At 69.7% G+C, this 57,671-nt stretch carries 45 protein-coding genes, 1 pseudogene and 1 riboswitch (1 of these 47 running past the window's edge); of the genes and pseudogenes, 20 read left to right on the top strand and 26 right to left on the bottom strand.

Annotated features, from left to right (window positions below; all coding sequences use genetic code 11):
- The 8 genes from ABIE21_RS14135 to ABIE21_RS14170 all read right to left on the bottom strand — a co-directional run.
- On the bottom strand, positions 1–470 hold the 5' portion of the coding sequence (locus tag ABIE21_RS14135; protein WP_354025467.1) for a carbohydrate ABC transporter permease. Its footprint begins 454 nt before the window's first position; only the first 470 of its 924 coding nucleotides appear in the window; its start codon is at positions 468–470; its stop codon lies off the left edge, out of view.
- A 72-nt stretch (positions 471–542) separates the two neighbouring features.
- Complete coding sequence (locus ABIE21_RS14140; RefSeq protein WP_354025468.1) at positions 543–1,862, bottom strand: ABC transporter substrate-binding protein; 1,320 nt, start codon at positions 1,860–1,862, stop codon at positions 543–545.
- 159 nt (positions 1,863–2,021) lie between these two features.
- On the bottom strand, positions 2,022–3,026 hold the full coding sequence (locus ABIE21_RS14145; RefSeq protein ID WP_354025469.1) for a LacI family DNA-binding transcriptional regulator: 1,005 nt from the start codon (positions 3,024–3,026) through the stop codon (positions 2,022–2,024).
- A 143-nt stretch (positions 3,027–3,169) separates the two neighbouring features.
- The gene (locus ABIE21_RS14150; RefSeq protein ID WP_354025470.1) at positions 3,170–5,344 is read right to left on the bottom strand and encodes an alpha-galactosidase; all 2,175 of its coding nucleotides are present in this window, start codon (positions 5,342–5,344) and stop codon (positions 3,170–3,172) included.
- A 9-nt stretch (positions 5,345–5,353) separates the two neighbouring features.
- The gene (locus ABIE21_RS14155; protein ID WP_354025471.1) at positions 5,354–6,685 is read right to left on the bottom strand and encodes an ABC transporter substrate-binding protein; all 1,332 of its coding nucleotides are present in this window, start codon (positions 6,683–6,685) and stop codon (positions 5,354–5,356) included.
- 53 nt (positions 6,686–6,738) lie between these two features.
- A complete protein-coding gene (locus ABIE21_RS14160; protein WP_354025472.1) occupies positions 6,739–7,617 on the bottom strand; it encodes a carbohydrate ABC transporter permease in 879 nt (292 codons plus the stop codon).
- Positions 7,614–8,525 (bottom strand): carbohydrate ABC transporter permease, encoded by a 912-nt coding sequence (locus tag ABIE21_RS14165; RefSeq protein WP_354025473.1) that lies wholly within the window; start codon positions 8,523–8,525, stop codon positions 7,614–7,616. Before ABIE21_RS14165 ends, ABIE21_RS14160 begins: the two co-directional genes overlap by 4 nt.
- Entirely contained in the window at positions 8,522–10,558 is a 2,037-nt protein-coding gene (locus tag ABIE21_RS14170) for a beta-galactosidase (protein WP_354025474.1), read from the bottom strand. The genes ABIE21_RS14165 and ABIE21_RS14170 overlap by 4 nt, the downstream gene beginning before the upstream one ends.
- Before the next feature lie 183 nt (positions 10,559–10,741).
- Here ABIE21_RS14170 and ABIE21_RS14175 point away from each other — a divergent pair, with 183 nt between their 5' ends.
- From ABIE21_RS14175 to ABIE21_RS14185, 3 genes are all read left to right on the top strand, one after another.
- Entirely contained in the window at positions 10,742–11,764 is a 1,023-nt protein-coding gene (locus ABIE21_RS14175; protein WP_354025475.1) for a LacI family DNA-binding transcriptional regulator, read from the top strand.
- 238 nt (positions 11,765–12,002) lie between these two features.
- Positions 12,003–12,662 (top strand): GntR family transcriptional regulator, encoded by a 660-nt coding sequence (locus ABIE21_RS14180; protein ID WP_354025476.1) that lies wholly within the window; start codon positions 12,003–12,005, stop codon positions 12,660–12,662.
- 37 nt (positions 12,663–12,699) lie between these two features.
- On the top strand, positions 12,700–13,935 hold the full coding sequence (locus ABIE21_RS14185) for an alpha-hydroxy acid oxidase (protein WP_354025477.1): 1,236 nt from the start codon (positions 12,700–12,702) through the stop codon (positions 13,933–13,935).
- Positions 13,936–14,020: 85 nt separating this feature from the next.
- On the opposite strand, the gene ABIE21_RS14190 is transcribed toward ABIE21_RS14185, so the two are convergent.
- Positions 14,021–15,289 carry a uracil-xanthine permease family protein gene (locus ABIE21_RS14190; RefSeq protein ID WP_354025478.1) on the bottom strand — a complete coding sequence of 423 codons (1,269 nt, stop codon included), beginning with the start codon at positions 15,287–15,289 and terminating at the stop codon, positions 14,021–14,023.
- Between the two features lie 81 nt (positions 15,290–15,370).
- Positions 15,371–15,480: riboswitch (TPP riboswitch) on the top strand.
- Positions 15,481–15,511: 31 nt separating this feature from the next.
- Here ABIE21_RS14190 and ABIE21_RS14195 point away from each other — a divergent pair.
- Genes ABIE21_RS14195 through ABIE21_RS14210 form a run of 4 tightly spaced genes read left to right on the top strand, consistent with a single transcriptional unit; the run spans position 15,512 to position 19,295 of the window.
- A complete protein-coding gene (locus tag ABIE21_RS14195) occupies positions 15,512–16,147 on the top strand; it encodes a YkoF family thiamine/hydroxymethylpyrimidine-binding protein (protein WP_354025479.1) in 636 nt (211 codons plus the stop codon).
- 5 nt (positions 16,148–16,152) lie between these two features.
- Entirely contained in the window at positions 16,153–16,734 is a 582-nt protein-coding gene (locus ABIE21_RS14200) for an ECF transporter S component (RefSeq protein ID WP_354025552.1), read from the top strand.
- A gap of 3 nt (positions 16,735–16,737) precedes the next feature.
- A complete protein-coding gene (locus ABIE21_RS14205) occupies positions 16,738–18,513 on the top strand; it encodes an ABC transporter ATP-binding protein (RefSeq protein WP_354025480.1) in 1,776 nt (591 codons plus the stop codon).
- On the top strand, positions 18,510–19,295 hold the full coding sequence (locus ABIE21_RS14210; RefSeq protein ID WP_354025481.1) for an energy-coupling factor transporter transmembrane component T family protein: 786 nt from the start codon (positions 18,510–18,512) through the stop codon (positions 19,293–19,295). Before ABIE21_RS14205 ends, ABIE21_RS14210 begins: the two co-directional genes overlap by 4 nt.
- Before the next feature lie 12 nt (positions 19,296–19,307).
- On the opposite strand, the gene ABIE21_RS14215 is transcribed toward ABIE21_RS14210, so the two are convergent.
- Both ABIE21_RS14215 and ABIE21_RS14220 read right to left on the bottom strand, forming a co-directional pair.
- Positions 19,308–20,420 (bottom strand): acyl-CoA dehydrogenase family protein, encoded by a 1,113-nt coding sequence (locus tag ABIE21_RS14215; protein WP_354025482.1) that lies wholly within the window; start codon positions 20,418–20,420, stop codon positions 19,308–19,310.
- Positions 20,421–20,551: 131 nt separating this feature from the next.
- Positions 20,552–21,502, bottom strand: a complete 951-nt coding sequence (locus tag ABIE21_RS14220; protein ID WP_354025483.1) for a ketopantoate reductase family protein — start codon at positions 21,500–21,502, stop codon at positions 20,552–20,554.
- Positions 21,503–21,602: 100 nt separating this feature from the next.
- On the opposite strand from ABIE21_RS14220, the gene ABIE21_RS14225 reads away from it, so the two are divergent.
- Positions 21,603–22,082, top strand: a complete 480-nt coding sequence (locus ABIE21_RS14225) for an Lrp/AsnC family transcriptional regulator (protein ID WP_354025484.1) — start codon at positions 21,603–21,605, stop codon at positions 22,080–22,082.
- On the opposite strand, the gene ABIE21_RS14230 is transcribed toward ABIE21_RS14225, so the two are convergent.
- Positions 22,079–22,861 (bottom strand): response regulator, encoded by a 783-nt coding sequence (locus tag ABIE21_RS14230; protein WP_354025485.1) that lies wholly within the window; start codon positions 22,859–22,861, stop codon positions 22,079–22,081. The genes ABIE21_RS14225 and ABIE21_RS14230 overlap by 4 nt on opposite strands.
- Positions 22,858–24,672 carry a sensor histidine kinase gene (locus tag ABIE21_RS14235; RefSeq protein ID WP_354025486.1) on the bottom strand — a complete coding sequence of 605 codons (1,815 nt, stop codon included), beginning with the start codon at positions 24,670–24,672 and terminating at the stop codon, positions 22,858–22,860. Before ABIE21_RS14235 ends, ABIE21_RS14230 begins: the two co-directional genes overlap by 4 nt.
- 113 nt (positions 24,673–24,785) lie before the next feature.
- Between ABIE21_RS14235 and ABIE21_RS14240 the strand changes: the two genes are divergently transcribed.
- Complete coding sequence (locus ABIE21_RS14240; RefSeq protein ID WP_354025487.1) at positions 24,786–26,177, top strand: cation:dicarboxylate symporter family transporter; 1,392 nt, start codon at positions 24,786–24,788, stop codon at positions 26,175–26,177.
- A gap of 4 nt (positions 26,178–26,181) precedes the next feature.
- Here the strand turns inward: ABIE21_RS14240 and ABIE21_RS14245 are convergent, their stop codons facing one another.
- The 5 genes from ABIE21_RS14245 to ABIE21_RS14265 form a co-directional block, all read right to left on the bottom strand.
- Positions 26,182–27,342, bottom strand: a complete 1,161-nt coding sequence (locus ABIE21_RS14245) for a low temperature requirement protein A (RefSeq protein WP_354025488.1) — start codon at positions 27,340–27,342, stop codon at positions 26,182–26,184.
- A 73-nt stretch (positions 27,343–27,415) separates the two neighbouring features.
- Positions 27,416–28,957, bottom strand: a complete 1,542-nt coding sequence (locus tag ABIE21_RS14250; protein ID WP_354025489.1) for an HNH endonuclease signature motif containing protein — start codon at positions 28,955–28,957, stop codon at positions 27,416–27,418.
- Positions 28,958–29,062: 105 nt separating this feature from the next.
- Entirely contained in the window at positions 29,063–30,523 is a 1,461-nt protein-coding gene (locus ABIE21_RS14255) for a peptide MFS transporter (RefSeq protein WP_354025490.1), read from the bottom strand.
- A 47-nt stretch (positions 30,524–30,570) separates the two neighbouring features.
- The gene (locus tag ABIE21_RS14260) at positions 30,571–31,584 is read right to left on the bottom strand and encodes a Gfo/Idh/MocA family protein (protein WP_354025491.1); all 1,014 of its coding nucleotides are present in this window, start codon (positions 31,582–31,584) and stop codon (positions 30,571–30,573) included.
- Between the two features lie 32 nt (positions 31,585–31,616).
- Positions 31,617–33,017, bottom strand: coding sequence for a PLP-dependent aminotransferase family protein (locus ABIE21_RS14265; RefSeq protein WP_354025492.1), 1,401 nt, complete (start codon positions 33,015–33,017; stop codon positions 31,617–31,619).
- Between ABIE21_RS14265 and ABIE21_RS14270 the strand changes: the two genes are divergently transcribed.
- A complete protein-coding gene (locus ABIE21_RS14270) occupies positions 33,016–34,047 on the top strand; it encodes a DMT family transporter (protein WP_354025493.1) in 1,032 nt (343 codons plus the stop codon). The genes ABIE21_RS14265 and ABIE21_RS14270 overlap by 2 nt on opposite strands.
- 128 nt (positions 34,048–34,175) lie before the next feature.
- On the opposite strand, the gene rocD is transcribed toward ABIE21_RS14270, so the two are convergent.
- A complete protein-coding gene (gene rocD / locus ABIE21_RS14275) occupies positions 34,176–35,414 on the bottom strand; it encodes an ornithine--oxo-acid transaminase (protein ID WP_354025494.1) in 1,239 nt (412 codons plus the stop codon).
- The gene (ddaH, locus tag ABIE21_RS14280) at positions 35,411–36,283 is read right to left on the bottom strand and encodes a dimethylargininase (RefSeq protein ID WP_354025495.1); all 873 of its coding nucleotides are present in this window, start codon (positions 36,281–36,283) and stop codon (positions 35,411–35,413) included. The genes rocD and ddaH overlap by 4 nt, the downstream gene beginning before the upstream one ends.
- A gap of 103 nt (positions 36,284–36,386) precedes the next feature.
- Here ddaH and ABIE21_RS14285 point away from each other — a divergent pair, with 103 nt between their 5' ends.
- A complete protein-coding gene (locus tag ABIE21_RS14285; protein ID WP_184239377.1) occupies positions 36,387–36,824 on the top strand; it encodes an Lrp/AsnC family transcriptional regulator in 438 nt (145 codons plus the stop codon).
- A gap of 91 nt (positions 36,825–36,915) precedes the next feature.
- Here ABIE21_RS14285 and aceB read toward each other — a convergent pair whose 3' ends face one another.
- Positions 36,916–38,541, bottom strand: coding sequence for a malate synthase A (gene aceB / locus ABIE21_RS14290; protein WP_354025496.1), 1,626 nt, complete (start codon positions 38,539–38,541; stop codon positions 36,916–36,918).
- Positions 38,542–38,551: 10 nt separating this feature from the next.
- Positions 38,552–39,874: an isocitrate lyase gene (gene aceA / locus ABIE21_RS14295; protein ID WP_354025553.1), complete on the bottom strand. Its 1,323-nt coding sequence runs from the start codon at positions 39,872–39,874 to the stop codon at positions 38,552–38,554.
- A 129-nt stretch (positions 39,875–40,003) separates the two neighbouring features.
- On the opposite strand from aceA, the pseudogene ABIE21_RS14300 reads away from it, so the two are divergent.
- Positions 40,004–41,469 (top strand): annotated as a pseudogene (locus tag ABIE21_RS14300) (helix-turn-helix domain-containing protein).
- Between the two features lies 1 nt (position 41,470).
- On the opposite strand, the gene ABIE21_RS14305 reads toward ABIE21_RS14300, so the two are convergent.
- Both ABIE21_RS14305 and ABIE21_RS14310 read right to left on the bottom strand, forming a co-directional pair.
- The gene (locus tag ABIE21_RS14305; protein ID WP_354025497.1) at positions 41,471–41,983 is read right to left on the bottom strand and encodes a hypothetical protein; all 513 of its coding nucleotides are present in this window, start codon (positions 41,981–41,983) and stop codon (positions 41,471–41,473) included.
- 25 nt (positions 41,984–42,008) lie between these two features.
- Positions 42,009–42,842: an aldo/keto reductase gene (locus ABIE21_RS14310; RefSeq protein WP_354025498.1), complete on the bottom strand. Its 834-nt coding sequence runs from the start codon at positions 42,840–42,842 to the stop codon at positions 42,009–42,011.
- Positions 42,843–42,951: 109 nt separating this feature from the next.
- Here ABIE21_RS14310 and ABIE21_RS14315 point away from each other — a divergent pair, with 109 nt between their 5' ends.
- Both ABIE21_RS14315 and ABIE21_RS14320 read left to right on the top strand, forming a co-directional pair.
- On the top strand, positions 42,952–43,857 hold the full coding sequence (locus ABIE21_RS14315) for a hypothetical protein (protein WP_354025499.1): 906 nt from the start codon (positions 42,952–42,954) through the stop codon (positions 43,855–43,857).
- Complete coding sequence (locus ABIE21_RS14320) at positions 43,857–44,210, top strand: GntR family transcriptional regulator (RefSeq protein ID WP_354025554.1); 354 nt, start codon at positions 43,857–43,859, stop codon at positions 44,208–44,210. The genes ABIE21_RS14315 and ABIE21_RS14320 overlap by 1 nt, the downstream gene beginning before the upstream one ends.
- A gap of 46 nt (positions 44,211–44,256) precedes the next feature.
- On the opposite strand, the gene ABIE21_RS14325 is transcribed toward ABIE21_RS14320, so the two are convergent.
- On the bottom strand, positions 44,257–47,763 hold the full coding sequence (locus ABIE21_RS14325) for a bifunctional proline dehydrogenase/L-glutamate gamma-semialdehyde dehydrogenase (protein WP_354025500.1): 3,507 nt from the start codon (positions 47,761–47,763) through the stop codon (positions 44,257–44,259).
- 125 nt (positions 47,764–47,888) lie between these two features.
- Here ABIE21_RS14325 and ABIE21_RS14330 point away from each other — a divergent pair, with 125 nt between their 5' ends.
- From ABIE21_RS14330 to ABIE21_RS14345, 4 genes are all read left to right on the top strand, one after another.
- Positions 47,889–48,773: a LysR family transcriptional regulator gene (locus ABIE21_RS14330; RefSeq protein WP_354025501.1), complete on the top strand. Its 885-nt coding sequence runs from the start codon at positions 47,889–47,891 to the stop codon at positions 48,771–48,773.
- 74 nt (positions 48,774–48,847) lie between these two features.
- Positions 48,848–49,513, top strand: a complete 666-nt coding sequence (locus tag ABIE21_RS14335) for a TetR/AcrR family transcriptional regulator (RefSeq protein WP_354025502.1) — start codon at positions 48,848–48,850, stop codon at positions 49,511–49,513.
- 6 nt (positions 49,514–49,519) lie between these two features.
- Positions 49,520–51,088, top strand: a complete 1,569-nt coding sequence (locus ABIE21_RS14340; RefSeq protein ID WP_354025503.1) for a phytoene desaturase family protein — start codon at positions 49,520–49,522, stop codon at positions 51,086–51,088.
- Between the two features lie 80 nt (positions 51,089–51,168).
- Positions 51,169–52,506 (top strand): FAD-binding oxidoreductase, encoded by a 1,338-nt coding sequence (locus ABIE21_RS14345; RefSeq protein WP_354025504.1) that lies wholly within the window; start codon positions 51,169–51,171, stop codon positions 52,504–52,506.
- Between the two features lie 132 nt (positions 52,507–52,638).
- Here ABIE21_RS14345 and ABIE21_RS14350 read toward each other — a convergent pair whose 3' ends face one another.
- Complete coding sequence (locus ABIE21_RS14350; RefSeq protein ID WP_436232344.1) at positions 52,639–53,514, bottom strand: DNA-3-methyladenine glycosylase family protein; 876 nt, start codon at positions 53,512–53,514, stop codon at positions 52,639–52,641.
- 228 nt (positions 53,515–53,742) lie between these two features.
- Between ABIE21_RS14350 and ABIE21_RS14355 the strand changes: the two genes are divergently transcribed.
- Both ABIE21_RS14355 and ABIE21_RS14360 read left to right on the top strand, forming a co-directional pair.
- Positions 53,743–56,034: a glycosyltransferase family 2 protein gene (locus ABIE21_RS14355; protein ID WP_354025506.1), complete on the top strand. Its 2,292-nt coding sequence runs from the start codon at positions 53,743–53,745 to the stop codon at positions 56,032–56,034.
- Positions 56,035–56,038: 4 nt separating this feature from the next.
- Entirely contained in the window at positions 56,039–57,670 is a 1,632-nt protein-coding gene (locus tag ABIE21_RS14360) for a chitinase (protein ID WP_354025507.1), read from the top strand.
- Position 57,671: the final 1 nt, after the last annotated feature.

Genomic DNA, 57,671 nt, shown 5'->3' on the forward strand with positions numbered 1-57,671 from the left:
CCGAAGTTGGACAGGATCTGCAGCACAGGGCTCGTGCTCGGCACGTAGAGGAAGCCCCAGAGCAGCGAGGCGATCACTCCGGGCACGCCGTAGGGCATGAAGTAGATGACGCGGAAGACCCGCGGGAAGTGCGCCTTGCCCGATTCGAGCAGCAGCGCGAGCACGAGGGAGAAGACCACCATGAGCGGGACCTCGATCACGGCGAACAGCAGCACGCGGCCGATGCTCTCTACGAAGCTCGGCGTGGCCAGCGCCCTGGCGTAGTTCTCGAAGAACACGAACACCTTCTCGGGGGCGCCGAAGCCGAGGCCGCTCGACCGCACCGTGAAGAGGCTGTCGACGATCGCGTACCCGATGGGGAGCACGAAGAAGGCGGCGAAGAAGAGCACGAACGGCACGAGCAGCACCGTGAGGGTGAGCCTCTGCTTGAGCGGCTTGCGCCGAGCTGTGGAGCGGGTGATGGAGGTCACGGTGTCCTAACCGGGATGGGGGTGTTCGGTGAGACCGTGGGGCGGCACTGTCGCGCCGCCCCACGGCGGGTGCTACTCCGCTACGGCGATGCCCTTGTCTTCCATGGCCTTGACCATGTCGTCCTGGGTTTTCTCGAAGGCCCCGGTGAGCGGGGTCTTGTTCTCGACGGCAGCCTTCACGTTGTCGGTGAGGGTCGCGTAGAGGGTGTCGACCAGCGGCGGCCACTGCCAGCTGCGGTCGACGTTGTCGTCGGCCACGGCGAACGTGTCCCAGATGTTCTGGCCGCCGAAGAACTCGAAGGTCTCCGGGTCGTCGGTGAGGGCCGTGATCTCCGACTTGTCTTCGAGCGCTGGCCAACCGGCGCCGATGCTCGTCAGGGTGCTCGCACTCGCGGGGGTGCCGTTCATCCACAGGGCGAACTCGGTGGCCTCCTTCGGGTGCTTCGATCCCTTGAGCACGACGTTGGATGCGCCGCCGCCCCAGCTGGCGGACACGTGCTCGCCGGCCACCCACTGCGGCATCTCGGCGGCGGCCCAGAGGCCGCTGGTCTCCGGCGCGTTGCCGCTGATGATCGCCGCTGCCCACGAGCCGCTCATCCAGCTCGCCACGTTGCCCGACTTGATGTCGGTGTACCACTCGTTCGACATGTCGGCCTCGACCTTGACGAGGTCCTCGTCGAGGAGCTTCTGCCAGAACTCGGCCATGCGCAGCGTGTCGGGGTTGTCGATCGCGACGCTCCACGAGTCGTCGCCGGCCTCGAACCACGGCTGGCCGGCCTGCTGGGCGAGGGCCATCAGCCACGGCGCCTGGTTGGCGGCGAAGGCGGCGATGTACTTGTTCGGGTCGGAGGCGTGGATGACCTTGGCGGCCTCGTAGTACTCGTCCCAGGTCGCCGGGGCCGAGAGGCCGAGCGAGTCGAGGACGTCTTTGCGGTAGAACTGGCCGACCGGGCCGCTGGCCTGCGGGATGCCGTAGACCTTGTCGTTGAAGACTCCGGTCTTCCACTGCCAGTCGGTGAACTTGTCTGCGTCGTCGGCGGCGTACTCGGTGATGTCGGTGAGCGCGTCGTTGAGCAGGAAGGTCGCGAGCTCGTCGTAGCCGACGTGCGCGACGTCGGCGGGGTTGCCCGCGGCGACGGCGGACAGCATCTTGGCGTAGCCGCCGTCGGGGCCGGCGGCGATGGCCTCGACCGTCACGTGGATGTCGTCGTGCTCTTCGTTGAAGGCGTCGACCGCCTTGTCGATGTTCGGAACCCAGGTCTGGAAGGTGAGCTCGACCGGTCCGTCGGAGGCCTCGCCGCCGGGGGCGCAGGCCGCGAGCGGTGCGATGACGGCGAGCGTGAGTGCTGCCGCGGCGAAAACGCGGCGGCGGGTCGCGGGTGGCTGCGACATGAATGCTCCTTTGCATTGGGTGAATCGGAATGTGATCGACGCAAGAATGAATCGATTCATGTCACAGTAGCAATCCGCGGTCGGATGTCAATAGCGCCGAGCCGACTCGCCCGGCGCGCGCTGCCGCCGCCGGCGTCGCGTCCGAGGGAAGACGCGTTGTCAGGCCGAGCGCGACGTCGAGGCCCGCACGACCAGCTCGGGCTGGAAGACCACGTGGGAGTGCTCGTGCTCGCCGGTCTCGGTGAGCTCGGCGATGAGCATGCGGGCACCCCGGTAGCCGAGCTCCCGAGTGGGCTGGCGCACGGTCGTGAGCGGGATGAGCGACGCCGCGGCGAAGTCGATGTCGTCGTAGCCGACGATCGCGATGTCGTCGGGAATGCTCAGCGCGCCGCTCAGCACCTGCATCATGCCGAGGGCGACCAGGTCGTTCGCGGCGACCACGCCGTCGGGGCGCCGGGCCGGCGGCAGCGCGAGGATCTCGGCGCCGATCTCCCGTCCGACGTCGATCGACAGCGTCTCGCGGTGCTCTTCGACGAGCGTCACGTCGCCGCCCGCGGCGAGCACCGCCGCCCGCGACCCGCTCACACGGTCGCGCATCTGCTGGATCCGACGCTCCCCGCCCACGAACATCAGCCGTCGTTTTCCGACGTCGATCAGGTGTTTTGTCGCTGCGAGGCCGCCGGCGACGTCGTCGACCGACACCGAGCAGTAGTCGTCGGACTCGCGGTCGACGAGCACGACCTTGGTGCCGTTCGCGCGCAGCTTGTCGAGGTTCGGAGTGGTGCGCGCCGGAGTGACGAGCACCCCGTCGAGGTTGCGGTTCTCGAACACGTCGAGGTACTGGCTCTGCCCCGACTCGTCGTCGGCGCTCGTCGCGAGCAGCAGCGCGTAGCCGGCCTCGCGGGCCGCCTGGGCGGCGCCGGTGGCGAGGGTCGTGAAGAAGGGGTTGGAGATGTCGGTGATGACGAAGCCGATGGCCTCGCTCTGCCCGCGTCGCAACTGGCGCGCCGTGGTGTTCGGCACATAGCCGAGCCGCTCGATGGCGCCGCTCACGCGCCGGGCCGTCTCGGCGTTCACCCGGTCGGGTCGGTTGAGAAAGTTCGACACCGATCCCGTCGAGACGCCCGCGAGCCTCGCGACGTCGCTCAGTCGTGTCTGCGCCATTGCTCCTCCTGCGATAGAGCTTAGCGAGGAGGATCGAACGATTTCGTCCATATGATGAATCGGTTCATGCGGCGCACTCGGGCCGAGGGGCAGTCAATCGACCTCGAACGGGCCGATGAGGGTCGTTTCCTTGCCCCTCGGCTCTAGAGCGCGACCACGTCGAGCACCAGCGCCTGCTCGGGGGCGAGCAGCGGCATCGGGATGCCGACGGAACGAAGCATCCGCCCGCTCATCGTCACCGAGCCCCGGTCCCACCACGGCGGCATCGCGTCCTGCACGAAGCGCGGCCACTCCCCCAGCCGCACCGGCGTCACCCGGTAGAGCCGGTCGGGGTCGAGGCCGGGAAGCGTGGCCGGGCCGTGGACGGCGTCGCGGGTCGCCGCCATCGCGACGACGGCGAAGAGGGCGGATGACGCGTCGCCCGCGACCACCCCGTGCACCCAGCGCGCGGGGTCGGCCGAGTCGGCGCGAACCACCTCGCCCGAGTGCAGCAGCGGCCGGTAGTGCTTGTAGGCGGCGACCCACTCGGCGATCGCCGCGCGCTCGTCGGTCGTGGTCGTCGTGACGTCCCACTCGATGCCGGCGTGCCCGAACAGGGCCGTCGCGAGCCGGAAGCCGAGCGCGTGCGTGCGCCCCGTCGTGTGCGCGGTCGCCGCACCGAGGTGGGCGCCGAGGAACTCGGGCGGAACGAGCCCGGCCGTCCAGCGGTAGATCGACTGGCGTTCGAGCGAGTCGTTGGTGTCGCTCGGCCACACACGGTCGGTGCGCTCGATCACGCCGAGGTCGACGCGCCCGCCGCCCGACGAGCACGACTCGATCTCGAGGTCGGGGAACTCGGCGCGCAGGGCGTCCATCAGCCGGTAGGTCGCGGTCGTGTGCCGGTGCGCCGACCCGCCGAGCAGGTCGCGGTTCTGGTCCCATTTGAGATACGCGATCGGGTACTCACGCAGCAGCGCGACGAGCTGGCCGTGCACGTGCGCGAAGGCGTCGGGATTGGCGAGGTCGAGCACCTGCTGGAACCGCCACGGCTGCGGAAGCTCCGCATTGCCCGCGCCGAGCACCCAGTCGGGGTGCTCGCGGGCGACGGCCGAGTCGAGGCTCACCATCTCTGGCTCGACCCAGAGGCCGAAGTCCATGCCGCGCGCCACGACGTGGTCGACGAGGGGGTGCAGGCCGCGGGGCCACTTGACCGGGTCCACGACCCAGTCGCCGAGGGCGCGCCGGTCGTCGGTGCGTCCGATCATCCAGCCGTCGTCGAGCACGAAGCGTTCGACCCCGACCTCGGCCGCGGCATCCGCGAGCTCGATGAGCCGCTCCGCGCTGTGGTCGAAGTAGACGGCCTCCCACGTGTTGAGCATGACCTTGCGTTCGCCGAGCGGACGGCGTGAGCGGATGAAACGGTGGAAGCTCCGGGCGAGGCCGTCGAGCCCCTCGTCCGAGAAGGCGGCCACGAGCCAGGGCGATTCGGCGCTGGCACCGGGCGCGAGGCGCACCTCGCCCGGCTCGAGCAGCTCGCCGCCGCCGAGCAGCGCGTGCCCGGTCGCGGACGACTCGGCCCACAGCCGCTGGTCGCCGCTCCAGGCGAGGTGGGCGCCCCAGACCTCGCCCGAGCGGAATCCGAACCCGGGCGTGCCGGCGACCATGAGGAAGGCGTTGTCGTGGCCGGGACGGCCGTGGCGCGCGTCGCGCGTCCAGGTGCCGTTGGCGAGGTCGCGGCGCTGCGGCTGGCGTTCGCGCGGCCAGCGGCCGGTGAAGTCGAGAACCTCGCGGGCGCGGGCCGGAATCGGCAGCGTCACGTCGAGGGAGGCGAGGGCGTAGGGACTGTCACCGGTGTTCGTCACGGTGAGGCGCTGGCGCAGGACGCCGGAGCGGGAGAGTTCGATGTCGACCGTCACGCTGAGGGTCGCGGCGGTGAGGAGTATGCGGAGGGCCGCTTCGACGGGCCCTTCGACTGGCTCAGGAGGGGCCTCAGCGACCGACAGCTCGGGCGCTTCGACAAGCCCTTCGACAGGCTCAGGAGGGGCCTCAGCGGCCGACAGCGTGAACGTCGGCTGGCTGAGGGCGTCGAGACCCTCGTGGTAGCCGGCGATGCCCGGGCGTCCGTTCCATCCGTCGGCCATGACCGGAAGGATCGACTGGCGCTGCGGCGAGTCGATCGAGCTCGGGCCGACCGCGGGCACCTGGTCGTCGGCGAGGGCCGCGAGCTGGGAGCTCGAGAGCTCGCCCAGGTCGGCGCCCCAGTGGATGATGACGGGCACGGCCGTGCCGCGGGCGTCCAGTACGAAGCTGGTGCCCGCGGCACGGAGGTGGTGGATCATATTTTTACGTTACTTGTTGACCGGGATCGCCGCGGCTTCGAGGGCTGCGATGGTCTTGGTCTGACCGGTGGAGAGGGCGTCGCCGAGCGTGCCCGATCCGCCGAGGGCCTCGCCGAAGCCGTCCGCGACGTCAGCGTAGGTCTGCGTCATGGTCGGGCCCCAGGTGAAGTCGGCGTTGGTCTGGTTGGCGGCTTCTGCGAAGACGTCGTAGATGGGCTGGTTGCCGTAGAACTCGACACCCTCGCTGAGCACGGGCAGCTCGAGGCCGTCCTTCGTCGCGGGGTAGAGGTTGGCTTCCTTGTTGAGCGCGGTGAGCGCCTCCGGGTCGGTGTTCAGCCAGAGTGCGAACTGAGCGGCCTCGTAGGGGTGCTCGCTGCCCTTGAGCACCGCGGTCGACGATCCGCCCCAGTTGCCGGCCTTCTCGTCGCCGGCGTTCCACTGCGGCATCGGGGCCACGGCCCAGTTGCCCGTGGTGTCGGGTGCGCCGCTCGAGATCGAGTTGGCGCCCCAGACTGCGGAGATCCAGGTCCAGTCGCTACCGGTGTTGTAGGCGTTGTTCCACTCGTCGGTCCAGGCCGGGACCTTCGAGACGAGGTCGTCGGAGATCAGCGTCTGCCAGTAGTCGGCGACCTTCTCCGACTCGGGGCTCGTGAGGGTGACGTCCCACGCCTCTCCCTCGTTGGTGAACCACGAGCCGTCGGCCTGCCAGACGAGACCGGCGAACCAGTTCACGTCGTTCTGCGGGAAGTTGGTGATGTATCCGCCCTGGGCGCGGATCGCGGTCGCCGCTGCGGCGTACTCGTCCCACGTGGTCGGGATCGCGATGCCGGCCTTCTCGAAGAGGTCCTTGCGGTAGTACATGGCCATGGGGCCGGTGTCCTGCGGGATCGCGTAGACGGCGTCGTCCTCACCGAAGGTGACCTGGTTCCAGGTCCAGTCGATGAAGTCGTCCTGGCTGTCGAGCACGTTGGCGCAGCTGGCGAGGTCGGTCAGGCCGTCCTGCACGCGGAAGTTGGGCAGAGCGTCGTACTCGATCTGGCCGAGGTCGGGCGCGTTGCCTGCACTGAGCTGGTTGAAGAAGTTCTTGTACGTGCCGCCGTTGCCGTTCGGGCCGGTCTGGACCGTCACCTGGATGTCGGGGTTCTTCTCGTTCCACATGTCGACCACGGTCTCGATGCCGGGGATCCACGACGTGTACGAGAGCTCGACCTTGCCCTCGGCGGGCGTGCATTCGACAGCGCCGTCGGTGCTGTCCGACCCGCTGCCGGCCGCGCAGCCGGTGAGGCTGATCGCGGCGACGATGCCGAGCGCTGCGATGCGCGTGCTGTTCTTGAGTTGCATGTCTCTTTCCTTTTTCTACTCTGAAACGGGATGGTGCGGGAGTGGTGGACGCGTCACTTGACGCTTCCGGCCCCCAACCCGCCGCGCCAGAAGCGCTGCAGGCTGAGGAAGGCGATGATGAGCGGGATGATCGACAGGAAGGCGCCGATGATCACGAACGTGCGGATCTCTGGGATCTGGTTGACCTGCGAGTTCCACGTGTAGAGGCCGAGCGTGACGGGGAAGAGCGTCTGGTCGCGCAGCATGATGAGCGGCAGGAAGAAGTTGTTCCAGATCGCCACGAACTGGAACAGGAAGATCGTGACCAGCGCGGGCGTCATCAGGCGGCGTGACACCGAGAAGAACGTGCGCACTTCGCCGGCGCCGTCGAGGCGGGCCGCCTCGAGCAGCTCGTCGGGCACGCTCGCCGCCGCGAAGATGCGCGCGAGGTAGACGCCGAACGGGCTCACCAGGCTGGGCAAAAACACCGACCAGAAGGTGTTCGTCGCGTTGAACTGGCTGAAGATCAGGAACAGCGGCAGCGCGAGCGCGGTCGCCGGCACCAGGACGCCGCCGAGCACGACGTTGAAGATGAACTCGCGACCGGGGAAGCGGTACTTGGCGAGGGCGTAGCCGCACATCGCCGCGAACAGCGTGCCGAGCAGCGCGCCGGTTCCCGCGTAGAGGATGCTGTTCAGCATCCACTTGAGATACACGCCGTCGTTGTACGCGACGAGGTTCGAGATGTTGGTGAACAGGTTGAAATCGGCGAACCAGAGGGCGCCGGTGGAGCCGAACTGCTCACGGCTCTTGGTGGAGGAGATGAACAGCCACCAGATCGGCACGAGGAAGTAGAGCGTAGAGACGCCCATGATGATCATCGCGGCGGTGCGCGACGCGAGCCGCTCCTTCGGCGCCCCAGGGCCGGCCTTCGTGCTTACGTTCGTGCTCATTTGTCGGCCTTACGCTGGGTGAACTTGAGGAATGCGAACGACAGGACGAACGTCGCGAGTGCGAGCACCACCGACATCGCGGCGGCGAGAGGCACGTTGGGAACCGCCGACGTCGCGTAGACGGTCATGTTCGGCGTGAAGGTGCTCGACACCGACGAGGTGAAGCTGCGGAACACCTGCGGCTCGGCCAGCAGCTGCAGCGTGCCGATGATGGAGAAGATCGCGGTGAGCGTGATGGCCGGCGCGACCAGGGGGATCTTGATGCTCCAGGCGATCTGCCACTGGTTCGCGCCGTCGAGGCGCGCCGCCTCGAAGATCTCGGAGGGCAGGGCGAGCAGCGCCGAGTAGATGATCAGCATGTTGTAGCCCACGTAGACCCAGGTGACGACGTTCGCGATCGACCAGAGCACGGTGCTCGGCGACAGCAGGTCGAACTCCGAGGTGAACGCGGCGAACGGCGACAGGTTCGGCGAGTAGAGGTAGCCCCACATGATGGCGGCGATCACGCCGGGCACCGCGTACGGCACGAAGAAGGCCAGCCGGAAGAACTTCTTGCCCTTCACCAGCGGCGAGTCGAGCAGCAGGGCGAGCACGAGCGCGAATCCCAGCATGACGGGAACCTGCACGGCTCCGAAGAGCAGGACACGACCGACGGATGCCCAGAAAGCGTCGTTCTGGAAGACCAGGAAATACTGCGTGAGGCCCCCGAACACCTCCGTCGGCTTGCCGAAGGTTCCCTCGCGCTCGACGACGAGCAGCGACTGGTAGATCGCGAAGCCGATGGGCAGCAGGTAGAACGCGGCGAACAGCACTCCGAAGGGGGCGATGAAGAACGCGATCGCGCGCTTGTGTTTGATCGGCGTGCGCCGCGGTGTTATCCGCGGGGCCGAGACAGCCTCTGTGGTCACAGCGTTTCCCTGCTCTCTGTTTCGGTGGTGTGGCGCACGATGCGCACTTCGCCCGCGGGAACGGTGAGCGACGTGGTGACGGTGTCGCCCGTGATGAGCTCGGTTCCCTCGGCTGCGATGTCGAACGCGACATCCGTGTGGTTGATGACGAAGAGGAAGACGACGCCGTCGCCCGCACGACGCACGACCTCGACCCCGGCAGGAACGGCGAGCGGCAGTTCGACGCCCGCTCGGCGGGCCGCTGTGGCGAGCAGCCCGCGCAGGCCGTCGGGGTCGAGGTTCGTGGCTAGGTACCAGGCGACGCCCGAGCCGAAGTCGTTGCGGGTGACCGCGGGGCCGCCGGCGAGCGGGCCGCTCTCGAAGGCGGTGACGGCGTCGGCGCCGCGAAGGTGCACCCGTTCGCTCCACATCGTGGCGGTCGACCCGTTGCTGAGAGCGAGCTCGTCAGTGGGCTGGAGGGGGAAGAACTCCTCGGTCGAGACGCCGAGCAGGTCGCGGAACGCGCCCGGGTAGCCGCCGGTGATGACCCGGTCGTCTTCGTCGACGATGCCGCTGAAGAACGTGACAACGGCGTGCCCGCCGGCGGCGACGAAATCGCTGAGGTTCGAGGCATCCGCGTCGCTCACGCTGTAGAGGCTGGGTACGACGACCAGGCGGTGGCCTGCGAGGCTCGCCCCGGGTGCGACGATGTCGACGGTGAAGCCCTCGGCGAGCAGCGCGTTGTAGACGCGGTGCACCTGGTCGAGGTACTTGACGTCGCCGGTGGGGTGCGAGTCGAGGTCGGTCGCCCACCACGCCTGCCAGTCGAAGACGAGGGCGACGTCGCTGACGACACGGGTTCCGGCCACGTCGGAGATCCGGCCGAGGATGCCGCCGAGCTCGACGACCTCGCGCCAGACCTTGGTGTCTTCGCCCGTGTGCGGCAGCATCGCCGAGTGGAACTTCTCGCTGCCCTGCAGCGAGGCGCGCCACTGGAAGAAGCTGATGCCGTCGGCGCCGCGGGCGACATGGGTGAGGATGTTGCGGATCATCTCGCGCGGCGACTTGGCGATGTTGCGCGGCTGCCAGTTGACGCTGCTGGTCGCGGTCTCCATCAGCAGCCACGGCCCGCCGCCGGCGAGGCCGCGGGTGACGTCGGCGGCGAAGGAGAGCTCCTCGCGCACGGCGCCGAGGCGGTTGTCGAGGTAGTGGTCGTTGGCCACGAGGTCCATGTGCGGCGCCCAGGCCCAGTAGTCCTGGTTGCGGATGTGCGCCGTCACCATGAAGTTCGTGGTCACCGGCACGGCGCTGTGCTCGCGGAGCACCGTCTCCTCGGCGCGGTACTGGGCGAGCAGCTCGTCGGAGCTGAAGCGCATGAAGTCGAGGGCCTGCGCGGGGTTTCCGGTGGATACCGTGAGCCGCGGGGTCTGGATGTGCTCCCAGGCTGCGTACTTCTGGCTCCAGAACGCCGTGCCCCACGCGGTGTTGAGCGCGTCGAGGGTCGTGTAGCGCCCGCGCAGCCAGCCGCGGAACGCCTCGGCCGAGATGGCGCAGTAGCAGTGCGCGTTGTGGCAGCCGATCTCGTTGGAGACGTGCCAGAGCTTGACGGCGGGGTGGCTGCCGTAGCGGCGGGCGACCTGCTCGACCAGCTTCACCGAGTGCTCGCGGTACGCGGGCGAGCTGGGGCAGAACGCCTGCCGTCCGCCGAACGCGCGCTGCGTGCCGTCCGACATCGTGGGCAGCGACTCGGGGTACTGGTACGAGAGCCAGGCCGGCGGGCTCGACGTGCCCGTGCCGAGGTTGATGCCGATGCCGTGGTCGTGCAGCACGTCGATCACCGCGTCGAGGGCGGAGAAGTCGTACTGGCCGGGCAGCGGCTCGAGCTGCGCCCACCCGAAGATGTTGATGGCGACGAGGTTCACGCCGGCCTCGCGCATCAGGCGCGCGTCTTCGAGCCACACTTCGGGAGCCCACTGCTCGGGGTTGTAGTCGGCGCCGTAGGTGAACTGAGCGCGCTCGGCGTCGATGAGTTCGGCTACGGGTGTCTTGCTCACGGGTGGGGCTCCATTGTGACTGCTGGCGCCGGTGTCGACGCTCGAGATCGCACAGTTCTCGACGAGATCTGTGAGCGCTCCCAGAATGGGCGCCGACAACTCTTCGTTGAGAGTCTGTGAACGCTCCCAGAATAAACAGACGTGGGCGAAACTGTCAACCCGACGGCGCAGTAGGGTGTGTGAATGATCGCGAAACGCCTGCAGACGACGCGAGCCACGATCAACGACGTCGCAGCCGTCGCGGGCGTGTCTCGCGGAACGGTGTCGCGCGTGCTCAACTCCGAGGTCTACGTCTCGGATGCCGCGAAGAAGGCGGTCGAAGACGCGATCGAGCAGGTCGGCTATGTGCGTAACACCGCGGCGCGCAACCTCGTGACCCGGCAGTCGCACGCGATCGGCCTGATCGTGCACGAGCCGCACTCGCTGTTTCTCGAGGACCCCAACATCGGGAGCATCCTGCTCGGCACCAACTCGGTGCTGTCGGACAACGACTACCAGCTGGTGTCGCTCATCATCGACTCCGACCGCGACAGCCACCGGGTCGCCGAGTACCTCACCGGCGGCTTCGTCGACGGCGTGATCATCGTCTCAGCACGCGCCCACGACCCGATCGCGCGCGTGGTGTCGCAGATCGGCATCCCGGCCGCGTTCGTCGGCCACCCGGTCGATATCGAGGGCATCCCCTACGTCGGCATCGACAACTTCTCGGCCGCCAAGGCGATCACGACCCGGCTGATGCAGACCGGACGCCGCACCATCGGCATGATCGCCGCCGGCCTCGACCGCGACTCCGGCCAGGACCGCGTCGCCGGGTTCACGGCCGCCCTCGGCGAGGCCTTCGACCCCGAGCTCGTCGTCAAGGTGCCGCTGTACGCCCACGCCAGCGGGATCGAGGGCATGCGCGAGCTGCTCGCCCGCGCCCCGCACGTCGACGGGGTGTTCGCCGCGTCCGACGCGATCGCCGCCGGTGTGCTCGACGTGCTGCGCGACACCGGGCGGTCGGTGCCCGGCGACGTCGGCGTCGTCGGCTTCGACGACAGCGCCTGGGCGACCCGCTCGCAGCCGCCGCTGTCGACCGTGCACCAGCCGGCCGGACAGCTCGGGCGCCGCGCCGCCGAGTCGGTGCTCGCCCAGATCCGCGGCGAGGCCGTCGACAGTGCAGGCACGTTCCTCGACACGCACATCGTCTGGCGCGACTCGGCCTAGCCGTCGGGCATCCGCCGGGTAGCGCCGCCTGCGGCCCGTATCGAAACCCCGTAGCGCTACAGTTCGGGCGCACGGCCCCAGCGCGCGCTGTAGCCCTCCGCCCAAGGTGTAGCCCTCTGGTTCGGCACAGGCCGGACTACCCACTCGACGACGATCCTGGTGCGATTGTCTGACAATCTGCTAGGTTGTATGACAATCCGAGCGCACGGCGCGCGGATGCGACACGAAGGAGTGCGAGATGACGACGGATGCGACATCCGGTGTCCTGCCCGACGCCATCTACTCGGCGCTCCGTTCCGCGATCATCAACCAGGACATCGCTCCCGGCACCTCGGTCACTGAATCCGCGGCCGCACTGCGCTTCGGGGTCGCCCGCCCGACGGCGAAGACCGCGATCGAGAAGCTCGTCGCCGACGGCCTGCTGCGCCGCGAGATGCACCAGACCGCGCGGGTCCCCCGGCTGAGCCGCGCCGACATCGTCGACCTCTACGACAGCCGCGCCGTGGTCGAGTCGGCGGCCGTGGCGGCGCTCGCCTCGGGCGGGACGCTTCCGGCCGATGCTCTGGCGGCGCACCGCTCGCTGCTCGCCGCGGCATCCGACGGCGACGGCGACGACTTCGCCACGCACGACATCGACTTCCACCGCGCCCTCGTCGCCGGCCAGTCCAGCCCCCGCCTCGCCCGCATGCACGCCCTGCTGATGGGCGAGATCGAGCTCTGCATCGGACAGGTGCAGGCCAACCACCTGCTCACGGCGACCGAGGTCGGCGCCCAGCACCAGGGCATCCTCGACGCCGTAACCGCCGGCGACGCCGCCCGCGCCGAGGCCCTCACCCGCGACCACATCGTCGGCTCGCGCGACAGACTGCTCGCCCACTTCGACGGCACCCACGCCTAGCCCCATCGACCGACCAGCCCCGATCAGAGAGAACACCATGGTTCAGCGCAGAATCCCGAAGTACAAAGACCTCCGACCGCTCATGAACTTCAAGACGCCGGAGATCAACGCCAAGAAGCGTCGTCTGCAGAACGCCCTCACGATCGCCGACCTGCGCGACATCGCCCAGCGCCGCACGCCCAAGGCGGCCTTCGACTACACCGAGGGCGCTGCCGAGGGCGAGATCAGCCTGAAGCGCGCACGCCAGGCGTTCGAGGACATCGAGTTCACGCCGTCGATCCTGCGGGATGTCTCGACGGTAGACATGTCGAGCGAGGTACTCGGCGGTCGCGTCGCGCTGCCGTTCGGCATCGCACCCACCGGCTTCACCCGCATGATGCAGACCGAAGGCGAGATCGCCGGTGCGGGAGCCGCGGCGGCAGCGGGCATCCCGTTCTCACTGTCGACGATGGGCACCACCGCAATCGAGGACGTCAAGGCGGCGAACCCCGACGGGCGCAACTGGTTCCAGCTCTACATGTGGAAGGACCGCGACCGCTCGATGGCGCTCGTCGACCGGGCCGCGAAGGCCGGCTTTGACACGCTGCTCGTGACGGTCGACGTTCCCGTCGCCGGCGCCCGGCTGCGCGACAAGCGCAACGGCTTCTCGATTCCGCCGCAGCTCACCGCGGGCACCGTGATCAACGCGCTGCCCCGCCCCGAGTGGTGGATCAACTTCCTGACGACGGAGCCGCTGGCCTTCGCCTCGCTCGACCGCTGGAGCGGCACCGTCGGCGAGCTGCTCGACTCGATGTTCGACCCCACCGTGACCTTCGAGGACCTGGCGTGGATCAAGGACCAGTGGCCGGGAAAACTCGTCGTGAAGGGTGTGCAGAACGTCGACGACGCCAAGCAGCTCGCGTCGATGGGCGTCGACGGCATCACGCTGTCGAACCACGGCGGGCGCCAGCTCGACCGCGCGCCTATCCCCTTCCACCTGCTGCCCGACGTCGTGCGCGAGGTCGGCATGGACACCGAGGTGCACCTCGACACGGGCATCATGTCGGGCGCCGACATCGTGGCATCCGTCGCGCTCGGTGCCAAGTTCACGCTCATCGGCCGCGCGTACCTGTACGGTCTGATGGCCGGCGGACGCGACGGCGTCGACCGCACGATCGAGATCCTCGCCGACCAGATCGCGCGCACGATGCGCCTGCTCGGGGTGAAGAGCCTCGCCGAGCTCGAGCCGCGCCACGTGACGCAGCTCGAGCGCCTGGTGCCGCGGCAGCGGTAGCAGCGCGGCGCCCGGCCCGGTTCCGGCGAGGCCGTATCGCGGAGACTCTGCGACGGGTTTCGATCCGAGCCGGCGGTCGAGGCGCCTACTGGTCGGTGCCCCGCCAGCGCGCGATCGAGTTCATCAGGTGGTAGACCACGATGGCGGCGACGGTACCGAGCACGATGCCCGAGAAGGTGAGCTGCCCGAGGTTGATCGTGAAGTCGGCGATACCCATGATGAGCGCGACACCGGCGGTGAGCTGGTTCTTCGGCTTGCTGAAGTCGACGCGGTTCTCGACCCAGATGCGCACGCCGATGATCCCGATGAGGCCGTAGAGCGCGGTCGTCACACCGCCGAGCACGCCGGGCGGCACGGTGTTGATGAGCGCGCCGAACTTCGGCGAGAGGCCGAGCAGTATCGCGACGATTCCGGCCACCCAGTAGGCGGCGGTCGAGAACACGCGCGTCGCAGCCATGACCCCGATGTTCTCGCCGTACGTCGTGGTGGGCGAGCCTCCGCCGAGGCCGGAGAGCACGGTCGCGAGCCCGTCGGCGAACAGGGCCCGCCCGGTGAGGCCGTCGAGGTTGCGGTTGGTCAGCTGTCCGACGCCCTTGATGTGGCCCACGTTCTCGGCGACGAGCGCGAGCACCACCGGCAGGAACATCAGGTAGACGCCGAGGTTGTCGCTCGAGAACGTCGGCGTCGTGAACTCCGGCAGGCCGACCCAGGCGGCGTCGCCGACGGCGTCGAAGTTCACCTGGCCCGCGATGACCGCCGCGGCGTAGCCGACGAGCACGCCGATGATGATCGACAGGCGTCCGAGGAACCCGCGGAAGAACACCGCGGCGAGGATGATCGCGAGCAGGGTGATGATCGCGACGACGGGCGCCTCGGTGAAGTTGTCGCGGGCCGCGGGCGCCAGGTTGAAGCCGATGAGAGCGACGATCGCGCCGCTCACCACGGGCGGCAGCACGACGTCGATCCAGCCGGTTCCGGTGAGGTGCACGACGATGCCGATCACCGCGAGCAGGGCTCCGACGACGATGATCCCACCGAGGGCGACGGATGGCCCGCCCGACGCGGTGGCCGCGCTGATAGGGGCGAGGAACGCGAACGACGACCCGAGGTAGCTCGGCAGACGGTTGGCCGTGATCAGCAGGAAGAGCAGCGTTCCGATGCCGGAGAACAGCAGCGTGGTGGCCGGCGGGAAACCCGTGATGAGCGGCACCAGGAACGTGGCGCCGAACATGGCGACGACGTGCTGGCTTCCGAACCCGATGGTGCGCAGCCAGGTGAGGCGCTCCTCGGGGGCGACGATCTCCGTCGATCCGACATTCTTTCCATCGCCGTGCAGTGTCCAGGGCAAAGCCACGAGTCCTCCGTAGGGGTGCGGCGCCCGACCGGCGCTTTCCGAGGATACCGAATCGGCGGATGCCCGTTCGCGTGTAGGGTGACGGCTGTACACGGGAGTCCGGTGAGCCGGGCTGAGAGGAAGCTATCCAAGCTTCGACCGTTGAACCTGATCTGGATCATGCCAGCGCAGGGAGTCGACACTCATAATCCCGTGCCCTGTTAATCGACAGAAGGCGCGAAAATGACACAATCACCCACCCTCACCCCCGCCACGTTCGGCGTCGGTGCGAGGATCACTCTCGCCGCGATGAGCGACGACTACGTCTCGATCGTGCTCGGCGCGCTCGAGGCCGCCGACTCGACCGGCCTCGAGACGCAGACCGGGGCGGTGAGCACGTTCGTCTCCGGCGCGGAGTCAGACCTGGTGCGCTACCTCGTGCAGCTCGTCGGCGCCGCCGGTCGCAGCGGCGCGCACGTGAGCGCGACCATCCACTTCTCCCGCGGCTGCCCCGGCGAGGTGGTCTGCGAACTGCCAGGCGGCGCCGGTCCGCTCGCGGCCGAGATTCCGGATGTCGCGGCGACCGGTGTCACCGCCGTGGCGGAATGGGCGCTCTACCCCCTCGAAGACGGGGTGACTGCCGGAACTACCCCCGACCACATGCGCGATATCTACGCGGCGATCGACTTCGCGCGAGAGCTGGGCACCTTCGAGGCATCCGAACACTTCGTCACCCGCCTGTCGGGAGACGTCGCCGACGTCATCCGCACCGTGGCGGCCGGCTGGATCCTGGTAGGACGCACCGTGCAGCACGTCACGAGTCACGTGACGCTCTCGATCAACAGCCCGTCGGTGCGCGTCGACGAGATCGGCCGGTGACCGGCATGTGGAAGCGGCTCACCCTCAAAGACCTCGTGCTCGTCGCCGTGCTCGGCACGGTTCTCGGCTTTCTCTACTGGGCGCTCGTGCAGGCGTGGACGGCGCTCTCGGTGCTGATGGGCCCGGCCGGCGACCTGGCCCAGCACTTCCTGCTCGGCGGCTGGCTCATCGTCGCGCCGATCGCGGTGGCGATCGTGCGCAAGCCGTTCGTGGGCGTCATCGCCGAGATCCTGGCGTCGATCGTCGAGGTGGTGTTTCTCGGTTCGGCCGTCGGCCCGCTGCTCATCGTCGCCGCCGCGATCCAGGGCGCCGGCAGCGAGCTGCCCTTCGCGCTCACCCGGTACCGACGCTTCGGCTGGGCCGTCTACGCGCTCTCCGGCCTGTGCGGCGCCGGGTTCGTGTTCTTCTACTCGGCGTTCCGCTCCGGCTGGTACGGGCAGGACCTGTTCCTGCTGCGCCTGGTCGTGCAGCTCGTGTCGGGCATCGTGCTGGGCGGGCTGCTGGCCAAGGTCGTCGTCGACGGCCTCGCGAAGACCGGTGTGGTCGACAACTTCGCGATCGGCCGCGAGCTCGCCCGCAAGGGCTGAGCGGTGCTCTCGATCGAGGCGGTCACCGTCGCCTTCACCCGGAGGCGCGACCCGGTGCTGCGCGACGTGTGTCTCGACCTGGCGCCCGGCGAGCAGGTTCTCGTGCTCGGCAGCTCGGGCGCGGGAAAGTCGACGCTGCTGCAGCTCGTGAGCGGCGTCATCCCGCACTCCGTGGTGGCGACCGTCGACGGCACCGTGACTGTCGGCGGCGTCGACACCCGTGACACGACCGTCGTCGAGCTGTCGCGCACGGTGGGGCTGCTCGCGCAGGATCCGGCGTCGGGCGTCTGCCTGCCGACGGTGGAGGAGGAGGTCGCGCTGCCGCTCGAGAACCGCGCAGTCGACCCGGCCGCGATCTCGGGCCGCATCGACACCGCCCTCGCCGCGGCGGGGGTCGGGCACCTGCGCGAGCGGCGAACAGCGCGCCTGTCGGGCGGCGAGGGGCAGCGCGTCTCCCTGGCCGCAGCGCTCGTCGCCGAGCCCGCCGTGCTGCTGCTCGACGAGCCGACGTCGATGCTCGACTCCGCGGGCGTGGCGGCCGTGCGGTCGGCGATCGCGTCGAGCGTCGCCCGCTACGCCCCGGCCGTGATCCTGGTCGAGCACCGGCTCGACGAGTTCGCCGGACGTGCCGGCCTCGATGCGCTGCCGGGGCGGTCGATAGTTCTGGATGCGGCCGGGGCGGTCGCGGCCGACGGCCCCACCCGCGAGGTGCTCTCCGTGCACGGGCGCGACCTGATCGCCGCCGGATGCTGGCTGCCCCTCGAGAGCGAGCTCGACGCGGTGTTCGGCGGGCGGTCCGGGGCCGCGCCGTCTCACACCGGGCTCTCCTCCCCCGGGGTGCGCGCCGGGCTGCTCGAATTCGCCGGTGCGACCGAGATCGCCTCGCCCGTGCTCGCCGCCACGGAGCTGGCCGCGCCTGTGCTCGCCGCCACGGGGCTCGCCGTCTCCCGCGAGCGTCGACCCCGCCGGACCCGCGAGCCCCGTCGTCCCCGGCGGGGCCGCGACGCCAGGCCAGAACCGTTCGCGCCCGTGCTCGCCGGCGTCGATCTCGAGGTGCGCCCGGGCGAGATCGTGGCGCTGCTCGGCGCGAACGGCGCGGGCAAGTCGACGTTGCTGCTCACGCTCGCCGGACTGCTGCCGCCCGCCGCGGGCACGGTCGTGGGGGCCCGGCCGGGCATGGTGTTCCAGAATCCGGAGCACCAGTTCGTGGCCCACACCGTGGCCGGCGAGATCGGCTTCGGACTCGCGCCGGGACCGGCCACGGATGCCCTGGTCGCCCGCCTGCTCGACGACCACGGTCTCGCCCACCTGGCGCAGCAGCATCCGCACCGCCTCTCCGGCGGCGAGAAGCGGCGGGTGAGCGTGGCCGCGATGCTCGCACACGGGCGCGCGGTGCTGCTCGCCGACGAGCCCACCTTCGCTCTCGACCGCCGGGCGACGATCGGCGTGACGAGTGCCCTGCGGGCAGCGGCGACGGATGGTACGGCCGTGGTGTTCTCGAGCCACGACCTGCGCACCGTAGCGACGCTCGCCGACCGCGCCGTCGTCATCGCCGAGGGCGGGGTGGTCGCCGACGGCCCGGTGTTCGACGTGCTGCGCGACGCCTCCGCGCTCGAGTCGGCGAGCATCGAACTGCCGGCTCTCGTCGAGTGGCTGCTGCAGAACGCGGGCTCGGACGCCGGTGTGCGTCGTGCACTGCTGCGGCTCGACGAGCAGGTGCCCGCCGACCGGCCCGCGGTCGGACAGACCGCGGCGGTGCCGTCGACGGTGGCGTCGTGACCGTGACCGACTCGGCGCTCGCCCGACGCAATCCGACGGTCAAATTCGCGCTGTTGTTCGCGGTGTCGGTCGCTCTGCTGTTCGTGTTCGACCCGTTCACCTCGGCCGCCCTCTACGTGATCGCCCTGGTCGCGGTGATCGCGAGCAGCGGCATCCGGCCGAGGGCCTTGCTTCTCGGACACCTCCCCTTCGTGGGCGTCGCCGTGGGACTCGTTCTCGTGAACGCCCTCAGCCGTCCGGGCGTGGAGGTCGTGAGGTTCGGTGTACTGCGCGTCACCGAGGAGGGTCTCGAGGTGGGCGCCGCTCTCGGACTGCGCACGCTGGTGATCGGGGTGCTGTCGCTCGGCTTCATCGTCTCGACCGACGGCGTGCGGCTCATGACCAGCCTGCACGAGCATGCGCGCCTAGGACTGCGGGTGACTTATGCGGTGCTCGCCGGCTACCGCACGCTCGAGGAGCTGCCGCGGGAGTGGCAGCTGATCCGGCACGCGCACGCGGTGCGCGCCGGCGTGGATCGTCGCGGTCGGCCTCGAGGCGGGCTCGGCGCCTTCGGGCGGGCGGCGTTCGCGCTGCTCGTGGTGTCGCTGCGTCGCGCGGAACGGCTCGCGATCGCGCTCGAGAGCCGCGGACTGGGACTGAGCCCACGCACGACGTGGCGGCCCGTGGCGTTGACCGCGACCGACGGGGTGTTCGCGGCGGGGGTGATCGCGGTGGTGGGCGGGGTGATCACGGCGTCGGCCGCGTTCGGGGCGCTGCGCGGGGCGGAGGTGCTGGCGGGGTGAGTGGCGCGGGCGCTACTCCAGCGCGCCTAGGAGGTTCGTAGCCACCGTGCCGTGGGCCGACTCGGGATCGCTCGGGTGGAACAGACCGGCGAGCGCGTCGCGGTACAGCCTCGAGAGCTCGGTCTCGGCGCCGTACGACGACCCGCCCGACACCCGGATGGCGGTCTCGACGACCGAGCGCGCGACATCCACCGATCGGGTCTTGGTGCCCACCAGCAGCCGGAACCACGCGGCCCCGTGATCGGCCAGCTCGTCGACGTCACGGGCGAGCCCCTCGATCTGCGGCGCGAGCGAGTCGAGCGCGATCGCCGCGTCGGCGAGCTGCCAGCGGATGTCGGGATCCTGCGAGTAGGCGAGCCCGGTCTTCAGCGACCGCCGCTTCCCGACGTTCTCGAGGGCCAGCTCGAGCGCGCGGTCGGCGATCCCCGCGTAGACCGACGAGATCAGCAGCAGGAAGTCGGCGAACAGCCCGAAGATGTACGGGTCGGCGACGGGGCCGACCGGGAGGATCCGCGTGACCCGGGAGGGCTCGACGCGTGCACCGTCGAGCACGGTCGTGAAGCTCTGCGTCGCGCGCATGCCGAGCGGGTTCCAGTCGCCGACGGCGCGGTGGCCCGGGGCGTCGCGCGTGAGCACGCCGTGCACGAGTCGCGGCTCCGAGGCATCCGTGTCGTCCCGTCCGAAGATCGCGAGACGTGTCCAGGCCGGAGACAGCGAGGTGAAGATCTTGGTGCCGGTGAACAGGTACGAGCCGTCGGGCTGAGGCACCGCCGCGGTGCGCGAGTCGAACATCACCTGGTCGTTGCCCGCCTCGCTGTTGCCGAACGCGAAGAGCTCTCCGGCGGCGGCGTCGTCGAGGATCCAGTCGAGCGACGGGTCGCCGCGCTCGCGCAGCACCCGCGCGATGCCCACGACCACGAGGTGCATGTTGATTCCGAGCGCGGTCGCCGGGGCGTGGGCCGCGAGCAGCCGCTGGTCGCGGGCCACCTCGAGCAGCGGCCGGGACTCGAGATAGCCGGCGGCGCGCAGGTCGTCGAGGTCGTCGGCGAAGAAGGCGTTGTCGCGGTCATACCCGGCGGCGCGGGAGCGGATGCGGGCGAGCAGGTCGGCGTCGAGTACTGTCACCCGTCCAAACTACGCCCCCTGTTGTGCGGAGAGCCGTTACGCGGCGGGCTGTGTGCGCCGAGCCGTTGTGCGGAGAGCTGTTGCTAGGCGAGCCGGGCTCAGGCGGCGAGCTGTTGCTAGGCGAGCCGGGCTCAGGCGGCGAGCGAGACCGCGTGAACGGCGGAACGGTCGCGGGGGTCGAGCGCGTCGATGAGCCCGTGCACCATGCGCAGCATCGGTACCGCCAGCCCGTGACGATCGGCTGCCGCGATGACCGCGCCCGTGAGGTAGTCGTGCTCGAGGGCGCGGCCGGCACGGCGGTCGAGCAGCATCGAGGTGGCGCCGGCGCGCGGGAGCGAGTCCATGTGGTCGAGGATGAGCGCGGCGGAACCCTCGGGCATCACGGCGCCCTCGGCCCTGGCCACCTCGACGGCCTCGGCCAGAAGCGCCCGCACGAGCGGGCGCACGCCGGCGTCGGCGGTGATCTCCATCGTGCTGTCGGTGAGCGCGGTCACGGTGTTGAGTGCCGCGTTGATCACGAGCTTGTTCCACGACTCGGTGACGAAGTCGTCGACGACGCGCACGTCGACGCTCTCACCGAACAGGGCGGCGAAACGCACGGATGCGGGGGCTCCCCCGATCGCGACGGCACCGCGTCTGCGACAGACCACGAGATTGCCGCCGACCTTCTCGGCCGCGATATAGACGACTCCGGGCACCACCTGAGTCGCTGCGACCCACTCGCTCACACGTTCGGCGTGGCCGATGCCGTTCTGCAGAACGACGACGGTCGTCTGCGGGCCGACGAGCGCGTCGAGCCACGGCCCGATCGCCGAGGTGTCCTGTGCTTTGACGGTGACGACGACCCAGTCGACCGGGGTGAGGCCCTCGGGAGATCCGGCGACGGCCGCATCCACCCGATGAGTGAGGGTGCCCAGCTGGATCGACATCGGCTCGACGGAGTCGCGGCGGCACAGAGTGACGGCCGCCCGCTCGCTGAGCGCGTCGGCCACGACGGTGCCGATCGCGCCGACTCCCACGATCGCGACCGTGGGCCGTGGGCCCGAATCGGTCGAGACGAGGAGGTGGGGAAAGTCGGTCATGGCTCAAGTTTCCGGATCGTGCGCATGGTGCGCAACACGGTTCGTCTCGCCTGCGCACGGTGCGCATCGTGCTGACGGATACGCGGCGCTACGATGCACTATGCCCAATCTCGATGCGACCGACGCGCGAATCCTCCTCGCTCTCGACGAGGAGCCGGATGCCACGACCCTGTCACTCTCGCGAGCCCTCGGCATCGCGCGCAACACCGTGCACGCGCGGCTGCGCAAGCTGGCCGAGCGCGAGCTGCTCGGCCGGCCGAGCCAGCGGGTCAGTCCGGCGTCGCTCGGCTACTCGCTGACCGCGTTCCTGCGCCTGTCGATCTCGCAGAGCTCGACGAACTCGACCTTCGAGGCGCTGGCGCGCATTCCCGAGATCACCGAGGTGCTCGCGATCACCGGAGACGGCGACCTGCAGGCGCGTGTCGTAGCGCGCGACCCGGCGCACCTCTACCTGATCACCACCGCGATCCTCGACATCGACGGCGTCACCCGGTCGAGCACCGCGCTGGCGATGGCCGAGATCATCCCGTCGAGGATGGGCCCGCTGCTCGAGCGGCACGCGGCGGCCGGCCGGCCCTAGCGCGGCCGGTATTCGTACTCGGGGCGGCCCGGGGTGCCGTAGCGCGGCGCCCGTTCGAGCAGTCCGACGGCGGCGAGGTGCTCGAGGTACCGGCGGGCGGTGACGCGCGCCATCTCGAGGGCGGCACTCACCTCGCCCGCCGACAGCGGCGACGGGCTGGCGCGCACCGCGGCGATCACGGCCTCGAGGGTGTCGGACGAGAGCCCCTTCTCGAGCTGCACCTGCCCGGGCGTGCGCAGGCTCGCGAACGAGGCATCCACCTCGCTCTGCGTCGCCAGTTCCTCCGTGCGGTGCAGGCTCGCCCGAAATCCGCGGTAGTTCTCGAGCTTGTCGGCGAAGGTCGCGAACGTGAACGGCTTGATGAGATACAGCACGATGCCGAGAGATACGGATGCTCGTACGACCGCGACATCGCGCACCGCGGTGATCGCGATCACGTCGACCTCGAGCCCCGACGAGCGGATGCGCCGGCACAGGTCGAGCCCGTGGATGTCGGGGAGGTTCATGTCGAGCAGCACGAGGTCGATCGTGCTCGTCGGGGATTCGGCGGCCGCCGTGCCGCCGGCGCCGGCGCCCGTGCCCGCGTCTGTGCCCGCACCTGCACCCGCACCCGGGCCCGGGCCCACCGTCGAGTCGCGCAGCAGGCGGAGCGCCTCGCGTCCGTTCGCGGCGATACCCGCCACCTCGAAGCCGGGGATGCGGCGAAGGTACTCGGCGTGGGCCTCGGCCGTGATCGACTCGTCGTCGATCACGAGCACCCGGATCGGCGTCTCGCTCACGACGTCGCCCCGGTCTGCCGGGCCGCGGACGGCGGGGGCTGCTGGGACGCGGGCGACGACGCGGGCCCGGGCACCGACGCGGGCCCGGGCACCGACGCGGGCTGGGGCGACGATGCAGTCTCTGGCGCGCGCGCCGACTCCGGCACCGGCACGCGCACCGTCACGACGGCCCCGGGCGCGTTGACCACCGAGATCTCTCCGCCCAGCCGCCGCACGGCCTGGCCGACGAGGGCGAGACCGATGCCGCGACCGTCGAGACCCGCGCGCTTGGTCGAGAAGCCGCGCTGGAAGGCCAGGTCGACGTCGGCGAAACCCGGGCCGTTGTCCTCGACGCGGAAGAGGGTCTGGCCGGCGTCCCGTTCGATCGCCACGGTGACCCGGGGCGCGTCGATCGCCGCCGCGTCGAAGTCGGGGGTGACGGCATCCATCGCGTTGTCCACCAGGTTGCCGACGATCGTCACGAGGTCGCTCGAGGCGAGGCCGAGCGCGCCGAGGTCGTCGGAGATCTCGATCCGCAGGTCGATGCCGCGCTCCCCCGCCTGCGCCGACTTGCCGAGCAGCAACGCCGAGAGCACCGGCTCGTTCATCGAGCCGAGGAGCGAGTCGGCGAGCTCCTGCCCGACGTCGAGCTCGTTCGCGGCGAAGCGGATCGCCTCGTCGCCGCGTCCCAGCTCGATGAGCGCGACGATGGTGTGCAGCCGGTTGGAGAACTCGTGCGTCTGCGAGCGCAACGCGTCAGACAGCGTGCGCATCGTCTGCAGCTCGCCGGCCAGGTTCTGCAGGTCGGTGTGGTCGCGCAGCGTCGTCACGGTGCCGAGGATGCGCGCCTCCTCCGGCGAGACCGTGACCTCCTGGTTGACCACGAGCACGTGGGTCTCCGTGACGTAGACCTCGTCGACGGCGCGTTCGCCGCTCGCGAGCAGCTCGCCGAGCGGACCGGGCAGGTCGAGGCTCGCGACCGGCACCGGCTCACTCGAGCGTTCGAACGGCAGGCCCAGCAGCTCGGCGGCCTGATCGTTATAGAGCAGCAGACGCCCGTGTCCGTCGACGAGAACCAGCCCCTCGCGCACCGAGTGCAGCACCCCCTCGTAGTAGCCGAACATGCCGCTCATCTCCTCCGCGCCGCGACCCCAGGTCACCCGTCGCAGGTAGCGGCTGAGCAGCCAGGCCGCGAACGCGCCGACGACGATCGTGAGCAGCGCGGCCGCGAAGACGATGGCCAGCCGACCGGCGAGCGCAGCCGAGATGTTGTCGACGGTGACCCCGGCGGCCACGACAGCGACGATCTCCCCCGAGCCGTTCGACCCCGAGGCATCCGTGCCCGAGGCATCCGACCCCGGCGCATCCGTGCCCGAGCCGTCCGTGCCGGCATCGGCGAACACCGGCACGACAGCGCGCACGGAGGGCCCGAGGGTGCCCGCGTAGGTCTCGGTGAACGACTCTCCATCGAGCGCGGGGGTCACCGTGCCCAGGAACGGCTTGCCGATCTGGTCGGGATCCGGGTGCGTGAACCGCGTGCGGTCGGGCGCCATGATCGTGACGAAGTCGGTGTCGGTCTCGCGCATGAGGTCGAGGGCGTACGGCTCGAGCAGTGCGCTCGGATCGTCGGATGCCACGGCCTCGGCCACGAACGGATTGGCCGCGATCGAGGCGGCCAGGGTCAGGCTCTTCGAGGCGGCCTCCGCGTCGACGTCGTTGCGCGCATCCACGAACAGCCACACCGTGGCGATCGTGGTGAGCACGGCGATGAAGGCGACCTGCAATACGAGGAGGCGAGCGGCGATGCTCCAGCCCCGAATCATCCGGCCCATAGGAACAGTATGAACGCAACCTTCCCGGCCCGGGCGGCGCGAACGATGCTGGGGCAACCAACGTAAGCGCCGTCCACAAAGCAGTGGCGGCCCGGGAGACCAAGGGAAGACCGATGGCAACGACGCAGACGGTACCGAAGAAGAAGATCGACAAGACGCACTGGCTCTACATCGCGGTGATCATCGCCGTCGCCGCGGGAATAACCGTCGGCCTCGTGTTCCCGGAGTTCGCGAAGGGGCTCAAACCGATCGGCACCGGCTTCGTCTCGCTGATCAGCATGATGATCGCGCCGATCATCTTCTGCACGATCGCGCTCGGCGTCGGATCGATCGCCAAGGCCGCCACGGTCGGCAAAGTCGGCGGGCTCGCGCTCGGCTACTTCATCGTGATGTCGACGTTCGCGCTCGGCATCGGCCTCGTCGTGGGAAACATCATCCACCCGGGCGAGGGCCTCAACATCAGCGGGGCGAGCTACGACACGTCGGACCTCGAGCCTGCGTCGACGACCGACTTCCTGCTCGGAATCATCCCCGAGACGCTGTTCTCGTCGCTCACCGCCGGCAGCATCCTGCAGACCCTGTTCGTCGCGCTCATCGTCGGCTTCGCGCTGCAGAAGATGGGCTCGAAGGGCAAGCCGATCCTGGGCGCCATCCGCCAGCTGCAGGTTCTCGTGTTCCGCATCCTCGCGATGATCATGTGGATCGCCCCTCTCGGCGCGTTCGGCGCGATCGCGGCGGTCGTCGGCGAGACGGGTGTCGGCGCGCTCGTCGCCCTCGGAACCCTCATGATCGCCTTCTACATCACCTGCGCGCTGTTCGTCGTGGTGATCCTGGGCGGGCTGCTCAAGCTCGTCACCGGCGTGAACATCTTCCGGATGATGCGCTACCTCGGACGCGAGTACCTTCTCATCGTGTCGACCTCGTCGAGCGAGGTCGCGCTGCCCCGCCTGATCGCGAAGATGGAGCACCTCGGCGTCTCCAAGCCCGTCGTGGGCATCACCGTTCCCACGGGATACTCGTTCAACCTCGACGGCACCGCGATCTACCTCACGATGGCGTCGCTCTTCATCGCCAGCGCCATGGGGACGCCGCTCGCGCTCGGCGAGCAGATCTCGCTGCTGCTGTTCATGATGATCGCGTCGAAGGGTGCCGCCGGGGTCACCGGCGCCGGCATCGCGACGCTCGCCGGCGGACTGCAGGCGCACCGCCCCGACCTCGTCGACGGGGTGGGCGTGATCGTGGGCATCGACCGGTTCATGTCGGAGGCGCGTGCGCTCACCAACTTCACCGGCAACGCCGTGGCCACGATCCTCATCGGAACGTGGACCAAGGAGATCGACAAGAACCAGGTCGAGCGGGTTCTGTCGCGCGAACTGCCGTTCGACGAGTCGACGATGAGCGTCGACGACCACATGAGCGACGACGAGCGTGCGTACGCGGAGCGCGTCTCCACCGAGGAGATCACGGCGATCGTCGAGGGCGAGCGGGCCGCGGCGAAGAAGTAGGCCTCTAGCGGCGCGCTTCGACCACCAGCGCGCTCGCGAGCAGAGCGACCAGCACCACGACCATCGCCACCAGTGCCCCCGCGACTCCGATCGCGGGGGCACTCAGCGGTAGAAGCACGATGACGACCGCGCTCACGAGAATCGCGACCGGGTTGATCACCACCCGGTCGACGATGGGGGCGTGCACGGCCCACAGCATCACGAGGAATATCGCCACCGGAACCCCGATCGCGAACGCCACGACCTGGTCGGTGACCTCGGTGTGATGGCCGGCCGACTCGACCGCGACCTCGAGCCCCGCCCCGACCGCGGCGAGCGCCGCGAAGGTGACGTAGTGCCCGTAGCCCCAGACGAAGGACAGGTTGCGCCGGCGTTCCAGCCCGTCGCCCGCCGGCTCGGAGAAGTACAGCCACCACAGCACGAACAGCAGGGTGAGTCCGGCGAGAGCGATCACGACCAGCTCGGCGCTCAGGCCGCCGCCGTCGAGCGAGTCCTGCACCCCCAGCGTCGACGCGAGCACGCTCTCGCCGAGCACGATGATCGTGAAGAGCCCGTACCGCTCGGCGATGTGGTGCGGATGCCAGGCCGTCTTGCCTGTGCGTTCCGCCCACAGCGGCACCGACAGGTCGGCGAGCGCGATGACGAGGAACCACCACGGGCTGCTGTCGGGGAAGGCGAGACGCGACACCCAGAGGATCTGCACGACCGTGATGCCGGCGGCGTAGCGGAACGCGGTGGCTCTGCCCTGCGGATGCTGGATTCCGGCCCGCACCCACAGCGACACCAGTCCGACGCGCATCACGAGGTAGCCGATCGTGACGGCGGTGAACCCGCCGCCCGAGAACGCGGACGGGACGTCGGCCGCCAGGATCAACACCCCCGCCATCTGCACGAGCACGAGGATGCGGTACGGAACGTCGTCGGTGTCGTAGGCGGACGCGAACCAGGTGAAGTTCATCCACGCCCACCAGATGGCGAAGAACACCATGCAGTACGGCGCCAGCGATTCCACGACATGCCCCTCGGCGATCGCGTGGGCGAGTTGCACCGCGACCTGCGCGATGGCGACGACGAACACGAGGTCGAACAGCAGCTCGAGCGGGCTGGATGGCCGGTGCGCTTGCGTGGTGTCGCGCGCGGTCATCCGCGTGATCAGGCTGGGCATGCGACCACTGTAGCCGCGCGGGACATCCGCCCGATCCGCCTCCCCGCAGCGCGCTCCCCAGCGCGCGAAATCGTCAGAAGGGCATGTCTCCCGGGGCCGGATCGGCCGCGGGCCAGCCGGGATCAGGGGCGGCCCGATTCGCTTCGCCCGGCGGCTCACCCGTCGACGCTTCACCCGACGGCGCTTCACCCGACGGCGCTTCGCCCGGCGGCTCACCCGTCGACGCTTCACCCGGCGGCGCTTCACCCGTCGGCTCACCCGGCGGCGAGCCCACCGTGTTCGCGGGGTGCGTGACGTACGTGCGGCCGGAGGGGGTCTTCCACTCGATGCGTCCGTCGCCGAGGTTGCGCAGCCTCACACGAGTGTGGTGCTTGAGGTTGTGGTGGAACTCGCAGAGGTGGCTGAGGTTGCCGGCGCAGGTCGTTCCGCCGTTCGCCCAGTCGACGCTGTGGTCGACGTCGCATCGCGCGGCCGCCCGGTTGCAGCCGGGCGCGCGGCAGGTCTCATCACGAACGCGGAGCACCATGCGCAGATCGGCGGGCACGGCGTACTTGGTGCGGTCGAAGTCGAGGATCGCACTCGTCACCGGGTCGGTGAGAACGCGCGCGAAGCTAGGGGCGTCCGCCGCCAGCCGACGCGCCATCTCCGGATCGATCGGACCGTACCCTCCGAGATTCGCCGGAGTCTCTGCCCGCCCGAGCAGAGTGAGCACCGGCACCGTCACGAGCACCTTCGCGCGAACGCCGTGCCCGGTGCCCTCGCCTGCCACGCCTTCATCTGCCGCGGCGCAGGTGTCGCCGTCCAGGAGCAGATCACTCATCGCGTCGACACGCTTCTGGGCGAGCGTGCGGGCATCGTCGGGGGACTTCTGCGCCATGGCGATCTCGGTCAACCGGTCGTAGGCGGCGAGCGCGACCTCTGCGCTGAGCTGGGCGCCGAGGAAGGCCATGCCGTCTTGTTGCGGGTCGACCCAGACGCGACGTTCCTCGACGGCGGCTGCGTGGCGTTCCGTTATGGACTCCGGATGCAGCGACTCGCGTTTCTTGCGTGCGACCGCCGCGAACTTCGCCACGGTCAGAATTTTGGCGAACGGCAGCAGCTCGCGTTCGAAGTCGGCGCTCGCCCCGTCGGGCAGAGTGTCGGTCTGGTCGATCATCACCTGTGCGTGGCGGTAGCTGATCTCGCCATCGCGCAGTGCGGTGTTGGTCTCGGAGAGGTCGTGGACGATGCGGCTCGACTCCCAGATCAGGCGCTCGGCGGTGCGCTCGGGAATGCGGAGCGCGCAGGCCAGCTCGAAGACGAGCTCGCGTCGACCGCGAACGGCGGCGGTCCAGCCGTGCGGCCCGGTACTCGTCGTGGGCGTGCCGGCCGAAGAAGCGCCGCCCGACGACGCAGTCGGCGAAGAAGAGGTCGAGGTCATGGCTTCGCTCCACAACCGCAGCTGGTCGATCCGGGCGGCGCGCAGAGCCATCGAAGCCCCGATGATGCGCTCGGACGACTCGACGGTCGACAGCAGGTCGTCGAAGGTCGCGAGCATCGCCACCTCGAGCGCCTCGCCCTCGGGAGAATCAGCCCCGAGCACGCCCCGCTCTGCCCCGTCGATCACGTTCGTCATGCATCGATTCCACCGGAATGCCGCGTCCCCGAACCGCAGTGACTCCGATCTGTGCACAGATCCGCGCCTGTGGATAAACGTATGGATAAGGGTAGGGATAAGGACCTACCGCACCCCGCGCATCAGCTTCAGCACCGGCCGGCTCGCCACGACGAGAACAACGCCGATCGCGATCGCGATGGCTCCGAGCGCACCGAAGTACGGCACCTCGTTCTCCGGGTCGTAGAGGGCGGCCAACTGGCCCGACGCCGCCGATCCGATCGCGATCGACAGGAAGAACAGCGCCACCATCTGGGTGCGGAACTTCGCGGGTGCCAGCTTCGTCGACACAGACAGGCCGACCGGCGACAGCAGCAGCTCCGAAACAGTGAAAACCAGCAGGATCAGCACGATGGCGATGATCGGGGTGCCGTTCTCTCCGGTTCCGACGAAGGGCAGGAAGAGGAGGAAGCCGACGCCGACGCCGAGCGTACCGAGCCCGAATTTGACCGGCGTCGACGGCTGCCTCGTCCCCAGCTTTGTCCACAGGGCGGCGAACACTCCGGAGAGCACGATGATGAAGATCGGGTTGATCGACTGCACCCACGAGACGGGGAACTCCCACCCGAGGATGCTGCGGTCCAGCCGCTCGTCGGAGTAGATCGTGATCACCGTGAACTGCTGTTGGTAGATCGACCAGAACGCGGCGCTGGTGAGGAACAGCGGGATGAACGCGATGACCCGGCTGCGCTCCACGGCCGTGATCGACCGACTGGAGAGGATCACGACGAAGTAGGCGATCGCCGACAATCCGGTGACGACGATGACGATGAGCGCGAGGTTCGTGGAGTTGACGAGACCGACCAGCACGAGAACCACCACGATGACGATGCCGGCCACCACGATCGCGGCCATAGCGGGGTACCTGCGACGGGGCAGCGGATTGGGGATCTCGCGGGCCGCATCCGGAAGCCTCTTTCGACCGAACGCGTACTGGGTGAGGCCGATGGCCATTCCGACGGCGGCGAGTCCGAAGCCATAGTGGAACCCGAGCGTCGACTGCAGCAGACCGGTGAGCAGCGGGCCGAAGAACGCGCCGAGGTTGATTCCGAGGTAGTAGATAGAGAACCCGGCGTCGCGCCTCGGGTCCTCCTCCGAATAGAGAGTGCCGACGATGGAGGTGGCCGTGGCCTTGAGCCCGCCGCTGCCGAGCGCGATCAGGATGAGACCGACGGTGACGCCGGCGAACCCGGGGATGAGCGCGAGCGCGATGTGGCCGCACATCACCACGGTCGCGCTGATGAACAGCGTGCGCTCGCTGCTGAGCAGCCGGTCGGCGACCCACGCGCCGAGCACCGTCGAGAGGTAGACGCCGCCGCCGTATGCCCCCACGATGCCGGCGGCCCCCGCCTGGTCGAGACCGAGGCCGCCCTCCGTCGCCGCGTAGTAGAGGTAGATGAGCAGGATGCCCTGCATGCCGTAGAACGAGAACCGCTCCCAGGTCTCGACGCCGAAGAGGGTCGCCAGCGACCGAGGCTGTCCGAAGAAACCGGTGTCTCGCGAGACGTCTTTGTCCGTTGCGCTCATGGCCTCTGGGTTACACCCTCACAATGGGCGAGCGCAATAGAAGCCGGTCAGCGCGCCCCGAGCTGCGCCCGTGCCGCGTCGATCACGGCGAGAACCGCGACCGCGTCGTCGAGGGTGTGCAGCGGCGACTCGGTGAGACCATCGCCCACCGACCGGGCGACGGCAGCGGCCTGGAAGCACAGCACCTCGCGGTGGGTGAGCCCGGTCGAATCGTGCCACTCCGAGACATCCGACCCCACGACCACGCGCAACGACCCCGGCGAGTGGAACGGTCCCGCGACCTCGATGCGTCCGGCGGTGCCGTTGATCGCGGCGACCTGCGGCGTCTCGGCCCGCATGCTCGTCGTGACGACCGACTGCGCCCCGCCGGCGAAATCGAGCAGGAGCGCCGCCTGATCCTCGACCCCGGTCGGGGCGAGCGAGCCGCGGGCGGTCACCCGGTCCGGGGCGCCCAGCACGAAGTGCGAGAACCAGAGCGGGTAGACGCCGAGGTCGAGCAGAGCTCCTCCGCCGAGCGCCGGGTCGAATGCCCGCGACGCGGGGTCGTAGTCGAAGCGGGCCCCGAAGTCGGCGCTCACCGACAGCACCTCGCCGAGCGCGCCGTCGTCGAGGAGGCGGGCGATAACGTCGGTCTGCGGCATAAAGCGCGCCTTCATCGCCTCCATCGCGAACACACCGGCGGCGCGTGCGGCCTGCGCGATCTCGCGCGCCTCGGCGGCGTTCAGCGCGATGGGCTTCTCGACGAGCACGTGCTTGCCCGCCGCGATGGCCCTCAGGGCGAGGGCGCGGTGCTCGGAGTGCGGGGCCGCGATGTAGACGATGTCGACGTCCGGATGCGCCAGGAGTTCGTCGTAGCCGCCGTAACTGCGCGGGATGCCGTGCTCCGCGGCGAACGCCTCGGCTCGCTCGAGCGTGCGCGAGGCGACGGCGACCACCCGCTGGTCGGTGTTCGCGTGCACTGTGCGCACCCAGTCGTGGGCGATGCGGCCGGGGGCGAGGACGCCCCAGCGCAGCACGGTTCCTCCGCGTAGCGGGGCGATTCGGGCGTCAGGGAGCAGCATCCGCCCAGCCTAGGGCGTGCGCTTTCGCCCGGTCATCCGCGCAGCCCGGCGATCGCCCTCGCCAGCCGGTCGACCCCCTCAGGGATCTCGAGCGCGGGCGTCTCCCCGTAGGTGAGCCGCAGGTGCCCGCCGTCGGGCTCGGCCGGAAACCAGGCACGGCCCGCGGTGACTGCCACGCCCTCGGCGAGCGCAGCCGCGGTCACGGTCACGTCGTCGAAGCCGTCGGGAAGGCGCGCCCAGACGTGCATCCCACCGCGCGGACGCACCGTGATCGCGAGCTCCGGCAGCTTGTCGACGAGGCTCGCCACCAGCGCGTCGCGGCGCACGCCCAGCTCGGCCGACACCCGGCGGCGGTGCGTGGTCCAGGCCGGCGAGTTCACGAAGTCGGCTGCTGCCTCCTGCAGAGGACCCGCGACATAGAAGTCCTCGAGCGACTTGGCCGAGCGCAGCCGCGAGTAGGCGGCGCCCTTCGCGGTGAGCGCCGCGACCCTGAGGCCCGCCGCGATCGGCTTGGTGAGCGAACGGATGTGCACGACGTGCCCGTGCGGGTCGTTGCTGGCGAGCGACGCCGGCGCACCGCGCTCGATCGCGAGGTCGTGGGCGTAGTCGTCTTCGATGACGAACACCGAGTAGCGCTCGGCGATGCGCATGAGCTCTGCACGGCGCTCCGCCGCCATCGTCGTGCCGGTGGGGTTGGCGAACAGCGGCTGCGTGAGCACGACGCGCGCGTTCGTGCGCTCGAGGATTCCGGCAAGGAGGTCGGTGCGCATCCCCCGGTCGTCGACCGGCACCGGCGCGACGTCGAGTCCGTAGCTGCGCGAGATCGAGATCGCCCCGGTGTAGCTCGGGCTCTCGAGCACGATCGCCTCGCCGGGGCGCGTCAGCGCACGGATGGCGATCGACAGCGCGGCCTGGCCTCCAGAGGTGACGATCACGTTCGAGGCATCCACCCCGCCTATCTCGCGGGCGAACCACTGCCGCAGGCTCTCGCTGCCCTCGAGCGGTGAGCGCCCCCAGGTGCCCGGTCGGCGCAGGGCGCGGTTCATCGACGCCGACAGCGCCGCGGTCGGCACGAGGGACTCGTCGAGATAGCCGCCTGTGAGACGGATGACTCCCGCCGCGGGTTTCGTGAAAAGCGCGAGCGTGTTCGAGATGTCGTGCGGGGTGTGACCGCCGAGCGCCGCCTGCTGCCAGGAGGTGTCGGCGAGCGCGTGCGGGGCGAGCGCGCGGGCGATGAAGGTGCCCGACCCGGGGCGTGCGACGACGAGACCCTCCGCGCTCAGCTCGCGCACCACAGACTGCACCGTGAGCGGGGAGACGCCGTGCGCGTCCTGCAGGGCGCGAACCGAGGGCAGGCGGTCTCCCGGCGAGCCCGCGGCGACGATCTCGCGCAGCGCTCGCGACAGGGAGCGCGTGCTGTTATCGTCATCCATGAGAGCCCACGATAACGTTATTGACGCGGAACCGGTAACGGCGAGCGCCGTTTCCCGCCTGTGGATACCGGGCGCCGGCCTCGGATTTCTCGGGGTTCTCGCCTTCAGCTTCTCGCTGCCGGCCAACAAGCTTGCCGTCGCCGGAATCGATCCGCTCGGCGTCACGGTGCTTCGGGCCGCGGCCGCCGGGGTTCTCGCTGCCGGATACCTGCTCGCCGTGCGGGCGCGCCTCCCCCGCTGGTCCGACCTGCGCGACCTCGGTCTGTCGTCGCTCGGAGTGGTCATCGGCTTCCCGCTGTTCAGCTCCCTCGCGCTCACGACGAGCGGCTCGGGGCACAGCGCCGTTATCCTCGGCCTGCTGCCCGCGCTGACCGCCGTGTTCGCGGCGCTCGTCGGCGGCGAGCGGCTGCCGCGGGGCTTCTGGCTGGCGAGCGGCGCCGGCGTGCTGGTGCTGGTCGGATACCTGCTCGTGCACCAGTATCTGGAGACCGGCGACCTGAGCGTGGGCATCGGGGACTTCTGGATGCTCGCGGCCGCTGCCAGCGCCGGCTACGGCTACGCCATGGGCGGGCGTCAGGCAAAGGTGATGGGCGGAGCGCGCGCGATCTCGTGGTCGCTGGTCATCGTGCTGCCGGTGTCCGCGCCGATAGCAGCGGTCGTGTTCGCGACGCAGAGCTTCGACTTCACCACCGGAGTGGTCATCGGGATGCTCTACATCACCGTGATCTCGCAGTTCCTCGGGTTCTTCGCCTGGTACGGCGGACTCGCGCGTGGCGGGATCGCGCGCGTCGGCCAGCTGCAGCAGGTCCAGCCGCTGCTCACGCTGGCGTGGGCGGCGTTGATCCTCGGCGAGGACTTCGACCCGTGGACCATCGTCGTCGGCGTCGCGATCGCCGGCCTGGTCTGGGCGGCGCAGCGCGCGAGGTTCGCCGCCGCGCCCGGCGTCGAGGCCGTCGTTGCCGCGCCCGACGCCGCCGCCGCTGCGCTCAGAACCGAGGGGCAAGCAATCGACGTTCACGCCGCGCATTAGCGTCGGAACCTTGCCCCTCAGCTCGCCGGGCAGAACTGAGGGGCAAAGAATCGACGTTCAGCGGGGGTCTGGACGTCGATTGTTTGCCCCTCTGCAAGAAAGGGTCAGCGCGGCACCGCGCGCAGGGGTCAGCGCGCGGCCAGCTCCACGAGCACGGCCTCGAGCTGTGCGACGGCGAAGTCGAGGTCGTCGGCCGTCGCGACGATCGGCGGGGCGAACCGGATCGTCGACCCGTGCGTGTCCTTGACGAGCACGCCGCGCAGCATGAGCGCCTCGCAGACCTCGCGGCCCGTGGCCAGAGCGGGGTCGATGTCGACGCCCGCCCACAGCCCGGCGCCGCGCACTTCGACGACCCCACGCCCGATGAGCGCACGCAGGCCGCCCTGCAGTCGGTCGCCGAGCATCCGCGCCCTCTCCTGCATCTCTCCCGTCGCCAGCAGCTCGACGACCGCGAGGCCGACCGCCGCGGCGAGCGGGTTTCCGCCGAAGGTCGAGCCGTGCTCGCCGGGACGCAGCACACCGAGGATGTCGCGGTTGCCGACCACGGCGGAGACGGGCAGGATGCCACCGCCGAGAGCCTTGCCGAGCAGATACAGGTCGGGCACGACACCGGCGTTGTCGCACTCGAAGGTCGCCCCGGTGCGGCCGAGCCCCGACTGGATCTCGTCGGCGATGAACAGCACGTTTCGGCGCTCCGTGATCTCGCGCACGGCCGGGAGGTAGTCTGCGGGCGGCACGAGGATGCCGGCCTCGCCCTGGATCGGCTCGATGAGCACCGCGACGGTCGTCTCGTCGATCGCCGCCTCGAGAGCCGCGGCGTCGCCGTAGGGCACGCTCACGAAGCCCGGCGTGAACGGGCCGAAGTCGGCGCGTGCCTGCTCGTCGTTCGAGAAGCTGATGATCGTGGTGGTGCGTCCATGGAAGTTTCCGTCGGCGACGATGATCGTCGCCTCGTTCGGCTTGACGCCCTTCACCCGGTAGCCCCAGGCGCGGGCGACCTTGATGCCGGACTCGACGGCCTCGGCGCCCGTGTTCATCGGCAGCACCATGTCTTTGCCGGCGAGTTCGGCGAGCGCGGTGACGAACGGGCCGAGCTGGTCGTTGTGGAAGGCGCGGCTGGTGAGCGTGATGCGGTCGAGCTGGTCTTTCGCCGCCTTGACGAGGGCCGGATGACCGTGGCCGAAGTTCACCGCCGAGTATGCCGCGAGGCAGTCGAGGTAGCGGCGACCGTCGACGGCCGTGACCCACGCGCCTTCGCCCGAGCTCACGACGACCTCGAGCGGGTGGTAGTTGTGGGCGGCGTGGAGGTCTTCCTGCTGGAGGTATCCCTCGGTCGCCGAGCCTGTCGAAGCGGTCGTCGTGGTCATGAGCGCAGCTCCAGCGTGCAGCACTTCACTCCGCCGCCGCCGAGCAGCAGCTCGGAGAGGTCGACGCCGATCGGGTTGTAGCCGCGCTCGCGCAGCTGACGTTCGAAGTCGGTTGCCCGCGAGGCGATGACCACGTTGAGGCCGTCGCTGAAGCTGTTCAGCCCGAGCACGGCCGCGTCGTCCTCGTTCACGATGATCGCGTCGGGGTAGCGCGCGCGCAGGATCTCGAGGCTGGGTGCGTCGAACGCGCTGGGCAGGTACGCGATGTTCGGGTTCTCGAAGCCGGGCTGGGGGTCCAGTACGGCGATCGCCGTGTCGAGGTGGTAGAAACTCGGGTTGACGAGGGTGAGCGTGACGACCTCGCGGCCGAAGATCTCGCCGATCTCCTCGTGGCTGTTGCTCGCGCTGCGGAAGCCCGTGCCAGCCAGGATCGCGTCTCCGACGAGGAGGAAGTCGCCCTCGCCCTCGTTGATGTTCTGCGGAACGCGCACCTCGAAGCCGTTGGCGCCGAACCAGTCCATGTAGGCGGGGCCCTCTGGCTGGCGCTGCGGGTAGGTGAAGCTCGCGCCGTAGGCGATGCCGTCGAGCACGAATCCGCCGTTGGCCGCGTAGACCATGTCGGGCAGGCCGTCGATCGGGTCGACGAGCTTCACGTCGAAGCCGAGGTCGAGGTAGGTGTTGTAGAGGGTCTCCCACTGGCGCACCGCGAGGCTCGTGTCGGTCGGCAGGGCCGGGTCCATCCACGGGTTGATCCGGTAGACGACGGTGAAGAAGTCGGGGCGGCACATCAGCACGGTGCGTTTGCTGGCGACGCGTCCCGCCTTCGCGGCGGGTTCGGGCGCGCTCAGAGTTGGCTCGGTGAGGGTCATGTCTCCAGTGTCACACGCACCATCTGGCGTTTTTTCGCTGTAACGCGCACTTTTTCGCCGTCTATTGGTCGGACGAAGCACGTAATCGTCCTAGGGTGGCCTGATGGACAGTCTCGATTACGGCATCATCGATCAACTCCGCCTCAACGCACGGGCGGGGTACGGCGACATCGGTGACATCATCGGCCTCTCGGCGTCGGCCGTGAAGCGCCGGGTCGACCGCCTCGTCTCAGACGGAGTCATCCGCGGCTTCACGATCCAGGTCGACCCCGCCGTCGACGGCCTCTCGACCGAGGCGTACGTCGAGCTGTTCTGCCGCGGCACCGTCGCGCCCGACGAGCTGCGCCGCATTCTGTCGGGGATTCCGGACGTGGTGGATGCCGGAACGGTGACGGGCTCCGCGGACGCGATCGTGCACATGCGCTCGCGAGACATCGCCTCGCTCGAGCTCGCCCTCGAGCGGGTGCGCGTCGCGCCGAACGTCGACCACACGCGCAGCGCGATCGTGCTGTCGAGGCTGATCAGCCGGTCGCACGACTAGGAACCCCGCCGGTTGAGTAGGCCGCCCACGGCCGTATCGAAACCAAGGTCTGCGCAAGGTCGGTTTCGATACAGGCCGTAGACGGCCTTACTCAACCAGCGGGGGCGACGACCGGCTGCTCGACCAGGTAACGCGCGTACGCACCGACGGTGAGGAACGTCGGGAACTCCTCGTGCAACGCCACCTCCCGGAAGACCTCGGCCGCATCATCCACCCTGTCGCCCGCACCGCGGGGCAGCCCGCCCACGACCTCGGCCAGCAGCCCCTCGACGAACTGCCTCGTGATGGTCGTGCCTTCCGCCGTGACCGTGTCGGTGTGGATCCACTGCCAGATCTGGCTGCGTGAGATCTCGGCGGTCGCGGCGTCTTCCATGAGATCGTCGATCGCCGCAGCGCCGACGCCGCGCAGCCAGCTGTCGATGTAGCGCACCGCGATCGACACGTTGTCGCGCACCCCGGCGTCGGTGACCACGCCTCCCGCCGAGCGGATGTCGAGCAGCTGCGCCGCCGTGACGTGCACGTCGTCGCGCAGCCGGTCGAGCTGGTTCGGACGGTCGCCGAGCACGGCGTCGAACTCGGCGCGCGCGGTCGCGATCAGCCCGGGATGCGCGACCCAGGTGCCGTCGAAGCCGTCGCCCGCCTCGCGGCGCTTGTCGGCGCTCACCTTCTCGAGCGCGCGCTCGGTGACGGCGGGGTCCTGCCGGTTCGGGATGAACGCGCTCATGCCCCCGATGGCGTGGGCGCCGCGCTTGTGGCAGGTGGCGACGAGCAGCTCGGTGTAGGCCCGCATGAACGGCACCGTCATGGTGATCGACGCGCGGTCGGGCAGCACGTAGAAGCGTCCGCGCCCGCGGTAGTTCTTGATGATCGAGAAGATGTAGTCCCAGCGCCCGGCGTTCAGGCCGGCACAGTGGTCGCGCAGCTCCCAGAGGATCTCGTCCATCTCGAACGCCGCGGGGATCGTCTCGATCAGCACGGTGGCGCGGATCGTTCCGGGCTCCAGCCCGAGCCGCTGCTCGGCGAAGGCGAACACGTCGTTCCACAGCCGGGCCTCGAGGTGCCCCTCCAGCTTCGGCAGGTAGAAGTACGGTCCGCGGCCGCCTTCGACGAGGGCGTGGGCGTTGTGGAAGAAGTACAGCCCGAAGTCGACCAGGCTCGCGGACGCGGCCATCGCGGTGCCCGCCCGGTCGGTGTACCGGAGGTGCTTCTCGACGAGGTGCCAGCCGCGCGGGCGCATCACGATCGTGGGTGTCTGCTCGGCCGTGACCGCGTAGTGCCTGCCGGTATCGCTCGTGAACTCGAGGTCGCCGCGCACCGCGTCGAATAGCGTGAGCTGGCCGCCGACGACGTTCGCCCAGGTCGGGCTCGTGGCGTCCTCCTGATCGGCGAGCCAGACGTTCGCGCCCGAGTTGAGCGCGTTGACCGCCATCTTGCGGTCGGTCGGGCCGGTGATCTCGACGCGACGGTCGTCGAGGCCGGGTCCGGCGCCGGCGACGCGCCAGGTCGTGTCGTCGCGGATGGCGGCCGTCTCCGGGAGGAAGGTGAAATCCCGCCCGTTTCCGAAGTCGTAGCGGCGTTGCATCCGGTCGGCGAGGCGAGTGTGACGCTGCCCGCTGAACCGGTCGTGCAGTTCGGCGACGAAGCCGAGCGCGGCGTCGGTGAGGATCTCGTCGTAGCGGTCGCCGCGGGGGCCGGTGATGTCGATGCGTGTGGTCATTTTGTGCTCCTTAGTGAAACTGCTGGGACTCGGTGCTGCCGACGAGGGCGAGGGTCTCGCTGCCCGGGTTGAGGGCGGTCGAGATGCGGTCGAAGTAGCCGGTTCCGACTTCGCGCTGGTGACGCGTGGCGGTGTAGCCGTCGGCCTCGGAGGCGAACTCGGCCTCCTGCAGGTCGACGTAGGCGCTCATGTGCCGCTGGGAGTAGTCGCGGGCGAGCGTGTACATGGAGTGGTTGAGGGCGTGGAATCCGGCGAGGGTGATGAACTGGAACGCGTAGCCCATCGCGGCGAGCTCGCGCTGGAAGGTCGCGATCTGCGCGTCGTCGAGGTGCGACCGCCAGTTGAACGACGGCGAGCAGTTGTAGGCGAGCTTCTTGCCGGGGAACTCGCGGTGGATGCTCTCGGCGAAGATGCGCGCGAGCTCGAGGTCGGGCTCCGCGCTCTCGACCCAGAGCAGGTCGGCGTACGGGGCGTAGGCGTGGCCGCGGGCGAGCACCGTCTCGATGCCGGGCCGCGTGCGGAAGAATCCCTCCTCGGTGCGGTCGCCGGTGAGGAACGGGCGGTCGCGCTCGTCGACGTCGCTCGTGACGAGGTCGGCGGCGAGGGAGTCGGTGCGGGCGATGACGATGGTGGGAACCCCCGCGACGTCGGCCGCGAGACGGGCCGCGTTCAGGGTGCGGATGTGCTGCCGCGTGGGTACCAGCACCTTGCCGCCCATGTGCCCGCACTTCTTCTCGCTCGCGAGCTGGTCCTCCCAGTGCACGCCCGCCGCGCCGGCCTCGATCATCGAGCGCATCAGCTCGTAGGCGTTGAGCGGTCCGCCGAAGCCTGCCTCCGCGTCGGCGACGATGGGGGCGAGCCAGTCGGTCGCGGTCGCCCCTTCGACAGACTCAGCAACCGCGGTCGCTGAGCCTGTCGAAGCATCGATCTGGTCGGCGCGCAGCAGCGCGTTGTTGATGCGCCGCACCACCGCGGGAACCGAGTTCGCCGGGTACAGGCTCTGGTCGGGATACGTCTGTCCCGAGAGGTTGGCATCGGCGGCGACCTGCCAACCGCTCAGGTAGATCGCCTTGAGACCGGCGCGCACCTGCTGCACCGCCTGGTTGCCGGTGAGCGCACCGAGCGCGGGCACCCACTCCTCGGTCTGCAGCAGGTTCCACAGGGTGTGCGCGCCGCGGGTGGCGAGGGTGTGCTCCTCGCGCACCGTTCCGCGCAGCGCCACGACGTCGTGCGCCGAGTAGTCACGCACGATGCCGTTCCACCGCGCGTCGGTCTTCCACGAGGTCTCGAGCTGTACTTCGGTCTGCGTCTCATCGCCGGGTCGGATGTTCATGGTCTCTCCTTCGAAATCGGTCACTGCTTCGACTATTCGCCCGGATCATCCGCCGATTCCCGAATCCGCCCGCAGAAGATTCGCCCTTCTTCTATTTCGCTTAAGAAGCGTGCGTGCCACCCTGTTGCCATGGCAGACACCGGCGTCGACGCCCTTCAGGCTGAAGGCATGCTCGATTCACTGACGATCGGCCGACGCGTGCGGCAGCTGCGCCGGATGCGCGGACTCACCCTCGACGACATCGGGGCGGCGATCGGCCGAGCCGCCTCGCAGGTGTCGGTAATCGAGAACGGCAAGCGCGAACCGAAGGTGAGCGAGCTGCAGTCGATCGCCCGCGCGCTCGGCGTGGGCCTCGACGAGCTGCTCACGAGCGAGGCGCCGACGGGGCGGCCGGCGCTCGAGATCGCGCTCGAGCGCGCGCAGCGTGGGCCGCTGTTCGCGAGTCTCGGGCTCGCCTCCCTCCCGGTGCGCAAGACGCTGAGCGACGACGCGATCCGCACGATCCTCGCCCTGCACGCCGAGCTCGAGCGCGTGCACAGCGAGCGCGCCGCGACTCCGGAGGAGGCCCGTCGCGCCAACACCCAGCTGCGGCGCACGATGCGCACGCAGAACAACTACTTCCCCCAGCTCGAGGCGATCGCGAGCGAGCTGCTGGCGGCCGTGGACCACTCGGGTGGTCCGCTGTCGCAGCGCGTGGCATCCGACCTCGCCTCGCACCTGGGCTTCTCGCTGCACTACGTGAACGACCTGCCATCGTCGACCCGCTCCGTCACCGATCTGAAGAACGGGCGCATCTACCTCCCGGTCGTGCACACCGACCACGACCCGCGGTCGGCACTGCTGCAGGCACTCGCCAGCTTCGCGCTCGGAACACGCGAGCCCACCGACTACGCCGACTTCCTGCGGCAGCGGGTCGAGACCAACTACCTCGCGGCCGCGCTGCTGATCCCCGAGGCGCGTGCCGTGCGCTTCCTGACAGAGGCGAAGGAGCTGAAGCAGCTCTCGGTCGAAGACCTGCGCGACGCCTTCGCCACCTCGTACGAGACCGCGGCGCACCGCTTCACCAACCTCGCGACCGAGCACCTCGGAATCCCGGTGCACTTCCTCAAGGTGCACGAGAGCGGCACCATCTCCAAGGCCTACGAGAACGACAGGGCGGCGTTCCCGACCGACGTGCTGGGCGCCGTCGAGGGGCAGGTCGTCTGCCGCAAGTGGAGCGCGCGGCAGGTGTTCGACGTCGAGGACCGGTTCAGCCCGTACCACCAGTACACCGACAAGCCGGCGGGCACCTACTGGTGCACGTCGAGCATTCAGTCGACGGCGCAGGGCGCGTTCTCGGTGAGCGTCGGCACGCCGTTCGCCCACGCCAAATGGTTTCGCGGACGCGACACCGTCAACCGGCAGGTCTCGAGCTGTCCGGATGACTCGTGCTGCCGCCGCGCGCCGGCGGGGCTCGCCGCGAAGTGGGCGATCAGTCGTGGCCGAGCGCACGGCTGCAGTCGTCGTTGCTCGCGGCCATGCCGACGGGGGTGTTTCCCGGAGTGGACAGCACCGAGGTGTACGAGTTCCTCGAGGCGCACAGCCCCCGCGGTTAGATCAGTTGCCCGGCGGGTCGACCAGCAGCCCCACCCGGTCGGCGAGGTACGAGTCGAGCGCGACCGACTGCGCGGGGTGGGTCGGATTCCACCGCACACGCGCGCGGCCGCCGTCGAGGTACAGCGGCGACGAGGAGTCGCTCAGCGCCTCCACGTCTATCGGCTCGGTGTCGAAGTTCACGGTGTCTCCCTCGGCGAACCTGCCGGCGTGCGCGGCGGCGCGATAACCCCGTCGCACCTCGACCCCCGGCGACTGGTAGCCCGGATACCCGGCGGGCACGGCCCGGGTGATCTTGCCCGTCGCGCGCAGGCTGCCGTCGCGACCGAGCAGCAGAACACCGAGCGGCCAGACGCGGCCCACCGGCAGCATCACCGGCTTGCGCTGCACGAGCAGCACCCGCTTCGGCGTCGTGAAGGTCGCGAGCGCCTCGTCGGGAACCCCGGCGGCGTCGAGCCGTTCGACGGCGCGCGCGAGCAGCTCGCGGATCGCACCGACCACGGCGTCGTCGCTCACGTCGGTCACCCTCGGTCGGCCTCGGTCAGTGGCCGCTCACGTCGGAGTCGACCCCGGCGTCCGGTCCCTCCGAGAACTCCGCGATGACGGCGAGGTCGTCGGCCGTGAGCTCGAAGTCGAAGACCGCGAGGTTGTCGGCAAGGCGGTCGTGCGAGCGGCTCTTCGGGATGGCGACGAGCCCCTGCTGAACGTGCCAGCGCAGCACCACCTGGCCCGGGGTTCGCCCGTGCTCTCCCGCGATACGCAGGATGCGCGCATCCGTCAACAGCCCTGTCCCCGGGGCGAGCGGGCTCCACGACTCGGTGACGACGCCGAGGTGATGGTTCGCCGCACGCTGCTCGGCACGCACCACGTAGGGGTTGATCTCGACCTGGTTGACGGCCGGGGTGATGCCGGTCTCGGCGACGAGCCGCTCGAGGTGCGCCGGCTTGAAGTTCGAGACTCCGATCGAGCGGGTCTTCCCCTCCTCCATGAGCTTCGCGAAGGTGCGGAAGGTGGAGATGTACTCGTCGCGCTGAGGCAGAGGCCAGTGGATGAGCAGCAGGTCGACATGGTCGAGGCCGAGTCGGTCGAGCGAGGAGTCGAGACCGCGGATGGCGCGATCATCGCCTTGGAACTGCCCGTCGAGCTTCGTCGTCACGAACAGCTCGTCGCGGGCGAGGCCCGTGGCGGCGATACCCGCCCCCACGCCCTTCTCGTTGCCGTACTTCGCGGCGGTGTCGATGTGGCGGTAGCCGAGCTGGGCCGCCTCGACGATGACCGACGCCACCTCGTCGTCGCCGAGCGGCCAGGTGCCGAGGCCGATCTGCGGGATGGAGTGACCGTCGTTGAGCGGGATGCGTGGAGCGAGAGAGACCATGCCTCCAGCCTCGCAGACCGCGGCGCGGGCGGCCACCCGCGCTTGACACTCCGATTTGTATTGCTACGATGGTACAAACGACGCACAAACTACTGCGAAGGAGTGACCCATGGACGGTGGAGCCTGGTTCATCAGCATTCTCATCTCGATCGGCATGATCGTGGGGTTCGCGCTTACGTTCGTGCCGTTCTGCGCACGGTGGAGCGCCCACCGGCATGCGGCTAGCATCCGCATCGACCTGCCGGCTCATCTCGAACGCACCGTCGCCGCCCGGCTCATGGCCAGGTCACGCGGCGGCAGCCTCGGCGGCCTCGTCTTCACTGCGGCGGCCGCGCTCGCCTTCCACTTCGAGGTAGGTGTAAACAACGACAGCCAGCTGACCGGCCTGTTCATCGTCGGTTCGACCTTCGCCGGCGTCGCCACCGGAACCGCCGTCGCGGCGCTCACCGGCAGCAGGACGATCTCACCCGACCGGCCGAGGGTCGCCCGCGCTCGCGCCGTGGCGGTGAGCGACTACCTCGCCCCCTTCGAGCTGATCGGCGCGCGGATCGTCGTGTTCGCCGCCGTGGGTGTGCTGCTCGTCACGACCGTCGTCGCGGCACCGGGCGCGGGTGGCTCGCTGTTCGCCATCGCCTTCTTCGCGATCTTCGGCGCGGTCTCGCTCGCGCTGTTCGAGGTGGCGAGCCGTCGCATCGTCGACCTGTCGCAGCCCGCCGGCTCGACGGCCGAGCTCGTCTGGGACGACGCGATCCGAGCATCGTCTTTGCGCGACCTGGTCACGGCCCCGCTCGCGCTCGGCGCCTACTGCCTCGTGTTCGGAGTCTTCGGCATCGCCGAGTCGAGCGCCCACCCCGCGGCCATGCTCGTGTCGTGGGTGGTCGGATCCATCTTCGCGCTGACGGGCCTCGCCGCCGCGGTCTACTCGATCGCGACCCGGCCGCAGCGGTACTTCGTCGACCGGCTCTGGTCGGACCTGCGGGCGAGCGACCTCGATCTCGTTGCGGATGTGGCGTGATGCTCTCGATCGACCCCCGCTCCGCCACTCCGCCGTTCGAGCAGCTGCGCCTGCAGCTCATGGAACAGGTACGCGGCGGCGAGCTCGCCGCCGGAGCCAAGCTGCCCACCGTGCGACGCCTCGCCGACGACCTCGGACTCGCCCCGAACACCGTGGCGCGCTGCTACCGGGAGCTCGAGCGTGACGGCTTCATCGAGACGCGCGGACGCAACGGCTCGTTCGTGAGCGCCCAGGGCGACGCCGCAGAGCAGCAGGCGCAGGTCGCCGCTCGGGCGTACGCCGACCGCGTGCGGCAGCTCGGCGTCTCGCCGGATGCGGCGCTCGACTGGGTGACGGCGGCGCTGCGGGGGTAGCGCGGCGAGGGATGCTTCGTTCGCGAGCCGTGCGGCCGGGTGGCCGCTAGACGCGCAGGCCGATCATCGCGGCGTCGGGGTTGCCGAAACGGTGCGCGGTGATGCTCACGGCCTGCTCGCGCAGGAACGGCAACAGCTCGACCCGGCCGGCCGAGGTGAGCGGTCCGGCGTAGATCGCGAGGTCGGGTGTTCCTCCGACGGCTTCCGCGAGCGCCGAGGCGTCGCCGCCGAGCAGGCGCACCCGCGGGGTCGTGATGCCGCCGGCCGCCGCACGGTCGAGCCACGCGGCATCCGACTCGACGACGACGCCGGAGACGCGCACGGGGCTCAGCCCTCCGCTGAACTGGCTCATCAGCGACGCGGGCAGCGGCACCGCCGAGCTGACCGAGATCGTCGACCCGGCACGCGTCGCGGCGGCGATCACGCGCACGAGGTCGCCGAGCGGGCTGCCCTCGGCGAGACGCAGGGTCACCGGCACCGGCAGGTAGCGGAACACGTTGCGCTCGACCTCGAGCCCGGAGGCGTCGCGGCTCACGCCGAACTCCTGCTGCCACGCGAGCTCGTCGCTCAGCGCGCCGCGGCGCACGGAGTCGAACTCGAGGAACTCGAGGCCGCTCTGGGCCTGCTTGATCAGGCTCGCGACGGGAGCGCTCAGTCCATCGAGACGCAGGTCTTCGTCGGGAGTGGCCGCGACGGGCGCCCAGGAGCCGAGGGTCATCAGGTAGTTCGGGCCGCCGGCCTTGGTGCCGGCTCCGACGGAGGATCGCTTCCAGCCGCCGAAGGGCTGGCGCTGCACGACGGCGCCCGTGATGCCGCGGTTGACGTAGACGTTTCCGGCGTCGACGCGGGCGAGCCAGTGCGCGACCTCGTCGCCGTCGAGCGAGTGGATGCCCGCGGTGAGGCCGTATGCGCTCGCGTTCTGCAGCTCGATCGCCTCGTCGAGCGTGGCGGCGGTCATGATGCCGAGCACCGGTCCGAAGTACTCGGTGAGGTGGAACTCGCTGCCGGCGGCGACGCCCTCGCGCACGCCGGGCGACCAGAGCCGGCCGGCCTCGATCAGGTCGTCGGTCGGCAGTTCGCGGGGCTTCACGAGCCACGACTGGCCGGGTTCGAGCGAGGTGAGCGCGCGCAGCAGCTTGCCGTGCGCCGGCTCGACGATCGGTCCCATCTGGCTGAGCGGGTTCTGGGGGACTCCGACGCGCAGGGTGCGCACCGCGTCGACGAGCTGGCGGCGGAAGCGCTCCGACTTCGCGACGGATCCGACGAGCACCACGAGCGAGGCTGCCGAGCACTTCTGTCCGGCGTGCCCGAAGGCGCTCTTCACGATGTCGGCGACGGCGAGGTCGAGGTCGCCGCTCGGCGTGACGATGATGGCGTTCTTGCCGCTGGTCTCGGCGAGCAGGGGCAGGTCGGGACGCCACGAACGGAACAGCTGCGCGGTCTCGTAGCCACCGGTGAGGATCACGCGGTCGACGGCGGGGTGCGCGACGAGCTCACGGCCGAGGTCGCCCTCTTCGATGTCGACGAGACGCAGCACGTCGCGCGGCACTCCCGCCTCCCAGAGGGCCTCGATCATGACGGCCGCGCTGCGGCGGGCCTGCGGTGCCGGCTTGATGATCACGGCGCTGCCCGAGGCGAGCGCGGCCAGCACCGAGCCCGCGGGGATCGCGACCGGGAAGTTCCACGGCGGCGTCACGACGATGAGCCGCGACGGCGCGAAGGTGGCGTCGGCCACCGCGCCCAGGTCGAGCGAACGCGCCGCGTAGTAGTGCGCGAAGTCGATCGCCTCGCTCACCTCGACGTCGCCCTCGGCGATCGTCTTGCCGGTCTCGCTGGCCATGACCTCGATGAGGCGGCCCCGGAAGACGCCGAGCACGTCGCCGGCGTCGTGCAGGATGCGGGCACGGGACTCGGCGGGGAGCGCCTGCCACCCGGCCGCCGCGTGCACCGTGGCGCCGACGGTGGTGAGCAGGGTGTCGAGGTCGTCGATGCGTGCATCGGAGATGGTCTCGACGCCGAGCTGCGAGGTGGCGCTGCGCTCGAGGATGCGCAGACCCCACGCGCGGTTGGCGGCGATCGAGTTGTCGGTGTCCGGCTCGTTCTGGAACTCGTCGAGCTCGAGAGGCGGCTCGACCTCGGGGTTCGCGCGGTTCTGCACGCGGTTGGAGAGTGGCACGTGCCTGTCGAGCGCCTCGATCGACGCGACGAAGCGGCCCTGCTCACGCGCGAAGATCTTCTCGTTGCTCGACAGCTCGAAGAGCGCGCTCATGAAGTTCTCGGTGCTCGCGTTCTCCTCCAGCCGGCGGATCAGGTAGCTGATGGCGGAGTCGAACTCGCCGGGGTGCACCACGGGCGTGTAGAGCAGGAGGGATCCGACGTCCTTCTTCACGGCCTCGGCCTGGCCGGTGGCCATGCCGAGCAGCATCTCGAACTCGACGCGGCTCTCCACCCCGCGCTGCTTCGCGAGCAACCAGGCGAAGGCGACGTCGAACAGGTTGTGGCCGGCGACGCCGATGCGCACGGCGTCGGTGCGGTCGGGCGTGAACGCCCAGTCGAGCACTCGCTTGTAGTTGGTGTCGGTCTCGACCTTGCTCGACCAGGTCGCGAGCGGCCAGCCGTGCATGGTGGCGTCGACGTACTCCATCGCGAGGTTGGCGCCCTTGACGACGCGCACCTTGATGCCGGCCCCGCCCGTCGCGCGACGTGCGGTCGCCCACGCGGTGAGCCCCTGCAGCGCGGAGAGCGCGTCGGGCAGGTAGGCCTGCAGCACGATGCCGGCCTCGAGGTCGCGCAGCTGCGGCTGGTCGAGGAGGGTCTCGAAGACGGCGACGGTCAGGTCGAGGTCGTGGAACTCCTCCATGTCGAGGTTGATGAACTTCGGCGTCGGCGAGGCGGCGGCGAGCTCGTAGAGCGGCGTCAGGCGGGAGACCACGCGCGCGACCGTCTCGTCGAACGCCCACATCGAGAGCTGGCTCGAGACCGACGACACCTTGATCGACACGTAGTCGACGTCGTCGCGGCCGAGCAGGTCGAGGGTGCCGGCCAGGCGGCTGTCGGCCTCTCCCTCGCCGAGCACCGCCTCGCCGAGCAGGTTGAGGTTGAGGCGCACGCCGCCCTCGCGCAGGTGGGCGAGGGTCTTGTCGAGGCTCTTCGGGGTCGCGTCGATGACCAGGTGGCCGACCATGTTGCGCAGCACCCGGCGGGCGATCGGCACGACGATCCAGGGCAGCAGGGTGGCGAATCCGCCGCCGAGCGCGATCGCGGCGCGCAGGTACCAGGGCAGGAACCTGGGGATCCTGTGGCTCAGCTGTTCGAGGTTGCGGGCGGCGACTCTGAGGTCTTCCGGGCGCACGACCCGGTCGACGAACCCGATCGTGAACTCGAGTCCGCGGGGGTCCTTGAGCACTCCCGCGAGGCGTGCGGCACTGGCATCCGTCTTCACCCCCGCGCTCTCGGTGAGCCAGCGGCGCACCGTGGCGACGGTCTCGTCGACCATCGCGGCGCCCGTGACGTCGTCGGTGGGACTTTCGGAGTTGCGGCGCTCAATCGACATGCTCACGAGAATAAGCCTCCCTCGTCACGGTTGCTGGAAAGCACCAGTGTCCCTCGCCGCTTCCTAAAGTAAAAGCGAATGTTTACGTACGATATTGTTCAGTTCTACCTGAAGAATGGATGCTCGTGCTCGACCTGAAGAGACTGCGGCTGTTACGAGAGCTGAAGATCCGCGGAACCATCACCGCTGTCGCCGAGGCGTACTCCTACAGCCCGTCGTCGGTGTCGCAGCAGCTCGCGTTGCTCGAGACCGAGGCCGGAGTGCCGCTGCTGACGAAGTCGGGCCGGCGCGTGCAGCTCACGCCGCAGGCCGAGGTGCTCGTGACCCACACCACGCAGCTGCTCGAGCGGATGGAGCTGATGGAGACGGAGCTGGTCTCGAGCCTCACCGAGGTGCGCGGCACCGTGCGGCTCGCGGTGTTCCAGTCGGCGGCGCTCGGCATCATCCCTCAGGCGCTCACCCTGCTCGCCGCGGAGTATCCCGCGCTGCGGGTGGAGATCACGCAGCGCGAGCCCGAGAACGCGCTGTTCGAGGTCTGGGCCCGCGAGTTCGACCTCGTCATCGCCGAGCAGTACCCGGGCCACGCCGCACCCCGACAGCCCGACCTCGACCGGGTCGGGCTGTGCGAGGACGAGTTGCGCCTCGGTGTGCCCGCGGAACGCGGCATCCGCTCGATCGCCGACGCCTCGTCGCTGCCCTGGGTGATGGAGCCGCGCGGAACGGCGAGCCGGCACTGGGCCGAGCAGCTCTGCCGGCAGCACGGGTTCGAGCCCGACGTGCGATTCGAGACGGCCGACCTGCAGGCGCACATCCGGCTGATCGAGTCGGGCAACGCCGTGGCTATCCTGCCCGACCTGGTCTGGGCGGGGCGCACTCCGTCGGTCGAACTGGTGCGGCTCGAGGGCTCGCCGACCCGCACGGTCTTCACTTCGGTGCGGGAGTCGAACAGGGGCCGACCAACGATACTCGCCTGCCGAGACATCCTCAATCGGTCGGTCTCTTTCGTGTAGGCCGCGGCCCGCCTGTCGTCGTCGGCCTCGGCCGCGGGTACTCTGGCTGCAGGAAATCAGGCAGGAGTTTCACCATGAGCACCGAAATCGCAGGTGCGAGTCTGCGCCGGGTTCCACGGCAGGACCGCAGCGAACAGCGCTTCGAGCTAATCCTCGACACCACGGCCGCCCTCATCGACGAGGTCGGCTACGGCAATCTCACGACCTCGCTCATCGCCAAGCGCGTCGGAATGTCGGGCCCGGGGATCTACCGCTACTTCGACGGGCTCCAGGCCATCGCCAGCGCTCTCGCCACCCGCAACCTGCACCGCTTCCTCGAGAACGCCACCTCGATCCTCTCCGACGAGAACGTCACCTGGCAGGAGGCGATGGCGAACGCCGTCGACATCTACTGCGAGATGCACCGCAGCGAACCCGGCTTCCGCTGGCTGCGCCTCGGCGACGCGATCGACCGCCACCTGATCGACGAGTCCGACACGAACCGCAAGGTCGTTGCGCGCATGATGGCCGAGGTCTTCATCTCCCGCTACAAGGTCAGCCCGCGCGACGACCTGCTCGAGCACGTCGAGATCATGGTGGAGATCGTCGACAGCCTCACCGCCCGGGCGTTTATGACGAACCCCAAGGGCGACGAGTTCTTCATCGACGAGTGCTCGCGCATCGTCATCGGCTACCTCGCCGACTACCTCGCCGCGACGGTCGAAGAGGCCGAGCGCCGCGAACGGCTCGCGACCCGGTAGCGACCGATGAGGTCGAGCGCCGACGTCGTGATCGTGGGCGGCGGGCACAACGGCCTCGTCGCCGCCGCGTATCTCGCGCGGGCGGGGCGCCGGGTCGTTCTGCTCGAACGCCTCGACCGGGTCGGAGGCGCCGCGGTCTCGTCCCAGGCGTTCGAGGGGGTGGAGGCCAGGCTCTCGCGGTACTCCTACCTCGTGTCGCTGCTGCCGAAGCGGGTGATCCGCGAGCTCGGTCTCGACATCCGGCTCGAACGGCGCCGCTACTCCTCATATACGCCGTCGCCCGGCACCGACCGCGGACTGCTCGTCGACCACGGCGACCCCGTCGCGACCGCTGCCTCGTTCGCCTCGATCGGGGCCGGGCTCGACGCCGCCGCATGGCCGGGGTTCTACGCGCGAACCGGGGCCCTCGCCCGCGCGCTCTTCCCGACGGTGACCGAGCCGCTGCTCACCCGCGCCGAGGCACGCCGCGCGGTGGCCGACGACGCGATCTGGCACGACTTCGTCGAGCGGCCCGTCGGCGAGGTCGTCGAGCGCACGTTCACCGACGACCTGGTGCGCGGGGTCGTGCTGACCGACGCGCTGATCGGCACGTTCGCGCCGAACATCGACGAGTCGCTGGCCGGCAACCGATGCTTCCTCTATCACGTCATCGGCAACGGAACGGGCGACTGGGATGTGCCCGTCGGCGGGATGGGGGCCGTCTCCGGGGCGCTGGAGGCGGCCGCGCGGCGGGCCGGCGCCGAGATCGTGACGGGCGCCGAGGTCGTCGCGATCACACCGGACGGCGAGGTGAGCTACCGCCACGGCGAGCGCGAGACCTCGGTCGGCGCCGAGGTGGTGCTCGCCAACGTCGCGCCGCACGTGCTGGCGCGGCTGACCGGAACGGCGGATGCCACACCGAAACCCGAGGGCGCCCAGGTCAAGGTCAACATGCTGCTCTCGCGCCTGCCCCGGCTGCGTGACCCGGCGCTCGACCCCACGGCGGCGTTCGGCGGCACCTTCCACATCAACGAGTCGTGGAGGCAGCTCGGCACCGCCTTCTCGGCTGCGGCTGCGGGCGGCGTCCCTGACCCGCTGCCGTGCGAGATCTACTGCCACTCGCTGACCGACCCGAGCATCCTGTCGCCCGAGCTGCGCGCGAGCGGCGCGCAGACGCTCACGGTCTTCGGCCTGCACACGCCGCACCGTCTCGTCGACGGCGCAACCGACGACGAGCACGAAGCGCTGCGCGAACGGCTGCAGCGTGCCGCGATCGGGAGCCTCGACTCCGTGCTCGCCGAGCCGATCGAGCCGCTGCTGCTGCGCGACGCTGCCGGCCAGCCGACTATCGAGACCAAGACCACCCTCGACGTCGAGCGGGCGCTCGGGATGCCCGGAGGCAACATCTTCCACGGCCCGCTGTCGTGGCCGTTCGCCGACGACGACGCCGACCTGTCGACGCCCGCCGCCCGCTGGGGAGTCGCCACCGAGCACGCGCGGGTGCTGCTCTGCGGCTCGGGCGCGAGGCGCGGCGGTGCCGTGAGCGGACTCGGCGGGCACAACGCCGCGATGGCCGTACTCGAGTCGCATCCGTAGCCTCCACCGCCCCGCTACGCCCCCGACTCGCACCGCAACACGCCTTTGTCCGGCCGTGCGCTTTGCTATATGGTCGGCCCATGATCGACATCACCGAGCTGCGTTCACGAGTCTCCGGCCCCGTGCTGACCGCCTCCGACGAGGGGTTCGCGGCCGAAGTCGCCGGGTACAACCTCGCGGTCTCCAACACGCCGGACGTCGTGGTCGGTGCGGCCGACGCCGACGACGTCGTCGAGGCGGTGCTCTTCGCCCGCGAGCTCGCGCTGCCCGTGCACGTGCAGTCCACCGGCCACGGCGCGCACGCAGACATCACCGACGGCATGCTGATCAGCACGAAGCGGCTCAACTCGGTGAAGATCGACCTGGCCAACCGCGTCGCCACCATCGGCGCCGGCGCGCGCTGGGGCAGGGTGATCTCCGCCGCCGCGCAGCACGGCCTCGCTCCGATCGCGGGCGCCTCGACACAGGTCGGCGTCGTCGGCTACCTCACGGGCGGCGGGTTCGGACCGCTGAGCCGCAGCCACGGCGTCTCCTCCGACTACGCTCGCGGCTTCACCGTCGTCACCGGCCGCGGCGAGCTCGTCGAGGCGACGCCGACCGAGAACGACGACCTCTACTGGGCGCTGCGCGGAGGCAAGAACGGGCTCGGCGTCGTCACCCAGGTGCGGTTCGAGCTCGTCGAGCTGTCGTCGCTCTACGCGGGATCGCTGCTGTTCGAAAGCCAGCACGTCGAGAAGGTGCTGCGCGGCTGGCTCGACTACACCCAGACCGCCGCCGACACCGTGACGACGAGCATCGCGCTGCTGCGCTTTCCGCCGATCGACGCGGTGCCCGAGCCGATGCGCGGCAAGAACTTCGCGAGCGTGCGCTTCGCCTACCCGGGCGACATCGGCGAGGGCAAGCGGCTCGCGGCGGCACTGCGCTCGCTCGCTCCTGTGTTCATCGACTCGATCGGCGAGCTGCCGGTCGACGAGATCGGGCTGATCCACAACGACCCGGAGGGCCCGAGCCCGGCATGGAGCAACGGCACGCTGCTGTCGCACGGCTCCCCCGAGCTCGCCACCGCTGTGCTGGGCGCGGTCGGCCCCGGCGCGCGCATCCCCTTCGTCGCCGCCGAGCTGCGCCACCTCGGCGGGGCCGTGCGCAGCGACGTGCCCGAGGGGTCCGCGGTCGGCGGACGCTCGGCCGAGTACACCTTCACGCTGATCGGGGCGCCGGAGCCGAGCCTGTTCGCCAAGCTGATTCCGGATGCCGCGTCCCAGATCTTCGACGCCCTGCGACCGTGGATCAACGAGGAGTCGAACATCAACTTCCAGAACAACGGCGGCGCGGGCACCCCGGCCTGGTCTGCGGAGACCTCCGCCCGGCTCGGCACGGTGCGCGTCGCGCACGACCCCGATCGCATCTTCCCGCACTGACCGACCGGCGCCGCGAGCAGTTCTGCCGAATGAAGGAGATTTCGCGACCGATCACCGGCCTGCCGCGAAAACCTGTGACTTGGCGGTAGTTCTTCCTTCATTTGGCAGCCGGGACTGGGGCCGGCGGCCGGCTCAGTGCCGGCGGTGGTCCTGGATCGTCATCCGGGGGCCGAACGCGGGCTTGCGGAACCCGCTCGCCTCGATCAGCCGCATCACGCGCTGGCGGTGGCCGGTGTACGGCTCGAGCAGCTCCAGCATCCCGTCGTCGTCGACCGGCTTGCCGATGAGGGCCCAGCCGACCACGGCGGGCAGGTGGTAGTCGCCCACGCTCGGCGAGTCGGGGTCGCCGTGCGAGCGCTGCGTGGTCTCCGCCGCCGTCCACACGCCGATGCCGGGGATCGAACGCAGCTTGGCCGCGACCTCCGGGCCGCCGCGGCCGTGCGAGAGGGTGCGTTCCAGGGACGAAGCGACGGATGCCGCGCGCATGACGGTCGCGGACCGCTGGGGTCCGACTCCCGCGGTGTGCCACTCCCATGACGGGATGCGCCGCCAGCGCTCCGCGCTCGGGAAGACGCGCATGCCGTCCGGCGCGGGACCCGGAGGCACGTCGCCGAACTTGGTGAGGAGCGTGCGCCACCCGCGACGGGCCTCGATGCCCGTCACCTTCTGCTCGAGGATCGCGATGAGGAGCATCTCGAAGACCTGCCGGGTGCGCAGCAGCCGCAGGCCGGGGTTGCGACGGAGCGCATCGGCGAGAAACGGATTGCCCGAGACATCCAGCCCGCTCCAGTCGTCTCCCTCGCCCAGCAGCTCGGGCACCCCGGCGATCGCCCATTCCGCCCCGTCGCCCCACGCCCGAGCCTCGACGGAGCCCGCCCTCGTCGTCAGGTGGAGCGTCGCCGGCCCCATCGGGGTGAGCATGGTGCGCCATATTCCGGAGTCGTCGACGCGCATCGTCGGGTCGAGGCGGCCGCGCACGAGCGGCCGGAGGGTAACCCGTGTATCCACGGGCGTGCGCGGAGTGTAGGTTGTATATGCGAGGGGTGCTGCATCCATCGAACCGAGCCTACGACGCATCGCTGCGGATTAGGCCTAGCCGTCTCCGTGACCCCCTAACTGGGAGGGGGGAACGTTCGGTCTATTTCGGGTGAGCTTCACTTTTCGGGTTTAGGATCGCATGCGAGGCCTCCCGAAGCGCGAACCCGAACCGTGCTGGTCTCATCCGAGGAACCCCCAATGCCTGCAAATACTTCAATCGCGCCTGCCCGAAAACGGCAATGGGGCGCCGAACGAAGCACCGAACCGCTTCCCACCATCCACGTCAGACCGAGCGACCGCCAGATCGCCATGAGCCGTCTCGCGATCGTCGCGACGGTCGTCTTCTGGGCGATCTACGTCGTGTACACGATCCTGCGCCAGTTCATCGACAACGGAACGCAGAACTTCCGGTTCACCACCGAGGCCGTCTCGTACGTCATCGTCGTGACCTTCCTCACCTTCTCGGCGCTGATGTACCTCGTCGCGCGTCAGGGCGCCCTCATCCGCTTCCGCGACCACGTGCGCGTGCCGCGCGCCGAGCTCGACCGCCACTTCGCGCAGAACCACTCCTCGATCACCGTGCTCGTGCCGAGCTACAGCGAGGAACTCGTCGTCATCCGCTCCACCCTCTGGTCGGCCGCGCTGCAGGAGTACCCCGAGATGCGCGTCGTGCTGCTCGTCGACGACCCGCCGTTCCCGACCGACCCCGACGTGGCGGCCAAACTCGATCAGGCCCGCGGCATCGCGGCGAACATCATGGAGGCGCTCTCCGAGCCGCGCTCCCGCTTCGCCGACGCCCGCATGCACTTCGAGCTCGACTCGATGAACGAGGACGGCCCGTCGATCGAGGCCGTTCGCCAGCTCGCGTACCAGTACTTCTGGGCCGCCGACTGGCTCGAGACGATGGCCGAGGCCGAGAAGATCGAAGACCACGTCGACGAATTCTTCGCCGACCAGGTGCTGCGCGGCCTGAGCGAAGAGCTCGCACTCGTGGGGACGGCGCTGACCGCGGCCGCCGACCAGGGCGAGACCCCGGCGCTCGAGCGCATGGCCGAGCTGTACCGCCGCCTCGACTGGACCTTCAACGCCGACATCACCACCTTCGAGCGCAAGAAGTACGCCTCGCTCTCGCACGAGGCAAACAAGGCGATGAACCTGAACTCCTACATCGGCCTCATGGGCGACAGCTACGACGAGGAGCAGACCCCGAACGGTCTCGTCCTGCGTCCGTCGCCCACCGGAGAGTTCGTCATCCCCGACTCCGACTACCTGCTCACGCTCGACGCCGACTCGGTGCTGCTGCGCGACTACTGCCTGCGTCTCGTCTACTTCCTCGAGCAGCCGGACAACGCGCGCGTCGCCGTCACGCAGACGCCGTACTCGTCGTTCCGAGGAGCGGGCACACGCATCGAGCGCCTCGCCGGCGCGACCACCGACATCCAGCACCTCCTCCACCAGGGCATGTCCTACTACAACGCCGCCTTCTGGGTGGGCGCGAACGCGGTCATCCGCAAGGGCGCCCTCGTCGACATCGTCGAGATCGAGAACATCGGCGGATTCGAGATCAAGCGCTACGTACAGGACCGCACGGTCATCGAGGACACCGAGTCGAGCGTCGACCTCGGCACGCACGGCTGGTCGATCGTCAACTACCCCGAGCGCCTGAGCTACTCCGCCACCCCGCCCGACTTCGGATCGCTCGTCGTTCAGCGTCGTCGGTGGGCGAACGGCGGGCTCCTCATCATGCCGAAGTTCATCCGCCAGGTGCGCGAGCGCCGGGCCCGTGGCGAGCGCGTGACGCTCACCGAGATCGCCCTGCGCACGAACTACATGACCTCGATCGCGTGGGCCAGCTTCGGCCTGGTGTTCCTGCTCGCGTACCCGTACGACTCGCGGCTGCTCAGCCCCGTCGTCGTTCTCGCCGCCGTTCCGTACTTCCTCTGCATGGGATTCGACCTCCGCCGTTTCGGCTACCGGTTCAGCGACATCGCGCGCATCTACGGGTTCAACCTGATCCTGCTGCCCGTCAACCTCGCGGGCGTGTTCAAGTCGATCGAGCAGGCCATCACGGTCAAGAAGATCCCGTTCTCCCGCACGCCCAAGGTCAAGAACCGCACCGCGGCCCCCCTGCTCTACGTCGTCGCCCCCTACGTCATCGTCGCGTTCTCGGTGATCACCCTCGCCCGCGACGTCATCGCCGGCAACTGGGGCAACGCCGCGTTCGCCGGGCTGAACGCCCTTCTCGCGATGAGCGCGATCGTCGCCTACATCGGCATCCGCAACTCCATCGTCGACGTCTGGATCGCGATGACCGGCTGGCTGTTCGTGCCCGTCAAGCAGAAGCCCGCAGCGAGCGACACGGCACCGCAGGATGACGCCCCGATCGACTGGCGCTCCGTGCTCTACCGCGGCGACGCCGAGGGCATGCCCTCCGCCGCCCCCACCAAGAAACCGCGCCCCGCCGCACCGACGACCAGAAAGGGGGCGTGACCGCATGACCGCCCTCACCAGCCCTGCCGCCCCCGGCCCCAAGCAGAAGCCCGTCAAGACGCGGCGTCTGTCGATCTTCCGGCTGTTCATCGCGATCGTCGTCACCGCGGCCGTCGTCTTCGGCGGCGTCATCGGCGCCCGCAGTTGGTGGTCGTCGGCCACGACCCCCGAGGTGAACCCCTGGTTCGCCGGCTACGTCGACGTCACCGCCACCCCCACGTTCTCCTTCGAGACCCCGAAGAGCGACGCCGGCAAGAACGTGCTGCTCTCGTTCATCGTCGCCAAGGCCGGCGAGAACTGCACCCCCAGCTGGGGCTCCGCGTACACGATGGACGAGGCCGCCAAGTCGCTCGACCTCGACCGCCGCATCGCCCGTCTCCAGCAGCAGGGCGGCGAGCCGATCGTCTCGTTCGGCGGCCTGCTGAACGACGAGCTGTCCACGTCGTGCACCGACGAGACCGAGCTGCAGGCGGCGTACCAGAGCGTCATCGACCGCTACGACCTGTCGACCATCGACCTCGACATCGAGGCCGGCAACCTGGCCGACGTCGAGGCCGGTACACGCCGCGCCGAGGTCATCGCCTCACTGCAGGAGAGCCAGGAGGCCGCGGGCAAGAACCTCGCCGTCTGGCTCACGCTGCCTGTCGCCCCCACCGGGCTCACCGAGTCGGGCACCGACGCCGTCGCGGCGTTCCTCGACGCGGGCGTCGACCTCGCCGGCGTCAACGTGATGACCATGGACTACGGCGCGAGCCGTACCGAGGGCCAGAGCATGCTCAACGCCTCCACGTCGGCGCTCGAACAGACGCACCGCCAGCTGGGCGTGCTGTACTCCCGCGCGAAAATCGACCTCACCAGCGACACCCTCTGGTCGAAGATCGGCGCCACGCCGATGATCGGGCAGAACGACGTCGAAGACGAGGTGTTCACCCTCGACGACGCGAAGGGCTTCAACAAGTTCGTCGTCGCCCACGGGCTCGGCCGCATGTCGATGTGGTCGCTCAACCGCGACATCACCTGCGGCTCGAACTACGCCGACACCCGCCGCGTCTCCGACTCGTGCAGCGGAGTCATCCAGGGCGACACCCGTTTCGCCGACCTTCTCGCGGTGAAGATGAAAGGCAGCCCCGAGGCCGCCTCCACCGTGACCACCACCAACGAGGCGCTCGCGCCGGTGGTCGCCGACGACCCCGAGAAGAGCCCGTACCAGATCTGGTCGAGCGACGGCACGTACCTGCTCGGCACCAAGGTCGTCTGGCACGGCAACGTGTACTCGGCCAAGTGGTGGACGCGCGGAGACCTTCCCGACAACCCCGTTCTCGAGTCGTTCGACACCCCGTGGGACCTCGTCGGCCCGGTGCTGCCGGGCGAGACCCCCGTTCCCGTCGCCACGGTGCCGCCCGGAACGTACCCGGAGTGGGACGGCGCGTCGACCTACCCCGAGGGCTCCCGCGTCATCGAGGGGCAGTACGCCTTCGAGGCGAAGTGGTGGAACCAGGGCGACAGCCCCGCCGCCGCGTCGACCGACCCGGACAACTCGCCGTGGGTGCGTCTCACCGATGTGCAGATCGAAGAGGTCATCGCCGGTCAGCCGGCACCGGCCCAGACGTCACCAACGCAGACGCCGGCGGGCTGAC

This window comes from Conyzicola nivalis, assembly GCF_040548875.1.
Lineage (GTDB): Bacteria > Actinomycetota > Actinomycetes > Actinomycetales > Microbacteriaceae > Conyzicola > Conyzicola nivalis_A.

Excerpts from the sequence above, each read along its gene's own strand:
- ABIE21_RS14140 (WP_354025468.1), bottom strand. The coding sequence starts at position 1,862 with ATGTCGCAGCCACCCGCGACCCGCCGCCGCGTTTTCGCCGCGGCAGCA.
- ABIE21_RS14145 (WP_354025469.1), bottom strand. The coding sequence starts at position 3,026 with ATGGCGCAGACACGACTGAGCGACGTCGCGAGGCTCGCGGGCGTCTCG.
- ABIE21_RS14150 (WP_354025470.1), bottom strand. The coding sequence starts at position 5,344 with ATGATCCACCACCTCCGTGCCGCGGGCACCAGCTTCGTACTGGACGCC.
- ABIE21_RS14155 (WP_354025471.1), bottom strand. The coding sequence starts at position 6,685 with ATGCAACTCAAGAACAGCACGCGCATCGCAGCGCTCGGCATCGTCGCC.
- ABIE21_RS14160 (WP_354025472.1), bottom strand. The coding sequence starts at position 7,617 with ATGAGCACGAACGTAAGCACGAAGGCCGGCCCTGGGGCGCCGAAGGAG.
- ABIE21_RS14175 (WP_354025475.1), top strand. The coding sequence starts at position 10,742 with ATGATCGCGAAACGCCTGCAGACGACGCGAGCCACGATCAACGACGTC.
- ABIE21_RS14180 (WP_354025476.1), top strand. The coding sequence starts at position 12,003 with ATGACGACGGATGCGACATCCGGTGTCCTGCCCGACGCCATCTACTCG.
- ABIE21_RS14185 (WP_354025477.1), top strand. The coding sequence starts at position 12,700 with ATGGTTCAGCGCAGAATCCCGAAGTACAAAGACCTCCGACCGCTCATG.
- ABIE21_RS14195 (WP_354025479.1), top strand. The coding sequence starts at position 15,512 with ATGACACAATCACCCACCCTCACCCCCGCCACGTTCGGCGTCGGTGCG.
- ABIE21_RS14200 (WP_354025552.1), top strand. The coding sequence starts at position 16,153 with ATGTGGAAGCGGCTCACCCTCAAAGACCTCGTGCTCGTCGCCGTGCTC.
- ABIE21_RS14220 (WP_354025483.1), bottom strand. The coding sequence starts at position 21,502 with ATGACCGACTTTCCCCACCTCCTCGTCTCGACCGATTCGGGCCCACGG.
- ABIE21_RS14225 (WP_354025484.1), top strand. The coding sequence starts at position 21,603 with ATGCCCAATCTCGATGCGACCGACGCGCGAATCCTCCTCGCTCTCGAC.
- ABIE21_RS14235 (WP_354025486.1), bottom strand. The coding sequence starts at position 24,672 with ATGGGCCGGATGATTCGGGGCTGGAGCATCGCCGCTCGCCTCCTCGTA.
- ABIE21_RS14240 (WP_354025487.1), top strand. The coding sequence starts at position 24,786 with ATGGCAACGACGCAGACGGTACCGAAGAAGAAGATCGACAAGACGCAC.
- ABIE21_RS14245 (WP_354025488.1), bottom strand. The coding sequence starts at position 27,342 with ATGCCCAGCCTGATCACGCGGATGACCGCGCGCGACACCACGCAAGCG.
- ABIE21_RS14250 (WP_354025489.1), bottom strand. The coding sequence starts at position 28,957 with ATGACGAACGTGATCGACGGGGCAGAGCGGGGCGTGCTCGGGGCTGAT.
- ABIE21_RS14255 (WP_354025490.1), bottom strand. The coding sequence starts at position 30,523 with ATGAGCGCAACGGACAAAGACGTCTCGCGAGACACCGGTTTCTTCGGA.
- ABIE21_RS14260 (WP_354025491.1), bottom strand. The coding sequence starts at position 31,584 with ATGCTGCTCCCTGACGCCCGAATCGCCCCGCTACGCGGAGGAACCGTG.
- ABIE21_RS14270 (WP_354025493.1), top strand. The coding sequence starts at position 33,016 with ATGAGAGCCCACGATAACGTTATTGACGCGGAACCGGTAACGGCGAGC.
- ABIE21_RS14265 (WP_354025492.1), bottom strand. The coding sequence starts at position 33,017 with ATGGATGACGATAACAGCACGCGCTCCCTGTCGCGAGCGCTGCGCGAG.
- rocD (WP_354025494.1), bottom strand. The coding sequence starts at position 35,414 with ATGACCACGACGACCGCTTCGACAGGCTCGGCGACCGAGGGATACCTC.
- ddaH (WP_354025495.1), bottom strand. The coding sequence starts at position 36,283 with ATGACCCTCACCGAGCCAACTCTGAGCGCGCCCGAACCCGCCGCGAAG.
- ABIE21_RS14285 (WP_184239377.1), top strand. The coding sequence starts at position 36,387 with ATGGACAGTCTCGATTACGGCATCATCGATCAACTCCGCCTCAACGCA.
- aceB (WP_354025496.1), bottom strand. The coding sequence starts at position 38,541 with ATGACCACACGCATCGACATCACCGGCCCCCGCGGCGACCGCTACGAC.
- aceA (WP_354025553.1), bottom strand. The coding sequence starts at position 39,874 with ATGAACATCCGACCCGGCGATGAGACGCAGACCGAAGTACAGCTCGAG.
- ABIE21_RS14310 (WP_354025498.1), bottom strand. The coding sequence starts at position 42,842 with ATGGTCTCTCTCGCTCCACGCATCCCGCTCAACGACGGTCACTCCATC.
- ABIE21_RS14315 (WP_354025499.1), top strand. The coding sequence starts at position 42,952 with ATGGACGGTGGAGCCTGGTTCATCAGCATTCTCATCTCGATCGGCATG.
- ABIE21_RS14320 (WP_354025554.1), top strand. The coding sequence starts at position 43,857 with ATGCTCTCGATCGACCCCCGCTCCGCCACTCCGCCGTTCGAGCAGCTG.
- ABIE21_RS14325 (WP_354025500.1), bottom strand. The coding sequence starts at position 47,763 with ATGTCGATTGAGCGCCGCAACTCCGAAAGTCCCACCGACGACGTCACG.
- ABIE21_RS14335 (WP_354025502.1), top strand. The coding sequence starts at position 48,848 with ATGAGCACCGAAATCGCAGGTGCGAGTCTGCGCCGGGTTCCACGGCAG.
- ABIE21_RS14340 (WP_354025503.1), top strand. The coding sequence starts at position 49,520 with ATGAGGTCGAGCGCCGACGTCGTGATCGTGGGCGGCGGGCACAACGGC.
- ABIE21_RS14345 (WP_354025504.1), top strand. The coding sequence starts at position 51,169 with ATGATCGACATCACCGAGCTGCGTTCACGAGTCTCCGGCCCCGTGCTG.
- ABIE21_RS14355 (WP_354025506.1), top strand. The coding sequence starts at position 53,743 with ATGCCTGCAAATACTTCAATCGCGCCTGCCCGAAAACGGCAATGGGGC.
- ABIE21_RS14360 (WP_354025507.1), top strand. The coding sequence starts at position 56,039 with ATGACCGCCCTCACCAGCCCTGCCGCCCCCGGCCCCAAGCAGAAGCCC.